The organism is Lutimaribacter pacificus (assembly GCF_900142185.1).
GTDB classification, from domain to species: domain Bacteria; phylum Pseudomonadota; class Alphaproteobacteria; order Rhodobacterales; family Rhodobacteraceae; genus Lutimaribacter; species Lutimaribacter pacificus.
In genome coordinates, this window is the sequence record NZ_FQZZ01000004.1 from 334790 (window position 1) to 392230 (window position 57441).

Annotated in this window: 54 protein-coding genes (2 of these 54 only partly in view); 17 read left to right on the plus strand and 37 right to left on the minus strand. The window is 64.3% G+C overall.

What is annotated here, in order from left to right; genetic code table 11:
- On the plus strand, positions 1-76 hold the end of the coding sequence (locus F3H87_RS13050; RefSeq protein ID WP_149788289.1) for a TRAP transporter large permease. The gene continues 1238 nt to the left of window position 1, outside the view; 76 of the gene's 1314 nt are visible here — the last part of the coding sequence; its start codon lies off the left edge, out of view; the stop codon is at positions 74-76.
- Positions 77-79: 3 nt separating this feature from the next.
- On the opposite strand, the gene ureG is transcribed toward F3H87_RS13050, so the two are convergent.
- The 9 genes from ureG to F3H87_RS13095 form a co-directional block, all read right to left on the minus strand.
- Positions 80-712: an urease accessory protein UreG gene (ureG, locus tag F3H87_RS13055; protein WP_149788288.1), complete on the minus strand. Its 633-nt coding sequence runs from the start codon at positions 710-712 to the stop codon at positions 80-82.
- Entirely contained in the window at positions 709-1353 is a 645-nt protein-coding gene (locus tag F3H87_RS13060) for an urease accessory protein UreF (protein WP_149788595.1), read from the minus strand. Before F3H87_RS13060 ends, ureG begins: the two co-directional genes overlap by 4 nt.
- Entirely contained in the window at positions 1343-1834 is a 492-nt protein-coding gene (gene ureE, locus F3H87_RS13065) for an urease accessory protein UreE (protein ID WP_149788287.1), read from the minus strand. Before ureE ends, F3H87_RS13060 begins: the two co-directional genes overlap by 11 nt.
- A 9-nt stretch (positions 1835-1843) precedes the next feature.
- Positions 1844-3604, minus strand: a complete 1761-nt coding sequence (ureC, locus tag F3H87_RS13070; RefSeq protein WP_149788286.1) for an urease subunit alpha — start codon at positions 3602-3604, stop codon at positions 1844-1846.
- A gap of 62 nt (positions 3605-3666) precedes the next feature.
- Positions 3667-3975 carry an urease subunit beta gene (locus F3H87_RS13075; protein ID WP_149788285.1) on the minus strand — a complete coding sequence of 103 codons (309 nt, stop codon included), beginning with the start codon at positions 3973-3975 and terminating at the stop codon, positions 3667-3669.
- A 12-nt stretch (positions 3976-3987) separates the two neighbouring features.
- A complete protein-coding gene (locus F3H87_RS13080; protein WP_149788284.1) occupies positions 3988-4563 on the minus strand; it encodes a HupE/UreJ family protein in 576 nt (191 codons plus the stop codon).
- A 42-nt stretch (positions 4564-4605) separates the two neighbouring features.
- Positions 4606-4908, minus strand: a complete 303-nt coding sequence (locus F3H87_RS13085) for an urease subunit gamma (RefSeq protein ID WP_149788283.1) — start codon at positions 4906-4908, stop codon at positions 4606-4608.
- Positions 4909-4911: 3 nt separating this feature from the next.
- Positions 4912-5751 (minus strand): urease accessory protein UreD, encoded by an 840-nt coding sequence (locus tag F3H87_RS13090; RefSeq protein WP_149788282.1) that lies wholly within the window; start codon positions 5749-5751, stop codon positions 4912-4914.
- A gap of 154 nt (positions 5752-5905) precedes the next feature.
- The gene (locus F3H87_RS13095) at positions 5906-7591 is read right to left on the minus strand and encodes a thiamine pyrophosphate-dependent enzyme (RefSeq protein ID WP_223228058.1); all 1686 of its coding nucleotides are present in this window, start codon (positions 7589-7591) and stop codon (positions 5906-5908) included.
- A 145-nt stretch (positions 7592-7736) separates the two neighbouring features.
- Here F3H87_RS13095 and F3H87_RS13100 point away from each other — a divergent pair, with 145 nt between their 5' ends.
- A complete protein-coding gene (locus tag F3H87_RS13100; protein ID WP_149788281.1) occupies positions 7737-8888 on the plus strand; it encodes a TAXI family TRAP transporter solute-binding subunit in 1152 nt (383 codons plus the stop codon).
- Between the two features lie 82 nt (positions 8889-8970).
- Complete coding sequence (locus F3H87_RS13105) at positions 8971-10947, plus strand: TRAP transporter permease (protein ID WP_149788280.1); 1977 nt, start codon at positions 8971-8973, stop codon at positions 10945-10947.
- 71 nt (positions 10948-11018) lie between these two features.
- Here the strand turns inward: F3H87_RS13105 and F3H87_RS13110 are convergent, their stop codons facing one another.
- Both F3H87_RS13110 and F3H87_RS13115 read right to left on the minus strand, forming a co-directional pair.
- Positions 11019-13223 (minus strand): NADP-dependent isocitrate dehydrogenase, encoded by a 2205-nt coding sequence (locus F3H87_RS13110; protein WP_149788279.1) that lies wholly within the window; start codon positions 13221-13223, stop codon positions 11019-11021.
- Positions 13224-13365: 142 nt separating this feature from the next.
- Positions 13366-14751, minus strand: a complete 1386-nt coding sequence (locus F3H87_RS13115; RefSeq protein WP_188129206.1) for a sensor histidine kinase — start codon at positions 14749-14751, stop codon at positions 13366-13368.
- Between the two features lie 217 nt (positions 14752-14968).
- Here F3H87_RS13115 and F3H87_RS13120 point away from each other — a divergent pair, with 217 nt between their 5' ends.
- From F3H87_RS13120 to F3H87_RS13170, 11 genes are all read left to right on the plus strand, one after another.
- Complete coding sequence (locus F3H87_RS13120) at positions 14969-15724, plus strand: acyl-homoserine-lactone synthase (protein ID WP_223228062.1); 756 nt, start codon at positions 14969-14971, stop codon at positions 15722-15724.
- Between the two features lie 285 nt (positions 15725-16009).
- Positions 16010-17149 (plus strand): response regulator, encoded by a 1140-nt coding sequence (locus tag F3H87_RS13125; RefSeq protein WP_149788276.1) that lies wholly within the window; start codon positions 16010-16012, stop codon positions 17147-17149.
- Between the two features lie 516 nt (positions 17150-17665).
- Positions 17666-18391, plus strand: coding sequence for a FadR/GntR family transcriptional regulator (locus F3H87_RS13130; RefSeq protein ID WP_149788275.1), 726 nt, complete (start codon positions 17666-17668; stop codon positions 18389-18391).
- Complete coding sequence (locus F3H87_RS13135; protein ID WP_149788274.1) at positions 18388-19395, plus strand: ABC transporter ATP-binding protein; 1008 nt, start codon at positions 18388-18390, stop codon at positions 19393-19395. The genes F3H87_RS13130 and F3H87_RS13135 overlap by 4 nt, the downstream gene beginning before the upstream one ends.
- Positions 19392-20495 carry an ABC transporter ATP-binding protein gene (locus F3H87_RS13140; protein WP_149788273.1) on the plus strand — a complete coding sequence of 368 codons (1104 nt, stop codon included), beginning with the start codon at positions 19392-19394 and terminating at the stop codon, positions 20493-20495. The genes F3H87_RS13135 and F3H87_RS13140 overlap by 4 nt, the downstream gene beginning before the upstream one ends.
- Positions 20496-20500: 5 nt before the next feature.
- Entirely contained in the window at positions 20501-22012 is a 1512-nt protein-coding gene (locus F3H87_RS13145; RefSeq protein WP_149788272.1) for an ABC transporter substrate-binding protein, read from the plus strand.
- Positions 22013-22088: 76 nt separating this feature from the next.
- A complete protein-coding gene (locus F3H87_RS13150) occupies positions 22089-23033 on the plus strand; it encodes an ABC transporter permease (RefSeq protein WP_149788271.1) in 945 nt (314 codons plus the stop codon).
- On the plus strand, positions 23030-23911 hold the full coding sequence (locus F3H87_RS13155) for an ABC transporter permease (RefSeq protein WP_149788270.1): 882 nt from the start codon (positions 23030-23032) through the stop codon (positions 23909-23911). The genes F3H87_RS13150 and F3H87_RS13155 overlap by 4 nt, the downstream gene beginning before the upstream one ends.
- 13 nt (positions 23912-23924) lie before the next feature.
- The gene (locus tag F3H87_RS13160) at positions 23925-25718 is read left to right on the plus strand and encodes a gamma-glutamyltransferase family protein (protein ID WP_149788269.1); all 1794 of its coding nucleotides are present in this window, start codon (positions 23925-23927) and stop codon (positions 25716-25718) included.
- 11 nt (positions 25719-25729) lie between these two features.
- Positions 25730-26479 (plus strand): DUF1028 domain-containing protein, encoded by a 750-nt coding sequence (locus F3H87_RS13165; protein ID WP_149788268.1) that lies wholly within the window; start codon positions 25730-25732, stop codon positions 26477-26479.
- A complete protein-coding gene (locus tag F3H87_RS13170; RefSeq protein WP_149788267.1) occupies positions 26476-27423 on the plus strand; it encodes an acetamidase/formamidase family protein in 948 nt (315 codons plus the stop codon). Before F3H87_RS13165 ends, F3H87_RS13170 begins: the two co-directional genes overlap by 4 nt.
- 35 nt (positions 27424-27458) lie before the next feature.
- Here the strand turns inward: F3H87_RS13170 and F3H87_RS13175 are convergent, their stop codons facing one another.
- The 8 genes from F3H87_RS13175 to F3H87_RS13210 are packed head-to-tail and all read right to left on the minus strand — an operon-like array spanning position 27459 to position 33664.
- Positions 27459-28391 carry an energy transducer TonB family protein gene (locus tag F3H87_RS13175; RefSeq protein ID WP_149788266.1) on the minus strand — a complete coding sequence of 311 codons (933 nt, stop codon included), beginning with the start codon at positions 28389-28391 and terminating at the stop codon, positions 27459-27461.
- A 3-nt stretch (positions 28392-28394) separates the two neighbouring features.
- Positions 28395-28775, minus strand: a complete 381-nt coding sequence (locus F3H87_RS13180; RefSeq protein WP_149788265.1) for an ExbD/TolR family protein — start codon at positions 28773-28775, stop codon at positions 28395-28397.
- A 5-nt stretch (positions 28776-28780) separates the two neighbouring features.
- Entirely contained in the window at positions 28781-29158 is a 378-nt protein-coding gene (locus F3H87_RS13185; RefSeq protein WP_149788264.1) for an ExbD/TolR family protein, read from the minus strand.
- A gap of 6 nt (positions 29159-29164) precedes the next feature.
- Positions 29165-29833 carry a MotA/TolQ/ExbB proton channel family protein gene (locus F3H87_RS13190; RefSeq protein ID WP_149788263.1) on the minus strand — a complete coding sequence of 223 codons (669 nt, stop codon included), beginning with the start codon at positions 29831-29833 and terminating at the stop codon, positions 29165-29167.
- 43 nt (positions 29834-29876) lie between these two features.
- Entirely contained in the window at positions 29877-30662 is a 786-nt protein-coding gene (locus F3H87_RS13195; protein WP_149788262.1) for a heme ABC transporter ATP-binding protein, read from the minus strand.
- Positions 30663-30665: 3 nt separating this feature from the next.
- Positions 30666-31742, minus strand: coding sequence for a FecCD family ABC transporter permease (locus tag F3H87_RS13200; RefSeq protein ID WP_149788261.1), 1077 nt, complete (start codon positions 31740-31742; stop codon positions 30666-30668).
- Positions 31743-31745: 3 nt separating this feature from the next.
- Complete coding sequence (locus F3H87_RS13205; protein ID WP_149788260.1) at positions 31746-32615, minus strand: heme/hemin ABC transporter substrate-binding protein; 870 nt, start codon at positions 32613-32615, stop codon at positions 31746-31748.
- Positions 32612-33664: a hemin-degrading factor gene (locus F3H87_RS13210; RefSeq protein WP_317511399.1), complete on the minus strand. Its 1053-nt coding sequence runs from the start codon at positions 33662-33664 to the stop codon at positions 32612-32614. Before F3H87_RS13210 ends, F3H87_RS13205 begins: the two co-directional genes overlap by 4 nt.
- A 227-nt stretch (positions 33665-33891) precedes the next feature.
- On the opposite strand from F3H87_RS13210, the gene F3H87_RS13215 reads away from it, so the two are divergent.
- Both F3H87_RS13215 and F3H87_RS21825 read left to right on the plus strand, forming a co-directional pair.
- Positions 33892-35877 carry a TonB-dependent receptor domain-containing protein gene (locus F3H87_RS13215; protein ID WP_317511401.1) on the plus strand — a complete coding sequence of 662 codons (1986 nt, stop codon included), beginning with the start codon at positions 33892-33894 and terminating at the stop codon, positions 35875-35877.
- A 209-nt stretch (positions 35878-36086) separates the two neighbouring features.
- Complete coding sequence (locus tag F3H87_RS21825; RefSeq protein ID WP_188129205.1) at positions 36087-36263, plus strand: hypothetical protein; 177 nt, start codon at positions 36087-36089, stop codon at positions 36261-36263.
- 87 nt (positions 36264-36350) lie between these two features.
- Here F3H87_RS21825 and F3H87_RS13220 read toward each other — a convergent pair whose 3' ends face one another.
- The 15 genes from F3H87_RS13220 to F3H87_RS13290 all read right to left on the minus strand — a co-directional run bounded on the left by F3H87_RS13220 (position 36351) and on the right by F3H87_RS13290 (position 50784).
- A complete protein-coding gene (locus tag F3H87_RS13220) occupies positions 36351-37064 on the minus strand; it encodes an SDR family oxidoreductase (protein WP_149788259.1) in 714 nt (237 codons plus the stop codon).
- Positions 37065-37123: 59 nt separating this feature from the next.
- Entirely contained in the window at positions 37124-37834 is a 711-nt protein-coding gene (locus F3H87_RS13225) for an SDR family oxidoreductase (RefSeq protein WP_188129204.1), read from the minus strand.
- A gap of 259 nt (positions 37835-38093) precedes the next feature.
- Positions 38094-38843, minus strand: a complete 750-nt coding sequence (locus tag F3H87_RS13230; protein WP_149788257.1) for an SDR family NAD(P)-dependent oxidoreductase — start codon at positions 38841-38843, stop codon at positions 38094-38096.
- 136 nt (positions 38844-38979) lie between these two features.
- The gene (locus F3H87_RS13235; protein WP_223228059.1) at positions 38980-39963 is read right to left on the minus strand and encodes a branched-chain amino acid ABC transporter permease; all 984 of its coding nucleotides are present in this window, start codon (positions 39961-39963) and stop codon (positions 38980-38982) included.
- Entirely contained in the window at positions 39963-40850 is an 888-nt protein-coding gene (locus F3H87_RS13240) for a branched-chain amino acid ABC transporter permease (RefSeq protein WP_149788256.1), read from the minus strand. The genes F3H87_RS13235 and F3H87_RS13240 overlap by 1 nt, the downstream gene beginning before the upstream one ends.
- A gap of 45 nt (positions 40851-40895) precedes the next feature.
- Entirely contained in the window at positions 40896-42092 is a 1197-nt protein-coding gene (locus tag F3H87_RS13245) for an ABC transporter substrate-binding protein (RefSeq protein ID WP_149788255.1), read from the minus strand.
- 44 nt (positions 42093-42136) lie between these two features.
- The gene (locus tag F3H87_RS13250) at positions 42137-42880 is read right to left on the minus strand and encodes an ABC transporter ATP-binding protein (RefSeq protein WP_149788254.1); all 744 of its coding nucleotides are present in this window, start codon (positions 42878-42880) and stop codon (positions 42137-42139) included.
- The gene (locus F3H87_RS13255) at positions 42873-43625 is read right to left on the minus strand and encodes an ABC transporter ATP-binding protein (protein ID WP_149788253.1); all 753 of its coding nucleotides are present in this window, start codon (positions 43623-43625) and stop codon (positions 42873-42875) included. Before F3H87_RS13255 ends, F3H87_RS13250 begins: the two co-directional genes overlap by 8 nt.
- Positions 43626-44242: 617 nt before the next feature.
- Positions 44243-44929, minus strand: coding sequence for a TetR/AcrR family transcriptional regulator (locus F3H87_RS13260; protein ID WP_188129203.1), 687 nt, complete (start codon positions 44927-44929; stop codon positions 44243-44245).
- Positions 44930-45052: 123 nt separating this feature from the next.
- Positions 45053-45946, minus strand: a complete 894-nt coding sequence (locus F3H87_RS13265; protein ID WP_223228060.1) for a MaoC family dehydratase — start codon at positions 45944-45946, stop codon at positions 45053-45055.
- Between the two features lie 44 nt (positions 45947-45990).
- On the minus strand, positions 45991-47157 hold the full coding sequence (locus F3H87_RS13270) for a thiolase (protein WP_149788251.1): 1167 nt from the start codon (positions 47155-47157) through the stop codon (positions 45991-45993).
- On the minus strand, positions 47154-47570 hold the full coding sequence (locus F3H87_RS13275; RefSeq protein ID WP_223228061.1) for a Zn-ribbon domain-containing OB-fold protein: 417 nt from the start codon (positions 47568-47570) through the stop codon (positions 47154-47156). The genes F3H87_RS13270 and F3H87_RS13275 overlap by 4 nt, the downstream gene beginning before the upstream one ends.
- Before the next feature lie 14 nt (positions 47571-47584).
- The gene (locus F3H87_RS13280) at positions 47585-48469 is read right to left on the minus strand and encodes an SDR family oxidoreductase (RefSeq protein ID WP_317511409.1); all 885 of its coding nucleotides are present in this window, start codon (positions 48467-48469) and stop codon (positions 47585-47587) included.
- 52 nt (positions 48470-48521) lie between these two features.
- Complete coding sequence (locus F3H87_RS13285; protein ID WP_149788249.1) at positions 48522-49010, minus strand: MaoC family dehydratase; 489 nt, start codon at positions 49008-49010, stop codon at positions 48522-48524.
- 175 nt (positions 49011-49185) lie between these two features.
- Positions 49186-50784 (minus strand): class I adenylate-forming enzyme family protein, encoded by a 1599-nt coding sequence (locus tag F3H87_RS13290; protein ID WP_149788248.1) that lies wholly within the window; start codon positions 50782-50784, stop codon positions 49186-49188.
- A 717-nt stretch (positions 50785-51501) separates the two neighbouring features.
- Between F3H87_RS13290 and F3H87_RS13295 the strand changes: the two genes are divergently transcribed.
- Positions 51502-53460 carry a flavin-containing monooxygenase gene (locus F3H87_RS13295; protein WP_149788247.1) on the plus strand — a complete coding sequence of 653 codons (1959 nt, stop codon included), beginning with the start codon at positions 51502-51504 and terminating at the stop codon, positions 53458-53460.
- 73 nt (positions 53461-53533) lie between these two features.
- Here the strand turns inward: F3H87_RS13295 and F3H87_RS13300 are convergent, their stop codons facing one another.
- The 3 genes from F3H87_RS13300 to F3H87_RS13310 form a co-directional block, all read right to left on the minus strand.
- Positions 53534-55993, minus strand: a complete 2460-nt coding sequence (locus tag F3H87_RS13300; protein WP_149788246.1) for a heavy metal translocating P-type ATPase — start codon at positions 55991-55993, stop codon at positions 53534-53536.
- Positions 55994-56107: 114 nt separating this feature from the next.
- Entirely contained in the window at positions 56108-56875 is a 768-nt protein-coding gene (locus tag F3H87_RS13305) for an SDR family NAD(P)-dependent oxidoreductase (protein WP_149788245.1), read from the minus strand.
- Positions 56876-56948: 73 nt separating this feature from the next.
- Positions 56949-57441: the 3' portion of an NmrA family NAD(P)-binding protein gene (locus F3H87_RS13310; RefSeq protein WP_188129202.1), read on the minus strand. Its footprint extends 425 nt past the window's final position; the window shows 493 of its 918 coding nt (coding positions 426-918); its start codon lies off the right edge, out of view — the gene reads right to left on this strand; it ends in the stop codon at positions 56949-56951.

Sequence of the window (57441 nt, forward strand, 5' to 3'; positions counted from 1 at the left end):
GGCGATGGATATCGTGCGGCTGGCACTGTTGCTGGCGGTGCCGGGGCTGGTGCTCTACCTGCCCTCCTTGATGTAGGCGCTATTCGGCGGCGTTCCGCGCCGCCAGCCCCGCAAGCGCGACGATCTGCGCCACGACGGCATCCACCCCTTCCCCGTGGCGCAGCGCGGTAAAGACGAAGGGCCGCCCGCCGCGCATCCGCGTGGCATCGCGCTCCATCACCTCAAGCGATGCGCCGACATGCGGGGCAAGGTCGGTCTTGTTGATGACCAGCAGGTCGGATTTCGTGATCGCCGGCCCGCCCTTGCGCGGGATCTCCTCACCCGCGGCCACGTCGATGACATAGAGCGTCAGGTCGGCCAGTTCCGGGCTGAAGGTGGCCGACAGGTTGTCGCCGCCGCTTTCGATCAGCACGATTTCCACATCCGGGTGCCGCGCCACCATTTCCGCCACGGCGGCAAGGTTGATGCTGGCATCCTCGCGGATCGCGGTGTGCGGGCAGCCGCCTGTTTCCACACCGATCACCCGGTCGGCGGGCAGAATCTGCATCCGCATCAGCGCCTCGGCATCCTCTTGCGTGTAGATATCGTTGGTGATCACGCCGATGGAGAACCGGGTCTTCAGCACCTCGGCAAGGCGCGCGGTCAGCGTCGTCTTGCCCGCCCCCACCGGGCCGCCGATACCGATCCGCAGGGGGCCGTTCATTTTCGTCATGACTGGAACAACCTCGTCTCAAGGGTTTCGTGCCGCATCGCCGCGATGTCGGACAGGAAACAGGTGGAATGAATGTCACCGGGCGTCAGCCCGCGTGTCTCGTCCGCGATCCGGGTGCAAAGCGGGATCAGCGCCGCCAGCACCCGCTGCCCCTCGGTCTGGCCCAGCGGGATCAGCCGGATCGCGGCCGAGGTCAGGTTCGACACGAAGGCATGAAGGTAAAGCGCCACCGCCTCTCCCTCCGGTATCCCCGCCTGCCGTGCCGCCGCGCCGACCGCCAGCGGCAGCAGGATGGGCGGCACATCCAGCCCCCAGACCGTGTTGACGGCCTGCGCGAATGCCGCGCCCTGCCGTTCCGCCTCGCGCAGGCGTTCGGCGCTGGCGGCAAAGGCGCGCGCCTGCGCGTCGAGCGCCGGGAGCGCAGCACCATCAGCCCCCATCGCGCAGCTAAGCCAGATCGCATCCGACCGCCCGGTGCCTTCGGTCAGCACATCCGTCAGCCATTCCTGCAGCGCATCCGCATCCCGCAGCCATCCCGCCTGCACCGCCGCCTCCAGCCCGTGCGAATAGGCGAAGGCCCCGATGGGAAAGCTGGGCGACAGCCATTGCGCCAGCGTCAGCAGGCGGGGATCAGTGGGCATGACCATGCGAATGGTCATGGGCGCTGTGGCCGTGTTCATGCGCGTGGGTGCGGCCATGACCATAGGCGCCGCCCTCGGGCGTGAACGGCTCCTGCCCCTCGGTCACGGTGGCGTCGAGATGCGCCAGCATATGCGCAATCACCGGATCGCGCTGGATCAGCAGGCGCCCGGTTTCCACCTGGCAGGGCGTGTGGCGGTTGCCGATATGCCATGCCAGCCGCGCCAGGTTCTCCCCGGTCACGATCAGCACAGGCTCGTCCGCCGCCGCGACTGCGACCAGCCTGCCATCGTTCAGCGCCAGCGCGTCGCCGGGGTTCAGCGACGTGGTCTGTTCAAGGTCCACCACGAAGGGCGTTCCGTCATCCGTCACCAGCCGTTTGCGGCGCAGGAACCGCGCGTCGTAATCCAGCGTGACGGTGGCGGCATCGCCCGACCAGTGTCCGGCACGGTAAAGGGTCTGGGCAAGGGGAAGGTCGGTCATCTGGTTACCTCAGAACAGGAAATAGCGTTGCGCCATCGGCAGCACTTCGGCCGGCTGGCAGGTCAGCAACTCGCCATCGGCGCGCACCTCGTAGGTTTCGGGGTTCACCTCGATCTCGGGGCGGGCGTCGTTCAGGATCAGGTCGCGCTTGCCGATGCCGCGGGTATCGGACACCGCAAGCGTCCGCTTGGCCAGCCCCAGCCGTTCGCCGATCCCGTCGGCCTGCGCCGCGCCCGAGACAAAGGTGACGGCCGAGTTTTCCACCGAGCGGCCATAGGCCCCGAACATCGGCCGGGAATAGACCGGCTGCGGCGTGGGAATGCTGGCATTGGGGTCGCCCATCTGCGCCATCACGATCGAGCCGCCCAGCAGCACCATCTCGGGCTTCACCCCGAAAAAGGCCGGGTTCCACAGCACAAGGTCGGCGCGTTTGCCCTGCTCGATACTGCCGATATGATCCGACACGCCATGCGCGATGGCGGGGTTGATGGTGTATTTCGCCACGTAGCGGCGCACGCGGTAATTGTCGTTCTCGCCCTGCTCCTCGGGCAGCCGGCCGCGCTGCTTCTTCATCTTGTCGGCGGTCTGCCAGGTGCGGATGATCACCTCGCCCACGCGGCCCATCGCCTGGCTGTCCGACGCGATGATGCTGAAGGCGCCCATGTCGTGCAGGATATCCTCGGCCGCGATGGTTTCGCGCCGGATGCGGCTTTCGGCAAAGGCCACATCCTCGGGGATCGACTTGTCGAGGTGGTGGCACACCATGAGCATGTCGAGATGTTCCTCGATCGTGTTCACGGTAAACGGTCGCGTCGGGTTGGTCGAGCTGGGCAGAACATGCGCCTCGCCGCAGATTTTGATAATGTCCGGCGCATGGCCACCGCCTGCGCCCTCGGTATGGAAGGCATGGATGGTGCGGCCCTGCATGGCCTTGACCGTATGCTCGACAAAGCCGGATTCGTTCAGCGTGTCGGTATGGATCATCACCTGAACGTCCCAATCGTCGGCGACCGTCAGGCAGCAATCTATGGCGGCGGGGGTGGTGCCCCAGTCCTCATGCAGTTTCAGCGCGCAGGCCCCGGCCCTTATCTGTTCCTCCAGCGCGGCGGGCAGGCTGGCATTGCCCTTGCCCGCGAAGGCCAGGTTCATCGGAAAGGCATCCGCCGCCTGCAGCATCCGCCCGATATGCCACGGCCCCGGCGTGCAGGTGGTGGCCAGCGTCCCGTGCGCGGGCCCGGTGCCGCCGCCCAGCATGGTGGTCAGCCCCGAATGCAGCGCATCCTCGATCTGCTGCGGGCAGATGAAATGGATATGGCTGTCGAACCCGCCCGCCGTGAGGATGCGCCCCTCGCCGGCGATTACCTCGGTCCCCGGTCCGACGACGATGGTCACACCGGGCTGCGTGTCGGGGTTGCCCGCCTTGCCGATGGCGGCGATACGCCCGTCCTTCAGCCCCACATCCGCCTTCACGATCCCCCAGTGATCGACGATCAGCGCGTTGGTGATCACGGTATCCACCGCGCCCTGCGCCCGCGTCGCCTGGGATTGCCCCATGCCGTCGCGGATCACCTTGCCGCCGCCGAACTTGACCTCTTCGCCATAGGACAGCGCGTTACCGCCCTGCCCGCCGGTCATGGCCGCGCCGACCGCCTCGGCGGTCAGGTCGCGTTCGACCTCGATGATCAGGTCGGTATCGGCAAGGCGCAGCCGGTCGCCCACGGTGGGGCCGAACATGGCGGCGTAATCGGCGCGTCTGATCTGGGTCGGCATGTCATGCACTCCTGTTCGGTGGGGTGGCGGGCCGGGCCCGCCCTGCAACTTCGCGGCGGTGGTCAGTCAAGTTCGCCCATGACCCGCTGGTTGAAGCCATAGATGCGCCGCGCGCCCGCGATCGGGATCAGGCACACCTCGCGCCGCTGGCCGGGTTCGAACCGCACCGCCGTACCCGCCGCGATATCGAGCCGGTGACCGCGTGCGGCGGTCCGGTCGAAATCGAGCGCCGGGTTGGCTTCGGCAAAGTGATAGTGGCTGCCTACCTGCACGGGCCGGTCGCCGGTATTGGCCACCATCAGGGTGATCGCCTCGCGCCCGGGATTGAGCGTCAGCTCGCCCGCCGCGGGGAAAAGTTCGCCGGGGATCATCGCGCCACCCCCTCAGCCCGTCGCCAGAAGCCAGGCGCCCAGCGCGGCCACCGCCCCGCCGCCACTGCGCAGCAGCCCCGGACGGTTCAGCCGTTCCAGCGCCACCCCGCAGGCAAGCCCCGCCATGTGCAGCACCACCGTCGCCGCGACAAAGCCGCTGAGATACGGCAGCGCGTTGGCCACGCCGATCTCAAGCCCGTGCGCATGGCCGTGAAAGAACCCGAACCCCGCCACCAGCGCCACCGCACCGGCCAGCGGCAGCCGCACCGCCAACGCGACCAGCACCCCCAGCACCAGCACCGAGGACAGGATCACCGGCTCGACCATCGGCAGGCCCAGGCCGCCCAGCGCGGCGCCGAAGCCCAGCACCATCGCGCCCACGAAACCCGCCGGCAGCGCCACCAGCGCCCGCCCCGGCATCAGCGCCGCCCAAAGCCCGACGCAGACCATGGCAAGCACATGGTCGGCCCCGAACAGCGGGTGCGTCATGCCCGCCGCGAACGAGCCATGTTCGCCGGGCTCCAGATGCGCCAGCGCGGGCGTCGCCACGACAAGGGCGGGCAGCAGGAAAAGGGGGATACGGGTCATGTCGGTCTCCTGGTTTTCAAGGGGCGCATCGGGGCGCGCGGATCATCGGATCGGGTTGTGGACGGTCACCAGCTTGGTGCCGTCGGGGAATGTCGCCTCGACCTGAACCTCGTGGATCATCTCGGGCACGCCCTCCATGCATTGCGCGCGGGTAATGACGTGGGCGCCGGCCTCCATCATGTCGGCCACGCTGCGCCCGTCGCGGGCACCTTCGACCACGGCGTCGGTGATCAGGGCGATGGCCTCGGGGTGGTTCAGCTTCACGCCGCGCGACAGGCGCTTGCGCGCCACCTCGGCGGCCATCGCGATCAGCAGCTTGTCCTTTTCACGCGGGGTCAGTTGCATGGGTCAGAGCCTCCAGCTTGTCGGAAGGGTATCGTTACTCAGCCGGTCGAGGATCGGCAGAAGGTGCCGGCGCAGGTGAAAACCGTCCTGCGCCACGATGCGCAGCACCAGGACGTCCGGGTGCAGCAGGCTGACGCCGCCGGTTTCGGGCAGGTCGGCACGGATCGCGGCCAGATGCGCCCCGGCGTCGGGGGCGACGCAGACAAGACTGGCCATCGCGCCGCCCGCCTGCGCGACGGCGCGGCGGGACAGCTGCGCGGCGATATCGCCATCCATCCGCACGCGATCGCAACAGAGCGGCACGCCTGCGCGAAACAGCGCGATTTCGTCGTGAAACCGCGCGGTTTCCAGAACCTCGCCCATCGCCGCGCGGCCGAAGATCACCGGCTCGACCAGCAGCAGGCGGGCGGTGCCGGCAAGATCGGCGCGCAGGCTGCGGCGCAGGGCCGACCCATCGTAAAGGATCAGTTCCTGCGGCAGCCAGAACAGCGTCGCGCCCTCGGACACGGTCAGCCGGGTATCGACCCTGCCCCAGCCCCCGGCCGAACGATAGGCGCGTTCGGCGGCCTGCGTGGTCAGCGTCAGATGCGCGCGCGGCCCGGCGGTGGCGTGCAGCGAAAACCGGTCGCCGCCGGTGATGCCGCCCGCGGTGTTGATAGCGATCGCCTCGACCCCGCCCCCCGGTGCGCGGCGCGGAAACAGCGCCTTGAACGCGCCGCTGGCACGATAGCGGTCAAGCGCGCTGCCCGCGCCCTGCGCCTTTACCGACAGGTGCATCGCGCCCTCGGCACGGGGCTGGGCCGTCACGATCCGGGCCGGACTGGGGCGCATGGGCAGGGTCATCGGACCGCTCCGCCAGAGTTGGAAACCGGGCCGAGTTCACCATGTCCTTGCGGGCACGGCCATTTGCCCTGCACCTCGCGCCGTCAAACCGGGCGGCGATGCCGCATTTCGCGGCATTTTTCCCGTGATCGCCTGATTTATGGGCAGCCCATGTTCAGCCCCGGTTTCCCCCCATCCGCGCATGCAGGGCCGAGATCGTGGTATAGGCAGAAATCGCCTCGGCGCTGGACCGGACGGCCAGAAGCGCGGGGCCGTCATGGGACAGGAACGCGCCCACGATCCCGGCGATATCGTCCCCCTTTTCGATCGAAAACCCCTTGAGGCCAAAGGCTTCGGCCCATGCCACGAAATCGGGGTTCACAAGGTCGGTGCCCGAGATGCGGTCGGGGTGGTCGCGTTCCTGGTGCAGGCGGATCGTGCCGTATGTGCGGTTGTCGGACACCACGATCTTCGGCGCCGCACCCCTGGCGATCGCGGTGGCCAGTTCGTTCCCCGTCATCAGAACGCCACCGTCACCGGCAAAGCCAAGCACCGTCTTTTCGGGGTAGCGCAGCGCCGCCGCGACCGCGCCCGGCACGCCCAGCCCCATCGCGCCACCCACGGCGCCGATGGCCTTTTGCGTGCCGTCCCATGGCCAGGACAGGTGCACCCAGCCCGCGAAATTGCCCGAATCCGTGACTACGATACTGTCGCGCGGAGCCTGCCTGGCCAGTTCCGACGCGACCGCCCCGAAATCGAGCCCGTCGACCTGGTCGGTGGGCGTGATATCGGCCAGTTGCCGGGCCACGCCATTCACCTCGGCCGCCCAGAGGGTGCGCGCGGACGGCTGCGCAGCCTCGGCCCCGGCCAGTGCCGCGCAGAACAGCGCCGGGTCGCAGGCCAGCGGCAGGTCGGTTTCGAAAACCTGCCCCAGAACGTCCGGGTCGGGCCAGACATGGATAAAGGGCTGGTCGGGTTTCGGGGCCTTCGGCAAACGATAGCCCTGGCTGGGCGTGTCGCCCATGCGGGTGCCGATCGCCATGATGAGATCGGCCTTTTGCAGCGCCCCAACCATGGGCGCGGGGATCTTGAACCCGAGATGCCCGGCATAAAGCTGCGACGAATTGTCGAATATTTCCTGATGCTTGAAGGACAGCGCCACGGGCACGCCATGCGCCTGCGCCAGATCCGCCAGCGCGCGGCGCCCGACATCGTTGTCCAACCCGCCCCCGGCGACGATCAGCGGGCGCTCGGCGCGGGCCAGCATTTCGGCGGCGCGGGCCACGTCCCCGGGCGCGACGCCCGTGCGGGGCACCCGGACCGGTGCGGGCAAATCGCCATCCACCGGGTCGGACAGCATGTCCTCGGGCAGGGCGATCACCACCGGGCCGGGGGTGCCCGACATCGACAGTGCCCAGGCGCGGGCAAGGGTTTCGGCCAGCTTCGCGCCTTCCGTCACCTCCCACACGCCCTTGGCAATGCCGCCGAACATCTGGGTATAGTCGACCTCCTGAAACGCGCCGCGGCCGCGCTCGAACCGCGCGACCTGCCCCACAAGGCAGACCAGCGGCACCGCGTCCTGCTGCGCCAGGTGCAGTGCGATCGAGGCATTGGTGGCCCCCGGCCCCCGGCTGACCGCCACAAGCCCCGGCCGCCCCGTCAGCTTGGCATCGGCTACGGCCATCATGCCCGCGCCGCCCTCGTGCCGGCAAACCACGAGGTCAATCGCCGTCTGGCCGTGCAGCGCATCCAGGAAGGTCAGGTATGATTCGCCCGGAACGCAGAACATCCGGTCGGCCCCCAATCCCGCCAGAACCTTTGCCATATGGTCCGCCGCGCGTGTCTTTGCCCGATCCATCATCGCCTCATCGCCTCCCTTGACTTTTGCATCATCTGCCCGATTATCGCATAGCGAAAACAAATTCCGCAAATAGAACTGCGGATGCACGAGGAGCGGGGCGTTTCCAGGCGCCCCGGGAGGACCAACAGAAGAGGGGAGGAGACTTATGAACAGTCTTGTCAAACTGCTGGCGGCTGCCGGCACGGCCAGCGTATTCGCAGGCGCGGCACTGGCCCAATCCACCACGGCAGAACTGCCCAAACAGATGTCGTGGACAGCCTATGACACCGGCTCGGCCGGATATAACCAGGCAGTCGCCATCGGCGCGGCGCTGCAGGACGCGCTGGGTGTGAACCTGCGTGTGCTGCCCGGCAAGAACGACGTCAGCCGCACCGAACCTTTGCGTCAGGGCCGGGTCGAGTTTTCGGCCACCGGCGTCGGCGGCAGCTTCATGGCGCAGGAAGGCGCGTTCCAGTTCGGCAGCGAAAACTGGGGGCCGCAGCCCATCCGCGTTCTGATGGCCAACAATGGCGGCGCGATCAACCTGGCGGTCGGCGTGGCCGGTGATCTGGACATCAAGGAGTATTCAGATCTCAAGGGCAAGCGCGTGGCATGGGTCGTCGGCGCACCCGCGCTGAACGTCAACTCCGAGGCCTATCTCGCCTATGGCGGGCTGACATGGGACGATGTGGAACGGGTGGATTTCGGCGGCTTCGGTGCGTCGTGGAAGGGCCTGATGGAGGGCCAGGTGGACGCAGCCTTTGCCTCGACCAACTCGGGCTTTGCCTACGAGGCGGCAACCGGCCCGCGCGGCCTGTTCTGGCCGCCGATCGACCCCGAGAATGCCGAAGGGCTGGAACGGATGCAGGCGATCGCGCCGTTCTTTACCCCAAACAAGGCGCAGGTGGGCGCCAATATCGACGGCACCGACGGCTACCAGGGCGCGGGCTATGCCTATCCGGTTCTGGTGGGCACAGACGCAACCGATGCCGATCTGGCCTATAACATGACCAAGGCGATGGTCGAGCTGTTCGACGCCTATGACGGCAACGCGCCGGGCATCGGCGGCTGGGCGCTGGACAAGCAGGACATGACCTGGGTCGTCCCCTATCACGATGGCGCCATCCGCTATTACCAGGAAGCGGGCATGTGGAACGACGAGGCGCAGGCGCATAACGACAACCTGATCGCCCGTCAGGCGGCGCTTCAGGCCGCGTGGGAAGAACTCAAGGCCGAAGCGCCCGAGAACTGGGACGAGGCCTGGGCCGAAAGACGGCGCGAGGCGCTGAAGGCCGGCGGCTTCTCGGTGGTCTTTTAACGACGGTTGACCCGTTTGCGGCCCCGTGATCCGTCGCGGGGCCGTTTTCTGTCAAAGGCTCACGCCCATTGGGGAGGCAGGCATGCGTGGCAAACAGGCCGCACTGGAACGCGAATCCGAGGCGCCGGACGATACCGGTATAGGCAAGGCCGGGCGCATCGCGGTGATCGTGGGCACGCTGGCGGGCGTGCTGCTGGTGGTGAACCAGCTTTTCAATCTGCAGGTCGGCGGGATCGTCCTGATCGACGGGCGGTATCTGTATCTGCTGGGCGGTCTGTTCCTTGCGATTTCGTTCCTGGTGTTCCGGGTGAACGGCAGCAAGATCGGCAAGCCGATCTGGCTGGACTGGCTGCTGGCGGTGCTGGCGCTGGTGACGACGGGCTATTTGTCGGCCAATGCCGAGAGGAACCTGGCGCAGGGCTGGGAATATGCCGCGCCTGAAACCGCGCAATACGTGGCTTACGTGTTCTTTGCGCTGGTACTGGAGGCGACGCGGCGCGCCGGCGGCAAGGTGCTGTTCGCGATCGTGGTGCTTTTCGCCTTTTACCCCACCTTCGCAGGCCATGTGCCCGACCCGTTTTCGGGCTTTCAAAGCTCGTTGAGCGAGGCGATTTCCTATCACGTCTATTCGGCCGAAAGTTCGTTCGGGATTCCGATGAAGGCATTCGGCGGCGTGGTGATCGGGTTCATCCTGTTCGGCGCGGTGCTGCAGCGCACCGGCGGCGGGCAGTTCTTCAACGACCTGGCGCTGTCGCTGGTGGGCGGCTATCGCGGCGGAGCGGCCAAGGTGTCGATCTTTGCCAGCGGCTTCATGGGCTCGATGTCGGGCAGCGTGATTTCCAACGTGCTGACCACCGGCGCGGTGTCGATCCCGGCGATGAAGCGCACCGGCTTTTCCGCCAAGACCGCCGCCGCGACCGAGGCCTGCGCCTCGACCGGGGGCGTCCTGATGCCGCCGATCATGGGGGCCACGGCCTTTGTGATGGCATCGTTTCTGTCGCGGCCTTACGTCGATATCGCGCTGGCGGCGGCGATCCCGTCGCTGCTGTTCTATTTCGCGCTGTTCGCGCAGATCGACGCCTATTCCGCGCGGCGCGGATTGCGCGGCCTTGCCCGAAGCGAGTTGCCCGGGCTGGGCCAGACGCTGCGCGAGGGATGGCTTTACATCGGTGTCTTCGCGGTCCTGATCTTCATGCTGCTGGTGATGCGGCGCGAAACCTCGGCGCCGTTCTATGCCACGGCGCTGCTGCTGGTGGTGAACCAGATCCTGCCCAACCATCGCCTGTCGCTGAAAAAGCTGGGCAACATGATCGTGGGTGTCGGACAGGGGCTGGCAGAGCTGACGGCAATCCTGCTGGGTGTCGGCCTGATCGTGGGGTCGTTCAGCGCCACGGGGCTGGCGGGCACGCTGGTGAACGAGCTTGTCTTTATCGCCGGCGACAACACCTTCGTGCTGCTGCTGATGGGGGCGCTGACGGCGTTCATCTTCGGCATGGGGATGACGGTGACCGCCTGTTACATCTTCCTTGCCGTGGTGCTGGCGCCCGCGCTGGAACAAGGCGGGCTGAACCAGTTGGCGGTGCACCTGTTCATCCTTTACTGGGGGATGGTCAGCTATATCACCCCGCCGGTGGCGCTGGGGGCATTCGCCGCCGCGACGATGGCGGGCGAGAACGCGATCAAGACCGGGTTCGAGGCGATGCGGCTGGGCGGCGTGATCTATATCGCCCCGTTCTTTTTCGTGCTCAACCCCGCGCTGGTGGGACAGGCCCCCGCGGGCGAGGTGGCGGTCGCGCTGATCTCGGCGCTGTTCGGCGTGGCGATGATCTCGATGGCGCTGCAGGGGCATATCAGCCTTGTCGGCCCGATGCGAAAGGGGGCGGTTGGTATCGCCTTGCGGGTGCTGCTGTTCATCGGCGGGCTGTTCTTTGCCATGCCCGAAACCCATGTGTTCGGCCTGAACTTTATCGAAACGGCGGGGATCGGCCTGCTGCTTTGTGCCTTGCCGATCTTCCTTGCCCGCTCCGACCGCAAGCGCGAACGCCTTGCCGCGTCCTGATCGGGTAAGGAAAGCCAACAAAAAACGCCGCCTGAATTTCAGGCGGCGTTTTCTTTTGCAGGCGGGGCGCGTCAGCCGATAATGGCGTTCAGCGTCTTCGACGGGCGCATGACCGCCGCGGTCCTGGCCGCGTCGGCGTGATAATACCCGCCCAGATCCGCGGGTGCGCCCTGCACGGCAGCAAGTTCGGCCACGATGTCGGCCTCGCCCTCGGCAAGGGCCTTGGCGATGGGCGCGAAATGCGCAGCCAGATCGGCATCGTCCGTCTGCGCGGCCAGCGCCTCGGCCCAGTAGCGGGCGAACCAGTAGTGGCTGTCGCGGTTGTCGGGCTCGCCCACCTTGCGGCTGGGGCTGCGGTCGTTGTCGAGCACGCCCTGCGTGGCGGCCTCGACCGCCTCGCCCAGAATGCGCGCCTTGGCATTGTCGCGGGCATCGGCCAGGAACTTGAAGCTTTCGCCGAGTGCACAGAACTCACCCAGCGAGTCCCAGCGCAGGTGATTTTCCTCGATCAACTGCTGCACATGCTTGGGCGCCGAGCCGCCGGCGCCGGTTTCGAACAGCCCGCCGCCATTCATCAGCTTGACGATCGACAGCATCTTGGCCGAGGTGGCCAGCTCGAGGATCGGGAACAGGTCGGTCAGGTAGTCGCGCAGCACGTTGCCGGTGATGGCGATTGTGTTCTCGCCCTTGGTGATCGTCTCAAGGCTGGCGCGGGTGGCATCGCGGGGCGACATGATCTCGAACTTGTCGGCCACGCCTTTCGCTTCGAGGATCGGCTTGACGTATTCGATCAGCCGGGCGTCGTGGGCGCGATCCGCATCCAGCCAGAAGATCGCGCGATAGCCGGTCGCCTTTTGCCGTTCGATGGCCAGGTTCACCCAATCCTCGATCGGGGCCTTGCGCGCGCTGGCCGAGCGCCAGATGTCGCCCGCCTGCACCTTGTGTTCGTGCAGCACGGTGCCGTCATCGAGGATCATCCTGACCACACCATCGGCTGGAATTTCGAAGGTGGTCGGGTGGCTGCCGTATTCCTCGGCCTTCTGCGCCATCAGCCCGAGGTTCTGCACGGTTCCGGCGGTGGCCGGGTTCAGCTTGCCGTTTTCCTTGAAGAATTCAATCGCCTCGTCATAGACCGGCGCATAGGAATTGTCGGGGATGACGCAATTGGCGTCATGCTCTTTCCCGTCGGGTCCCCAGCCCTTGCCGCCGGCACGGATCAGCGCGGGCATCGAGGCGTCGATGATGACGTCCGACGGCACGTGCAGGTTGGTGATGCCGCGATCGCTGTCGACCATGTACATCGGCGGACGCTGCGCGCGGCAGGCTTCGATATCGGCCATGATTTCGGGCTCGCCCTTGACGCGCTCCAGCAGGTCGCCCATGCCGGAATTGGGGTTCACGCCCAGGTCCTTCATCTTCTGGCCGTGCTTGTCGAAGACCGGCTGCAACCACGCCTTGACCGCGTGGCCGAAGATGATCGGGTCCGAGACCTTCATCATCGTGGCCTTCATGTGCAGCGAGAAAAGCGTGCCTTCGGTCTTGGTCTTTTCGATCTCGTCGGCAAGGAAGGCATCGAGCGCGGCGGCGCTCATGTAAGTGGCGTCGACCACGGTGCCCGCCGGGTAGGACACGCCGTCCTTGAGAACGGTTTCCCCGTCGGCGGTTTCCAGAACGATCCTTGCCGTGGCGGCCTTGTCCAGCGTCGCGGAGTCCTCGTTCGAGAAGAAATCGCCGCTTTGCATCGCGGAAACGCGCGTCTTGCTGTCGGACGACCAGTCGCCCATGCGGTGCGGGTTCGACTGTGCGTATTTCTTGACGGCGGCGGCAGCGCGGCGATCCGAGTTGCCTTCGCGCAGGACGGGGTTCACGGCCGAGCCCTTGATCCCGTCATACTTGGCGCGCACGGCCTTTTCCTCGTCGGTTACCGGTTCTTCGGGGTAATCCGGCAGTGCATAGCCCTGCCCCTGCAGTTCCCTGACGGCCGCGACAAGCTGCGGTACCGAGGCCGAGATGTTGGGCAGCTTGATCACGTTGGCCTGCGGGGTCTTCACCAGCTCGCCCAGCTCGGCCAGGTCGTCGGACTGGCGCTGATCCCCGGTCAGGTATTCCGGGAAGGTGGCGATGATGCGGCCCGCAAGGCTGATATCCCTGGTGCCCACGCTGACACCGGCGGCGGCAGCGAATTTCTGGATGATCGGCAAAAGCGAAGCCGAGGCAAGCTCGGGCGCTTCGTCGACCTTGGTATAGATGATATCGGGTGTGTTCTGATCGGACATCGGACAATCCTTTCTGTGGCTGTCCCCGCCATAGTGCAATCCGCGGCCGAGGTCCACAGCATACATTCGTATACAATGGAGAAAATTGTCGCTGCCCGCAGGTCCGGGTCAAACCCGGCGTCAGGGGCCGGACAGGATGGGGTTACTCGGCCGCGGCGGCGTGCGGTGGCGCCTTGAGGATGGGCAGTTCTACGAAGAACTCGGTTCCCGCGCCCAGCTCGCTGACATAGTCGATGATGCCATCGTGATGTTCCACGATGGATTCGGCAATGCTCATGCCCAGACCGGTGCCTTCGATCTGGCGCCGGTCCGAGGCGTCGATCTGCGAAAAGCGGCCGAACACGAGCTTGCGCGACCCTTCGGGGATGCCGATGCCCTGATCCCGGACCGAGATGCGCACGGTATCGTCAATCCTGGCGACGCTGACATGGATCGGCATACCCGGATGCGAGAACTTGATTGCGTTCGACAGCAGGTTGCCCATCACCTGCATCAGGCGCATCGGATCGCCCTTGATCCAGATCTCGTCCCCGTGGCCCTGCATTTCGACGCGGTTGCCGGTTTCGGCACCGTATTCCTGGTGCATCTCGACCGCCTCGCGAATGAAATCGTTGACCTCGAGCACGTCGAAGTGAAAGGCCATCTCGTTCGCCTCGATCTTCTGCAGGTCCAGCAGGTCGTTCACGAGGGTATTCAGCCGCGAACAGTTCTTGGCGGCGATCTGCAGGATATCCCGCGATTCCGGCGGCAGCTTTCCGTATTCGCCCGAGTTCACCATATCCACCGCAACGCTGATCGAGGTCAGCGGCGTGCGCAGTTCATGGCTGACGGTGGCGACGAATTGCGACTTGGCGCGAAACGCCGCGCGGGTGCGTTCGTGTTCCTGCCGCAGGACGTCCATCTGGTGAAGGTTGCTGCGGTAAAGCCGCAGGAACATGCGCGACGAATCGAGGATGAAGAACATCACGAAAACGACGGTGAAGAATTCGAGCCAGACAAAGGAGGTCAGGGGCGGCGTGTAGCGGATGATGTCGAGCACCGCGATGAACAGGAACGTCACCCCGTAGATCACGAGGCGCAGCTGTAGCGCGGGCAGGAACTGGTGATTGTTCATCGCCGCGAAGAGCGAGGCGGCAAAGAGGAACAGCAAGGGCATGAAATGCCCGCCGGTCCCCTGCTGCATCGCCACCAGGGCGCCCCAGGTGCTGATGCTGACCGAACTCAGCACGGTGCTGGCCAGGACCACGGACAGGAAACGCCTGTAGGCGGCGGCGCCACGGCCGTTCCAGCGCGCGACCTGGCGGCAGTTCACGAAATCCCACAGCTCGGACGCCTGGAGCGCAAGGTAGCACCAGATCGCCCAGCGGGCGTCGAAATAGACAAGCGTCAGCAACAACGCCCCGGCAAAGATTGCCTGCCGCTGCCAGATCAGGCTGAGGCTGGTGTTCACATAGTCGCGAAGCTGCCGAACCCGTTTGCCGTCGGGATCGCGGGTTTGGGCCGGGCCTGCCGTGTCGATGCCAGTCATGATGGTATCCGTCCTTCTTCGGCACGGTGCTAGCAACAGAGTTGGGAAAAACCACGTCATCTTGGTGGCGGTTCCGGGCATCCGGCGGGGTGCCCGATTCTCTGGCTTTGCGGCAACGCCGCGTCAAACCATGTGCAACTTGCGGCAAAATCGTGTCAATTTTGTGGACGCGAGGCGAATATTCCCATAGAAACAAAGAAAAATTTGAGTGCAGGCCATGAAACACGCAGGTGGATTTTCGGAACCTCCAAAGCGGGCATCCGAGATTTTTCCAGAGCTTCCCCCCACTACTCCGCCCGGCGGTGTGGCCACGCAATCCGTGCGCGCGAAAGTACCCAGCCTGGCGGATCGCGCTCAACTTAAGCATGTAAGGTTCACCACGACCGGTTTCGCCGACATGCACGAGCACGGCGATCTCGTTCCCAGCTTCTTGCGGGCGCGCAAGACCTGTTTCATCGACGGGCTCGGCTGGGAATTGCCCTGCACCGAAGGCATGGAATTCGACCAGTACGACACGCCGGAATGCCGTTGGGTCATCATGCATGAATACGGCGAGATCCTGGGCGGCCTGCGGCTGATGCCGACGACCTCGCGCTGCGCCATCTATACCTACATGCTGCGCGACGCACAGCTTGGATTATTGGAGAAAATTCCGCGCGATGTGCTGTTCTCCGAGGCCCCCGTCAGCCCGACGGTGTGGGAGGGTACGCGGCTGTTCATCGTCGACAACGCCGGATCGAAACGGCGCCACGCGCTGCAGCTGGCACTTTTCGAACACATGCTCAGAAGCGCCGAGCATATGGGCGCGCAACACGTGCTGGGGTTCGTTCCCGACGGCTGGTCGCGCTGGACGAAACGGCTGGGCCTCAGCGGCACGCCGGTGGGCCCGAAAGTCACGATCGACGGCGTGGTCAGCCAGGCCGCCGTCATGCGTGTCCAGACGGCGCTTTCCCGTTTTGCGAAAGTGGTCTGAGCCCCTTTCCGGCCGATACAACCATACATCGTATTGCCTGTTCCGAGCGGTTTCCGCGGCTTGAGCAGAGGGTCGCGGACGACCCCTCCGGTCACCCCGAACCGCGAATTGTGGCTGATTCGTAACGTCCGTCGTCACGACTATGTGGCGTCATGTCAGTGCCTAATTCTGGGCACATTTTCCAAGCAGTCTGCCCCGACACAGTTTTGGTACGCATGTTTGCCCCATTTTTTACCAGTGCCGTTGGCGAGTGAAGTCCGACCTGAACGCAAAAGGCGCTGCCCCATGAAAATCCTCGTTGTCGACGATAACGAAAGCATCGTGAACCTGCTGAGTGACATCCTGTCGAAGACCGGGTTCCACACCGTCGTGACCGCCCTTGGTTCGCGCGAGGCGATGGATCTGATCCGTTCGGCGGAACCGGCATTCGACTGTTTCGTGGTGGACATCCAGATGCCGGATATCGACGGAATCGAACTGACACGCTTCATCCGGTCCGACCCGCGCCACCAGACGGCGCCGGTGGTCATCCTGACGGCGATGCACCAAAAGGCCTATCTCGACCGGGCCTTCGCGGCGGGTGCGACCGACTATGCGACCAAGCCATTCAACTTCGTCGAACTGCGCAAACTGATCCAGAGCGCGCGAAAGGTGGCGATGGACCCTGCGCGGCAAGCGCAGCCCCAGCTTGCCGCCGCACAGGAGACCGCCGATGTGCGGCCCGTCGCGCGACGCTTTGACGAGCCCGTTCCCCTGCCCCATATCGACAGCGCGCTCGGCAAGCTCGAATTCGAGAACTATGCCATGCAGTTGTCGCGGCGGCGCTTTTCGCGCAGCGCGGTGTTCGCCATTGAATTGCGCGGTGCGCAATCGCTGTTCAGGCAACTGCCCGAGGAAGAGTTCGCGCGCCTGATCGGCATGACTGCCCGCGCGATCGAGCGGGGTTGCCTGCAGTCGGGTGGCGCCCTGTCCTATCGCGGCGGCGGCGTGTTCCTCGTGGTGCGACCCTTCCGGCTGATCAACCCGTTCTTCAGCTGCGAACAGCGCGTGAATACCGAGTTCGACAAGCTGCACGGCGAAGACGCGCCGGTGGATATGCCCAACCTGATCGTCGGGCAGCCGGTCGTGCTGGGGATGATGTCGCGCACCGATGCGCTGGCCGGTCTGACCCGCGCGATTGCGAACGTCACCGAGAACCCCGCGACACGGGAAGCCAGCAACGTATCGCAACGCGCCTTTCTGCGCAGCGCGTCCATGCCCGAAAAGCAAAGGCTGGAACAGCTCAGCTATGAAACCCTGCTGCGCGAAACCATGCCCGAGGAATCCAATGACGGCTGGTCGCGCATCCTGCTGCGGAAATCGCGCGAAACCTATGGCACGGGCCAGCGCGATATCCGGCCGGCAACCGCCAAGACAACAGGCTGACGGAACACGGGCCAACCGAGTGTGGGCCGGCGCAGCATATGCGCTGGCCACGCTTGCGGAACGCTTTGTTTCCACATCAACGGTCGACACAAAATTGCCACAAACGTAAATTGTCTTGGGGTAGCGGCCTCGGCCACGACTATTTTTTGACGTGAGAATAAAATTTATCCCCAGAAATTTTCCGATTTTGCCGCTACCCCACGATCTCTTCCAGACAAGCTGACGACAGGCGCACCGGGCTGCCCCGATTCTCCCGACATGGCGCGCATCGCGGGTGCGGCTGCGGCCTTTTCGGCAGATCACCCAACCCGGTGCCGATATTTCAGGCAGCCGCAGGCGTGGGACCTGGAATACCGAAAATAATATCTTCCCAGATACTTAAGCCGGTTTTGACGCAGATATCTGACGCATCGGCCGCACCACCCTTCCTGCATATCCACGGTCTGCGCGCGAATTTCGGTTGACCCGAAACCTGAACCAAAGAAGCATTGGTTCACACCAATCTGGGAATGATTCATGCATCAGATGCTGAAACCGGCAAGCACCTGCACCGATCCCGATCCCGAAAACCTGCGCGTTCTGGGGGCCATCCGGCAGATCGTTGTCGACAACCTGCTGCCGGCGGATGGCAGGCTGCCCACCGAACGCCAGTTGGCGGCAGAGCTTGGGGCGGGCCGGCGCGCGGTGCGCCGCGCCCTGACCCAGCTGGAAAGCGAGGGGCTGATCTGGCGCAAGCAGGGCAAGGGAACCTTTGCCGGGCAGCCCCCCGACCCGACCGAGGCCCTTGCCGCCGAGATCGTGGCCGAGGTGGACCCGCTGAGCGCGATGGAGGCCCGCCTTTGCATCGAACCCGCGCTGGCCGAGCTGTGCGCACAGCGCGCCACCGCCGAAGACGTCGCACGGCTGCGGCAGCTCGTGGAACGCACCCACGAGGCACAGGAGGCGGATTCGGCCGAGCTTTGGGACGGGGCCCTGCATCGCGCGATCGCCCGGATCGCGGGCAACCGCCTGATGCTGACGGCCTTTACCCTGATCGACGAGGTGAGGATGGGCGAAGACTGGCAGATGAAACGCCACCGCGCGCGCACCGATGCCCGGCGCGAACTGTACGACACCCAGCACGCGCGGATTGTCGACGCGATCGACGCGCGCGACGGGGCCGCCGCCGCCCAGGCGATGCGCGACCACCTGACCGCGCTGTTCAACAACCTCAGGGAATCGATGTCGGGGGGCGCGGGATGACCGATCCGTCGCCCCTTCTCGATGTGCGCGGGCTGTCGATCCGCGTGGCGGGCACGGCAGAGCCGCTTGTGGATAATGTAAGCTTCACCCTGAATGCCGGCGAAACCCTGTGTATCGTGGGCGAATCCGGTTGCGGCAAAAGCCTGACGGCGCTTGCCCTGATGGGGCTGCTCGAGGGCACGCCGCTGCGGGTCGAAAGAGGATCGGCCATGTTCCAGGGCATCGACCTGCTGTCCGCGGCGCCGGACGTGCTGCGCGGGTTACGCGGTGACCGGGCCGCGATGATCTTCCAGGAACCGATGACCTCGCTCAACCCCGCCCTGCGCATCGGCGAGCAGATCGCCGAGGCGGTCCGCGCGCACCGCGACATCCCGCGCGATGCCGCACGGGCCCGCGCAGCCGAGATGCTGCAGCGGGTGCGTATTCCGGCGGCCGGGAAACGCCTGGACGAGTACCCGCATCAACTGTCCGGCGGGATGCGGCAGCGCGTGATGATCGCCATGGCGCTGGCGAACGATCCGGCGCTGCTGATCGCGGACGAACCCACCACCGCGCTGGACGTAACGATCCAGGCGCAGATCCTAGACCTGATGCGCAACCTCGGGGCGGAAACCGGCACCGCGCAGATCATGATCACGCATGACCTGGGCGTGGTGGCCGAGATGGCCGACAAGGTCGCGGTCATGTATGCCGGCCGCATTGTCGAGGCGGGCACGACCGCGCAGGTCTTTGACGACCCGCAGCATCCCTACACGCTGGGCCTGATGAGTTCGATGCCATCGCTGGCGGGCGATCAGGGCCGGCTTGTCACCATCCCCGGCAGCGTGCCGAGCCCCGACGACATGCCGCGCGGCTGCCGCTTTGCCGCGCGCTGTCCGTTCGCCACCGCGCAATGCGAGGCGCCACCGCCCCTGGCCCCGCGCGGAACCGGCCATGCGGTCGCCTGCTGGCACGCCCCGCTCGAGGATTTCGCCGTCGGACAACGCCGCGAGGTGCCGGCATGACACAGACGATCCTTTCCGCACGCGGCCTTGTGCGGCGCTTCATCACCGGCAAACCGCTTTTCGGCGCACCGACGGTGGTCCAGGCGGTCAACGATGTCTCGCTTGAGGTTCGCCAGGGCGAAACGCTTGCCATCGTCGGGGAATCCGGCTGCGGGAAATCCACGCTCGCACGGCTGCTGACCCGGCTGATCGACCCGACCGAGGGGTCGGTCATCTATGGCGACCGCGATATCGCCTCGCTTTCCGGGACCGAGTTGCGGGCCCTGCGCCGTGAGATGCAGTTCATCTTCCAGGACCCGTTCTCATCGCTCAACCCGCGCATGACCGTCGGCGCGCTGATCGAGGAACCGTTGCGTATCCACCGGCTTGGCACCGCGCCCGAGCGCCGCGCGAAGGTGGCCGGGTTGCTGCGCAAGGTCGGGCTGCGGCCGGAACATGCGGACAGATATCCGCACGAATTCTCGGGCGGGCAGCGCCAGCGCATCGGCATCGCCCGCGCGCTTGCCACGGGACCGAAGATCGTGGTCGGGGACGAGCCGGTTTCGGCGCTGGACGTGTCGATCCAGGCGCAGGTGGTCAACATCCTTGAAGACCTGAAGGAAGAACTTGGCCTGACGCTGATCATCATCGCCCACGACCTTGCCGTGATCCGGCATATCTCGGACCGCGTCGCGGTGATGTATCTGGGTGAGATCGTCGAACTGGGAGACGCCGCCGACCTGTTCGCCACACCCGCGCATCCCTACACCGAGGCGCTGCTGTCGGCGATCCCGATTCCGGCCACCGGGGCGCGCAAGGCGCGCACCATGCTCGAAGGCGATCCGCCCAACCCGATCGCGCCGCCACCGGGCTGCCGGTTTCACACCCGCTGCCCCTATGCGCAGGCGAAATGCCGCGACGAGCGGCCGGAACTGCGCACGCCCAGCCCGGACCGCCAGGTTGCCTGCCATTTCGCCGAACAGCTTTCGCTGACGGGGGTGAACGCCGCCATGGCCGCGCGCCCGGATGCGGCACAGCGACGTTTCGCGCTGTATTCCCACGCCCGTGCCGCGATGGCCGGGGCGCAGACCGACAAGACCAAACCAACAACAGAGGAGTAATCGACATGCGTATCACAAAGACACTCGGGCTGGCCGCCTTGCTGGCCATGACCGCCGGGCTGGCCCATGCCCAGGATCTGCGGATCGGGCTGCAGGAAGATCCCGATGTGCTCGACCCCGATCAGTCACGCACCTTCGTCGGGCGGATCGTCTATGCCTCGCTCTGCGACAAGCTGGTCGATATCACGCCCGATCTGGAAATCATCCCGATGCTGGCCACCGGCTGGGAGTGGAGCGACGACGGCACCGAACTGACGATGAGCCTGCGCGAAGGCGTCACCTTTCACGATGGCGAGCCCTTCAACGCTGCCGCCGTCGCCGCCAATATCGACCGCTCCAAGAACCTCGACGTGAGCCGCCGGAAATCCGAGGTAAAGTCGATCGAAAGCTGGGAAGTGGTCGATGACTACACCATCAGGTTCACGCTTTCGGCGCCCGACGCCACCCTGATGGCGCAGTTCGCGGACCGTGCCGGCATGATGCTGTCGCCCAAGGCGACCGAGGCGGCCGGGGCCGATTTCGGCCTGAACCCGGTTTGTGCCGGCCCCTTCGTGTTCAAGGAACGGGTGCAGCAGGATCGCATCGTGCTGGAGAAATTCGCCGACTACTACCGCGCGGACGAGATCAATTTCGACAGCGTCACCTTCCTGCCGATCCCCGACACGACGGTGCGCCTTGCCAACCTGCGCGCGGGCGACCTGCACATGCTGGAACGGCTTGCCGCAACCGACCTGGCCTCGGCCGAGGCCGATGACGGCCTGAACGTGGAAAGGGCGACCTCGCTCGGCTATCAGGGTATCACGATCAACATCGCCAACGGCCCGCGCGCCGACAACCCGATCGGCCAGAGCGCGGCGGTACGCCGGGCGCTGTCGCTGTCGATCGACCGCAACGCGCTGAACCAGGTGGTGTTCGAAGGGGCATTCGCACCGGGCAACCAGCCCTATGCGCCCACCTCGCCCTGGTATAACACGGCCTTCCCGGTGCCCGAACGCGATATCGACGCCGCCAAGGCATTGCTGGCCGAGGCAGGTCACGCGGACGGCATCACGGTCGAGGTGCAGGTGGCCAACAACCCGGTGCAGACACAGGTGATGCAGGTGATTCAGGCGATGGCGGCCGAGGCCGGCATCACGGTCGAACTGGCGGCCAAGGAATTCGCAACGCTGCTGGCAGACCAGTCCGCCGGTGAATTCGTCGCCAGCCAGATCGGCTGGTCGGGGCGGGTCGATCCCGATGGGAATATCCACCAGTTCATGACCGCCAATGGCGGGCTGAACGATGCGGATTATTCCAACCCGGACATGGACAAGGCCCTGAACGAGGCTCGCCTGTCGAACGATCCCGCCGTGCGCAAGCAAAGCTATGACGCGGCAATCGCGCTGCAACAGGAGGATATGCCCATCATCTATCTCTACCACCCGGTGTGGATCTGGGCACTGGATGAAAAGGTGGCAGGCTTCACGCCCTATCCCGACGGCATGATCCGCCTGCACGGCGTTTCGGTGTCCGAGTAAACCCAAGCCAGGGACCGCCCAGGCACCGGATGCCGGGGCGGTCTCTCAGACCTCTACACCAAGGAACTGTCCCGCTATGCTGGCCTTTCTAGGACGCCGTATCCTGATCGCGATACCGACGGTCTTCCTGATCTCGGTGTTCGTGTTTACCCTGCAGCACCTGCTGCCCGGCGACCCGATCCTTGTCATGGCCGGCGAGGAACGCGACCCGGAAATCATCGCGGCATTGCGTGAAAAATACCGGATGAACGATCCCATAACGGTGCAATACCTGGCATGGGCCGGGAATGCGCTGCAGGGCGATCTGGGCATTTCATTGCGCACCCAACAACCTGTTCTGGAGCTTATTGCCGAAAAGCTTCCCGTGACGATCCAGCTTGCCGTCATGGCGCTGATCATCGCGATCCTGATCGGCATCCCGGCAGGCGTTCTGTCGGCATACAAGAAAGGCACATGGATCGACTGGCTGGCCAATATAATCGCTCTGTCGGGCCTGTCGGTGCCGAATTTCTGGCTGGGCATCATGCTGATCCTGCTGGTCTCGGTCAGGCTGGGATGGTTGCCCGCCTCGGGCTATCTGCCGCTGTCTGAGGACCCGCTGCAATCCATCAGGGTGATGGTGATGCCCGCATTTGTCCTGGGCACGGCACTGGCCGCGACGCTGATGCGGCACACCCGTTCGGCCATGCTGAGCGTCCTGAAATCCGACTATGTGCGCACCGCCCGCGCCAAGGGCCTGCGCGAAGGCGTCGTTCTGGTCAAGCACGCGCTGCGGAACGCATTGGTGCCGGTCGTCACCGTCATTACCCTCCTGTTCGGCGAGTTGCTGGCCGGTGCGGTCCTGACCGAGCAGATATTCACCATCCCCGGCTTCGGCAAACTGGTGGTCGACGCCGTGTTCAACCGCGACTACGCGGTGGTTCAGGGGATCGTCCTGTGCACCGGTATCGCCTTCATCGCGATGAACATTCTGGCCGACGCGGCCTATCGCGTCCTCAACCCGCGGATGTCCGACCAATGACCGCAACCGTCGATCCCGAAGTCGCCGCCGATCCGCTGCCGCCACGCCGCCGCAGCCGCGCCTGGGCCAAGTTCCGGCGCAACCCCTCGGCCATCCTTGGGGGCGCGATCGTCGTGTTCTTCCTCGTGGTGGCGATCCTTGCACCGCTTCTTCCGGTGCCCGGCCCGGCGGAAACCGACTGGTCGGCGGTGCGCAAACCGCCCACCGCCGCGCATCCCTTCGGTACGGACGAGATCGGGCGCGATGTGCTGTCCCGGATGATCTGGGGTGCGCAGGCATCGCTGCTGGCCGGGGTGGTCTCGGTCCTGATCGCGGTGGCCCTCGGGGTGCCGCTGGGCATGATCGCGGGCTACATGCGGGGATGGACGGATGCCGTCATCTCGCGCTTTACCGAGGCGCTGCTGGCCGCGCCCTTCCTGATCCTGGCCATTGCGCTGGCGGCTTTCCTGGGGCCGTCACTGACCAATGCGATGATCGCCATCGGCCTGTCGGCCATGCCTATCTTCGTCCGCCTGTCACGGGCGCAGACCCTGTCCGTCATGACCGAGGATTACGTCGAAAGCGCGCGCGCAGTGGGGATCGGGCATGTCGGGCTGATCTGGCGCTATATCCTGCCGAACATCTTTCCGCCGATCATCGTTCAGGGCACGCTGACCATCGCCACGGCGATCATCGCCGAGGCATCGCTGTCGTTCCTCGGGCTGGGGCAGCAACCGCCCGCGCCGTCCTGGGGGGCGATGCTGAACACGGCCAAGAACTTTCTCGAACAGGCGCCGTGGATGGCGCTGTATCCGGGCATCGCCATTTTCCTGGTGGTGCTCGGTTTCAACCTTCTGGGCGACGGGCTGCGCGATGCGCTCGACCCGCGCGACACTTGACAGGGATGCAGACATGACTTTCACGACCCGGCCGGAAATCAAAGGCACATTCGGCGTCACGGCCTCGACCCACTGGATTGCTTCGGCGGTCGGCATGAAGATACTGGAAGCGGGCGGCACGGCCGCAGACGCGGCGGCGGCGATGGGCTTTACCCTGCACGTGGTCGAGCCGCATCTGAACGGCCCGCTGGGCGACATGCCGGCCCTTGTCCGCGCCGCGGGGGATGAGGCGCCAACGATGGTTTGCGGGCAGGGCGTGGCGCCCGCGGCCGCCACCATCGCGCATTTCCGGGGCGAGGGCCTGGATATCGTCCCGGGGTCCGGGCTGCTGGCAACCGTTGTACCCGGCGCCTTCGACGCCTGGATGCTGATCCTGCGCGATCATGGCCGCCTGCCCCTGCGCGACATCCTGGAGCCCGCGATCCACTATGCGCGCCACGGCCACCCGATGCTGCCGCGCGTTGCCGGCACGATTGCGGGACTGGCGGATTTCTTCTGCGACGAATGGCCGACCTCGTACGAAACATGGCTGCCGGGCGGGGTGGCGCCGCAGGCCGGGGCGCTGTTCCGCAACCCCGCGCTTGCCGACACCTGGGAGCGGCTGCTGCAGGAGGCCGAGGCCGCCAAGGGCCGCGAAGCCCAGATCGAAGCCGCCCGCCGCGCGTTCTATTCCGGGTTCATTGCCGAAACCATCGACGCATGGGTGCGGGACGCCTGCGTGATGGACGCCTCGGGCAGCCGTCACAAGGGTGTCCTGACGGGCCAGGACATGGCGGACTGGCGCGCCAGCTACGAGGCCCCGCTGTCGGTCGATTACGAAGGCTGGACCGTCTGGAAAGCCGGCATGTGGAGCCAGGGGCCCACCATGCTGCAATCGCTGCGCACGCTGGAAGGGTCGGGTATCGCCGATCTCGACAGCACCGGGGCGGATTTCGTCCACCTTGTGACCGAGGCCATGAAACTGTCCTTCGCCGACCGCGAGGCTTATTACGGCGACCCGGCGCATTCCGATATCCCCACCGATACGCTGCTGTCGCGTGACTATGCCGCGACACGGCGCGCGCTGATGGGCCCGCGGGCATCGCTGGATCAGAGACCGGGGCGGATTGCCGGGCTGGACCATCTGGCCGATGCGTATATCGCCCGGGCAAAGGCACGCGAACAGGCCGCAAGCGGCGGGGTCGGCGCGGGCGAGCCGACGATGGCGCACCTGACCGAGAAACGCGGCGATACCGTCCATATCGACGTGATCGACCGCTGGGGCAACTCGGTTTCGGCCACGCCCTCGGGCGGCTGGCTGCAAAGCTCGCCGGTGGTGCCGGGGCTGGGGATGCCGCTGAACAGCCGGGCTCAGATGTTCTGGCTGGACGAGGGCCTGCCGACCTCGCTTGCACCGGGGCGGCGGCCGCGCACGACGCTGTCGCCGTCGATGGCCGAGGCGCCGGACGGCACGCGCCACGCCTTCGGCACGCCGGGCGGCGACCAGCAGGATCAGTGGCAGCTTATGCTGTTCCTGCGGATGGTGCATTCCGGCATGAACCTGCAAGAGGCGATCGACGCACCGCTGTTCCATACCGCGCATTTCCAGGGCTCGTTCGATCCGCGCGCGGTGCGGCCCGGACACCTGATGGTGGAACCCTCGTTCGGCGAGGCGGTGATCGCCGATCTGCGCGCGCGCGGCCACGACATCGAAGTGGCCGAACCCTGGACGGTCGGACGCCTGACCGCCGCGTGCCGCACACCGGACGGGCTGCTCAAGGCCGCGGCGACGCCGCGCCTGATGCAAGCCTATGCAATCGGCCGCTAGGGAGGCAGGTCATGACCTATTCCATCGTGGCACATGACGAAACGACCGGGGAGTTCGGAGTGGCCGTTGCCAGCCGCTTTTTCGCGGTCGGTGCGCTGGTGCCCCATATCCGCGCCGGCAAGGGTGCGGTAGCAACGCAGGCTTTCGTCAGCCCGATCTGGGGGATCGATGCGGCCGACCGGCTGGCCGCGGGCGAGGCGCCGCAGGACGTGCTGGCCGCGCTGACACAAGCGGACGAAGGCCGCGCCAACCGCCAGTTGCACATGGTCGATGCCCAGGGACGCACGGCCGCCTTTACCGGCGAGTCCTGCGTCGGCTGGTGCGGGCATGTCACCGCCAGGGGTGTTTCGGTCGCCGGGAACATGCTGACGGGCGAGGCGGTGATCGCCGACACACTCGCCGCCTATCGGGATCACCCCGGCCTGCCGCTGGCCGAACGGCTGATGACCGCGATGGAGGCGGGTGAGCGTGCCGGGGGCGACAAGCGCGGCAAGCAGTCGGCCGCGCTGGTCATCCACCGGAGCGAACCCTATCCGTGGCTGGATATCCGTGCGGACGATCATGCCGATCCCCTGACCGAACTGCGCAGGCTGTATGACGTGGCCCATGAACGGTTCCTGTTCATGGCCGATATCCTGCCGACTCGAACGAACCCGCACGGCCTGACCGACCGCAGCGGCGTGGATGCCGCCATCGCCGAGGCGGAACAGCGGCGCAGGGACGAGGGGCGGGAAAGCCGCTCTTTCGCAACGCCGCTGTGACCGGCCCCCACCGCCTGCAGGCCAGCCCCGAAACCTGCACGTGGGGGTATTTCGACGCGAGCCTGCCTTCTGTCGCAGAGATCCCCAGCGGCGCCGAGATCGTGATCGAAACGGTATCGGGCGGCCCCGACCACCTGCCTCTGCGTGACGCGGGTTTTCACATCCCGCCGGAGCTGTTCGATATCCACGCCCGATCCGGGCGCATGTTGCCCGGTCACATCCTGACCGGCCCCGTCGCGGTCACCGGGGCGAAACCCGGCCACGTTTTGCAGGTCGAGATTCTGGATGTGACGCTGCGCCAGGACTGGGGCTGGAACCTGATCCGGCCGCTGGCAGGCACGCTGCCGGACGATTTCCAGACCGGGCGGACTGAAATCCTGCCCATCGACATCGCCGCCAACACCTCGCGGATGCCCTGGGGGCTTGAATTGCCGTTAAACCCGTTCTTCGGCGTGATGGGCGTTGCCCCTCCGCCGGGCTGGGGGCGCATATCGACCATCCAGCCGCGGGCGCATGGCGGCAATATCGACAACAAGGAACTGGTCGCGGGCACGACGCTCTACCTGCCTGTCCATGTCGGGGGCGCGTTGTTTTCCTGCGGCGACGGGCACGCGGCCCAGGGCGATGGCGAGGTATGCGTAACCGCCATCGAAACGGCGCTGGAGGGGCGGTTCCGCCTGACGGTGCGGGATGATCTGGCATTCGGCTATCCCCGCGCCGAAACGCACACCCACCTGATCACGATGGGTATGCACGAGGATCTGGACCGCTGCGCCGAAATGGCGCTGAGGGACATGATCGGCTGGATCGTGGCGGAAACCGGGTTGAGCCGCGAAGACGCCTATATGCTCTGCTCGCTGGCCGGAGACCTGCGCATCACCCAGACGGTGAACGGAAACAAGGGCGTGCACATGATGATGGCCAAAGCCCTGCTTGCTGCCTGAGAGGCGCGGGCATCTGCCGGCAAATCCGTTTGTGCCTATTTCGATTTGATCGGCAGCATGAAGGCGTGCTGGCTTTGCCCGAGTTCGCGGGGCGCGGGCGGGAAGCGGCCTGCCTGACGAACCGCGGCAAGCGCAAGCTGGTCGACACGCGGGTTGCCCGAAGATCGCGCCAGCGCGGCAGCCAGAAGGGTGCCGTTCGCCGATACGCTGATCCTGACCACGGCTGTCCCCTGACCGACACCGCGCGGCGCGTTGCGGGCGATCCTTGCACGGATCTGCCCGCCCCATTGCGACAGCAGCGACGACTTCCTTGATTGCGACACGGTCGCGGTCCGGGCCTTTTGCCCGTCCCCCCTGGCACTGTCACCGCCGCTGCCTTGGGCACGCCGTGCGCTGGTGCTGGCGGCAGGTTGCGATGCCTGTTGTTTTTTCGGCGGCTGCGCCTTTTCCGGTTGCGCCGGGGGCTCGGGCCTGGTCGCGGCTTCGGCGCGTTCGGGCCTGACGGTCGGGCGCAGGCTGGCGACGGGTGCGGCCTCTTGCGGTTCGGTTTCGGCGGGCTGCTCGACGGGGTCGTCCGGTGTGGTTTCGCGCGCGGGTGCCTCGGGTTCCGGCGGAGCCTGGTAACTGGGCAGGGCCGGCGCCTCGGGCCGGCGGGCCATGTCCGGCAGGGCCACCACGGGCGCGGTGTTGACCGGCCGGTCTGTCGCCGGAGCCGGAGGCGCGGCGGGCCGATCCGGCGCGGGGGGCGCGGCGGCGGCCAAGGGCTGATCCGGGGTCATGATTTCTGGCGGCGTCTCCCATTGCCGGACCATCTGCGCCACCGCCGCGTTCGACGGCCTGACCGACAACAGCGCATCGCCCTGGGCCCCCGCACCTTGGTGTCCCAGTTCCGCCTCGGGCGACCAGACCGCAAGATGCGCGGCCACCGCCAGCCCGACAAACCCGATCATTTCCAACGACGCGCGCATGATCTACCTCAGGCTGGACACAAGCTTGACCCGCCGCACACCATGCGCGGCCAGCCTTGGCAAAAGCGCGGCGATCTGCGCGGCGGAAACCGCGCGATCGGCCCGTATCATCAGGGCTTCATTCTCGCCGAGGCCGGACAGCCCCCCGAACACCGCCTCGTCGCGCAGCCCGTCAAGCGCCATGTCGCCGGTCGCCGAGATATAAAGGATGCGCTGCCCATCGGCAGGCGTGTCCGCCCGCGATTCCGGCGGCGTGACCTCAAACGGTTCGGGCGGCGTGATCTGCGCTGTCATGAGGAAGAAGATCAGCAGCAGGAACACCACGTTGATCATCGGAACAACGGTTTCGCGGGCGGGGCGTTTTGCAGGGCGGGGCAGATCCATCGGCCTTACTCCACAAGGACGAGCGTTTCGTAGCCGGCCGCGGCCAGCGACTCCATCACCTCGACCACGCGCTGCAGGTCGGCCTCGTCGCGCGGGCGCAGGATGATCGCGTCGGTATGCGACAGCATCATGGTGCCCAGTTCGGGCAAAAGATCCTCGATCCCGATCGGCACGCCGTTCAGCATGACCCCGTCAGGCATGACGTCGATCAGGCGGGGCGGCCCCCGGTAAGGCGTATCCGACGCGGCGGTCAGGGGCAGGTCGATCTCCATTTCCTGCCCGAAGCGCGAGGCGAGCATGAAAAAGACCAGAAGCAGGAACACCACGTCGATCATCGGCGTCAGGCTGGGTTTCCTGCGTGGTCTGGGCGGGGCGAGTTCCATCCGGGCCTACTCCGCCGCCGCGGCAAATCCCTGCGCCGCGCCGGGCTTGCGCAACAGGATTCGCGTGATCCCGTCTTCCATGTCGCCCTGTACGCGGTCGGCCACGCTTTCGAACCAGGCCAGGGCGACACCGGCCGGGATCGCCACGGCCATGCCGGCCGCCGTTGTCAAAAGCGCCTCCCAGATGCCGCCGGCAAGGGCGGCGGGATCGGCGCGCGTTCCGGCAGCCTGCAGGGTCTGAAACGCCGTGATCATGCCCAGCACGGTCCCGAGCAACCCCAGAAGCGGCGCGATGGTCGCAATCAGTTCCAGCGCGCGCAGCCCGGTGCGGGCCCGGGAAAGCTGGTTCTTGGCGACGCGCTGGATATCCTCGCGTGCCTCGCTGTCGGTGAATTTCCCGCTGACCTGTGTTTCGATGGCATGGCGCGCGACGGTAGCACGCAGCGACGATGCCCCTTCCAGCAACGAGCGGGCGCCGGCGGTATCCCCCGCCTCCCATGCGGCGATCGCCTTTCGCGTGCGTTTGCCCGACCACGCGCCCAGCAGGCCGAGGCGCCAGATCTTCCACATGATCAGCGCCATCGTCAGGACGGAAAGCGCCGAGATGGCCCAGATCGCCGGGCCGCCCCTGGCCAGAAACTCCTGAAGCTCGGTCCAGTTCGCGAATAGATCCATCTTTGGTGCCTCTTCGTTATGTTGCAGCCTGGCAACGTGGTTGTCACTCGGCAGCCATCCGGGCCGCGTGCGGCAGGATGAAGGTGCCGTTCGCCGGCGCGGTATTCACCCGCACATCACAGCGATAGGCGGTGCGCAGCAGGTCGTTCTGCAGGACGTCGCCCGGCGCACCGCAACCGATAATCCGGCCCTCGGCAATCAGGGCGACGACATCGGCGAACATCGCCGTGAGGTTCAGGTCGTGCATCACGGCGACGACACCGCCGCCCGCATCGGCATAGTCGCGGGCAAGCTGCATCACCTCGAGCTGATGACCGATATCGAGCGCCGAAACCGGCTCGTCCAGGAACAGCCAGCGGGGCGAGCCGTCCTCGACCGGGCTCCAGACCTGCGCGATCACGCGGGCCAGTTGCACGCGCTGCTGCTCGCCGCCCGAAAGCTCCTGGTAGAACCGGGCCTCGTATCCCGACAACCCGACCCGCGCGAGGGCCTGGCCGATCAGGTCGGACTGCCCCGCCTGGATGCCCCGGCTCAGCCCGAGGCGCACGACCTCGGCCACGGTGAACGGAAAGGCCAGCGGCGTCGCCTGTGGCAGGACGGCACGTATCGCCGCCAGTTCCCAGACTTTCGCATGGGCGATATCGCGCCCGTTCAGGGCGACGAAACCCTGATAGTCGATCTCGCCCGTGATGGCCTTGAGCAGCGTCGACTTGCCCGAACCGTTGGGCCCGACGATGGCCGTGACGGCACCGGCGCGGGCGCGGAAATCCACGCCGTGCAGGATCGGCCGGCGCCCGTAGCGGACGGTGATGTCTTGCGCGTCAAGCATCGCTCACATCTCCAGAATGCCGCGCTGGCGCAGCAATATCCAAAGGAAGAAGGGCCCGCCCAGGGTTGCCGTGACGATACCGATCGGCAGCTCGGCCGGGGCGATGACCACACGGCTGATCACGTCGGCACACAGCAGCAGCGCCGCCCCCAGCAGGGCCGAGTTGACAAGCAGGAACCTGTGATCCGGCCCTGCCAGCAGCCTGAGAAGATGCGGCACGACGATCCCCACGAAGCCGATCCCACCGCTGACCGCGACCGCCGCGCCGACCGCCCCGGCAACCATCAGGACCGATGCATTCTTTAACCTTTGCACCGGGATGCCGATGTGGGCGGCTGCGGCCTCGCCCAGCGCAAGGCCGTTCAGGCCGCGCGCAAGGAACGGCGCGGCGGCAAGCGAAACGGCGATGAATGGCGCTGCAGCCAGAACCTTGCCCCATGTCGCCCCCGCGACCGAGCCCATGCCCCAGAAGGTCAGCGTGCGCAGCTGCGCGTCATCCGCGACATAGATCAGCACGCCCTGGGCCGCCCCCATCAGCGCGGCCAGCGCGATCCCGGCCAGAAGCATCGTTGCGATCGAGGTGCGCCCCCGCCGCGTGGAAATCCCGTAGAGAACCAGCATCGCGGCCCATGCGCCGACAAAGGCCGCGACAGGAACCAGGTAAGCGCCAAGGGTCGCAGCAACGGATACCGGCAGCAGTCCCCCAAGGACGATCGCAACGATCGCCCCGAAACCGGCGCCGGCGCTGACGCCGACAAGCGCCGGATCGGCCAGTGGATTTCGGAACAAGCCCTGCATGACCGCCCCCGAAACGGCCAGCGCCGCCCCGACAAGGATGCCCATGACGGTGCGCGGAAGGCGGATATCGACCAGCACGATCCGGTCGCGCGCCGAAATCTCGCTGCCCGACAGAAGACCCAGCATCGCGTCCCACAGCGACGCGCCCGAGGCCCCGACCGCAAGGCTGAGCACCGTGGCAAAACCCAGCAGCCCCAAAAGTACGGCGGACAGGGCTTGCGCCCTGCCACTGCGATCGCCCGGCGTTGCCGGGGCAGTCATGTCCTGCGCCAGCATGGCCATCGCTCAGCCGCCCACCTGCTGCAAAGCCTTGGACAGTTCCCTGACGGCCTCGGGCGTGCGCACGGAAAAGCCGAGCATCATCATACCGTCCATGCGCACCACGGCACGGTTCTGCCCGGCCGGGGTGGCGGCGATGGCCGGATGGGAAAACAGCGCGTCGTCGGTGATGCCCATATCGCCGGTGCGGTCCATCACCAGGATCACGTCCGCCCCGCTGGCAAGGATCGCCTCGTCGGTGACGGGTTTGAAGCCCTCGAAATCGGCGGTGGCATTCGTCGCCCCCACCATCCCGATGATCCCGTCGGCCGGGGTATCCACACCCCCCGCCATGATGCGCCCGCCCGCCATCGAAAGGATGAACAGCACACGCTTGCCGGCCAGCCCGGTTGCCCCGGCCTGCGCGGCCTCGATCTGCTTGCGGTCGTCCCCGGCCAGCGCGGCGCCCTTTTCGGCTACCCCCAGCGCCTCGGCGACGGCGGTGATCTTGGCGACGACCGCCTCGGTGTCATGGCCTTCGGGGATTTCGATCATCGGCACCGCAGCTTCTTGCAGCAGGGCAACCGCTTCGGGCGGGCCGGCCCCTTCCTGCGCAATGATCAGGTCCGGGTTCACCGACAGCAGCCCCTCGGGGGACAGGCGGCGGATATAGCCCACGTCGGGCAGCTCAAGCGCCTCGGCCGGGTGGTTCGACGTCGTGTCGCGCGCGACAAGGCGGTGATCTTCGCCCAGGGCATAGACGATCTCGGTAACCGCACCGCCGACCGAAACGATGCGCTGCGCCGGCTGGTCGGCCTTTGCGGTGGCCGCCAGGAACAGAGACAGCAGCACGACCAGCGCGGTTTGCAGCACGAAAAACGGATGAATGCGCGTCATGCCGGCACCGCCGCGTCAATGGTTTCGAACCCGGCGACCAATGCGTTCCACTTATCCGCCGCCCCCTCTTCGGCAAGCACGCCGAACATCTGCAGGATCAGCCCGCCATCGGCATCGAATGCCTCGACCGAGACCGCGTCGCCCCGGCGCGTCGCCTTCGTCACGGCATAGACCTCGGCGATATGATCCTTGCGCAGATGCATGTCGAAACCGGGATCGAGCACGTTGAACCACGGCCCCATCTCGACGATCTTTTTCACCGGGCCGGTATGGATCTCGATGCAACCCATGTTGCCGACGAAAACCATGATCGGCACCTGTGTTTCCGACGCCTTGTGGAAAAGCTGCTCGATCGTCGTGGTGTCCAGACGCCGCGCATAGGGGGCACCGGCAATGCGATAGGCGCCAAGCCGGTTCATCTTGAGCCTGCGAACCATCATCAGGAACTGGTGCGTATCGGTCAGCTTGTCCCATTCCTGACGCAGCCGATCAGCCTGATCCGGCGTGCCCTTTGCCGGTTCGGCAGGCTTGCGCGGCTCGACACCCAGCACCGGCGACTGGTCGTCCAGCTTCAGCTCGTCGACGATACCAGCCCAGGCCCCGGCATTCGATCCGTCGCGCAAAAACACCTTGTGCACGGCATCGCCCGCGGCATCGAACACCTGGATGGTGCGGCGCAACCCGCGCCCCGCCTCGTGCTCGATCGCGAAGGCATGGACCCAGTGTTTCGGGAACATGCGCAGGTCAATCTCCCGGTTCACGATCATCGCTGCATGATCGCCCGACGTGTAGTTGTCGTATTCGCCCACCTTCTCGATCACGCAGCTTTCATTGCGGGTCAGGGCCATGACCTCGCCGAAACAGCCAAGCGCAGGCATGATCCGGTCCATGTCGGGGGTGATGCGGGTTGCGTTGTCGCCGATATGAGCGGCCACCAGTTGCGCCTCGGAAATCCCCAGCTTTGCCGCCAGATCGCGGTCGCGCATCTTGGGGTTTTCGGATCGTGCCGCCCTTATCTCGGGCACGGAAACAGCCATTGCCTCAGCCAATTCGGCTCTCCTTTTCTCTTTGCCTTTTTCGGATTGCGTCTGGCTAGAGGCAGGGATGCCACGTTTGCTGGTGCGTCTGGAATCGCGGGGCGATCCATTTATTGACAGATTTAGTCAACTTTACTATCGAGCGCAAGTCGCCCGTTACCAGGGTCACATTGACCGCGAGCGCAGCCAGCTTCCCGCCAGCCTTAATTTCGTGAGGATTGGAAAGGGAAGGAACCCGCGTGAACCACTCTGTCAAAACCGCGCTCATGATGAGCGCCGCGCTGCTTTGGGCAATGCCCGTGGCGGCCCAGGAAGCCATAACCGAACTGGACGAGGTCGTTCTGGGAGAAAGCAAACGCGAGGTCAAAACCGACATCGCAACATCCGAAACAACCGTCGACCAGGAAGAGATCGAGGACAGGCAGGCCAGCACCATCGCCGAACTGGCCGATTCCGTGCCGGGCGTGACGCTGGTCAACGGCCAGACGCCGCAGGGTTCGGGCATCAATATCCGCGGCTTCGGCGCCACCGGCACCTATGGCAGCGACCAGAAGGTGCTGATCCAGGTCGACGACGCCGATGTCGGGGCCGAGGAACTCTATCGGATCGGCACGCAGCTTTACACCGATCCCTCGCTTTACAAGCGGGTGGACGTGATCCGCGGCATGGCCGGCACGTTCGAATACGGGTCGGGCGCCATCGGCGGCATGGTGCGGCTGGAGACCAAGGATGCGTCGGATTTCACCGGGGGCCTGCCGGGGGTAAGGCTGCGCCAGACGCTGCAATTCTCGTCCAACGGTGACGGTATTACGAGTTCGACCATCATGGCATGGCAACCGACGGCCGATTTCGAGGTGCTGGGCAACTACACCTACTCCACCCAGGACACCCAGACCGACGGATCGGGCAACGCGATCGGGAATTCGGCATTCAGCCTGCCAAGCTGGCAACTCAAGGTCAGGAAAACCTTTGGCGAGGGCGATCATTCGCTCAGCTTCTCGCTGACCGATACCAGTTCGGACGACAAGGACGTGCCTTACGACACCTTCGTGACCACCGGGGGCAGTTTCGGGAATGTCGACCGGCAGATCCGGTCGCGCACGGCGACGCTGGGTTATAACTACAACCCGCTCGACAACGACATGATCGACCTCGATGTCATCCTGTCCTACGCCGACCAGAAGATCGACCAGAGCTATGTTCCGGGCAGCTCACCCCTGGAAGGCACACCGACCTTCCCGTTCCTGCAGCCGCTGGTCGATGCCGATCACCGCTATGAGACGACCAAGCTCACGATGAAGAACACCGCGCGGTTCCAGACCGGCCTCATGGGGCACAACCTGCGCACCGGGATCGAGCTGAAGCACAAGGAGCGGCTGGATGCCTCGTCGGCCCCCGGCGGAACCGACAAGCGTCTTGCCCTGTTCATCGTCGACGACATCACCATCGGCGACCGGCTGACCCTGACGCCCGCCCTGCGCTATGAACGCCAGAAGGTCGGCAACGATGCCGTCAGCTATTCCAACAACGCGCTGATGGGGGGCGTTTCGGCCTTCTACAAGCTCGATGGCGGATTTGCCGTGTTCGGCTCGGCGGCCTTTGCCGAGAACCTGCCGATCATCGACGACCTGGACAACCCGACCTACATGACGCAAAGCGAAAAGGCCCGCACCTTTGAACTGGGCCTGTCCTACGATCGCTTCGATACGTTCACTTCCGGGGACACATTGTCCTTCAAGGTCACGGCCTACAAGACGCAGCTTTGGGATGTCACCTCGTACACGACATCGACGGCGACGCCGATCGGGGATGCCGATCTCGAAGGGGTTGAACTCGAAGCCGCCTACAGCCTGTCCTCGGGGTTCTACATGGACCTCAACGCCAACATCCAGCGCGGCACCTATTCCACCCCCGCGCCGGGCGGCGACTGGTCCGGCATCCCGGCGGACCAGCTGCGCGTGACGTTCGGCAAGAAGTGGCAGGACGAGCTGGACCTGAGCTGGGAAGTCGTCGCCAACCGCGAAATGACGCGCTCGACAACGCCCAGCCCGTCGAACGTGGTGCACAACCTGCGCGCCACCTACCGGCCGCAGCATGGCCTGCTGGAGGGCACGGAACTGCGCCTGGGCATCGAAAACCTGTTCGACAAGGATTACACGCCGCACCTTGCGACACGGGTCGCGCCTGGCAGGAACGTGAAATTCACCCTGGCAAAAACCTTCTGAACCATCCGGTTCGTTCAAGGGGGGCGCCACGCGGTGGCGCCCCTTTTGCTTTGGGAAAGGACAGGCACGCCGGATGGCCGGGGACAAGGGGGGCTCGACCCCGGGCGTCGTGCAACCGAAAAGGACGGGCGGCAGCCCGTCCTTCAATTTGGTGCAATCGAGTGCTTGTTAACGGCTCGACCACGAATTCTGAATGTGAGGGAGCCACCATGCGGCCCGGCCTGGACATCGGCGACAACGAAAGCGGCACGATCAAGGATGCAACCCAACAGCTTGACCTGGAAATGACGCTGAGGGGCGCACGCACCGATGGCGAGTTCCTGCACACGCGCCGCGCCGACGGACAAAGCCTGCTTTGCCTCCTACGTTCGGCACCATCATTCTGATCGCACCGGAGTCACCAGTCACGGTCGCGGCGGCCAGCCGGTCAACGGATGCCATATCGCGCTGCTGCCCGCCGCATCCGGTTCGCCTCAATTCGCGCAGAGACCTGCATCGACGGGCAGCACGACGCCGGAAATGCTTGGCACCTCGTCCGAGCACAGGAAGGCCGCGACCCGCGCAAGCTCGTCCTCGGTCACAAGCCGGCGCAGCGGCGTGATCTCGCGCGCCGTGTCGCTGCCGCCCTGCCGCGCGCGCAGCTTCGCCCCCTCGCCTTTCATGGGCTGCGCCATGAAGCCCGGCGCGATGCTGTTGACGCGGATGCCGCGCGGTCCGTACGCCACCGCATAGACACGGGTCAGCGACTCGATCCCCGCCTTCGACGCCTGATAGGCATAGGCATCGCCGACACGCCCCATGAAGGCGGACATACTGCTGAGCAGCAGGATGCTGGCGCCATCGCCGAGGTGTTCGGACGCAGCGTCGCAAACCAGAGCCGAGCCCTTCAGGTTCACGTCGATCACCCGCGAAACCGCCCCGACATCGGCCGAGCCGGGCGGTGTGGACAGCAACAGGCCATGCGCCAGCACGATGGTCTTGATTTTGCCCAGCGCCTTAGCCGCGGTAAACATGTCGGCCACGCTGGCCGGGTCGGTCACGTCGCATTGCACGAAGCTCTGCCCCTCGGGCACCGGCCGTTCGTCGAGATCGGCGACAACCACCCTGAGCCCGCGTTGCTGGAAAAGGTCGGCAATCGCCGCCCCGATGGTGCCCGTGCCGCCGGTAATGATGGCAATATCCTGCATGATGTCTCCTCCTCCTCGATTTCCAGATCGGCAGCGGGCCGAGGCCCGTCCGATACGCTTCAGATCGCCCGCATCCCCGAATCCACCGGCAGGACAACGCCGGTGATCGTCGGTGCGCGGTCCGAGCACAGGAAGGCCGCCGCTTCGGCGATCTCGCCCTCGGTGACAAGGCGGCGCAGCGGCAGGGCCTGCCTGGCCTTTTCGTTGCCGCCCAGCCGCTCGCGCACTTCTTCTCCGCCCTTCATCGGCTGAACCATCGACCCCGGCGCGATGCAGTTCACGCGGATGCCGTTCGGGCCATAGGTCACCGCGTAGACGCGGGTCAGCGATTCGATCCCTGCCTTCGATGCCTGATAGGCAAAGGCAAAGCCCAGCCTGCCCATGAAAGCGGACATGCTGCTGACAAGCAGGATGCTGGCGCCGTCGCCAAGGTAGCCAGAGGCGCTGTCACAGACCAGCGCCGTGCCCTTCAGGTTTATGTCGATGATCCGGGAAACCACGTCAGGGTCGGCCGAACCGGGGATCGTTTCCAGGCCGATGCCATGCGCAACCACCACTGTGGTGATCGTGCCCAGCGCCTGCGCCGCCTCGAACAGCGATGTCACGTCCGCGGGATCGGTCGCGTCGCAGCGCACGAAAACCTGTCCGTCCGGCACCGGCCGTTCATCGACATCGGCGATGACGACGGTTTGCCCGTCCCGTTGAAAGCGGTCGGCGATCGCCGCCCCTATCGTGCCGGTTCCGCCGGTAATGATGGCAACCTTTTGCATTCGTCCTAATCCTCCCCCCTTGTTCGATCCGAAGGCCGGATCGGTCCAACCCGGTATTCCAGCCCCCCATGCCCGTCCGGGCCCGGCCCGCGGCGATGGCGAATGAGGGAAGATGGAAACGCAGCTTGCCGGCCCTCCCAAGCCCGTCCGCCGCATCAGGTTCGTCAACTGTCGGGTGCCGGACAGCACCGGTCAAATATCTCTTTCGCAGCGGTCCATAACGAGTTTCTTATGAAACGCCGGCCATCGGCGGCGGCGATCACCCGCGATGGAACACCGCGCTGGCACCGCCGTCGACGACCAACACATGCCCCGTCACGAACGAAGCCTCGGGACTGGCCAGGAACAGCACAGCATTGGCGACATCGTCCACGGTACCGGCACGACCGAGAGGGGTGGCACCTATGGTCATGGCACGGAAGCGTTCGTTCGTCGCCAGCCGCCCGGCGGTTGCGGCCGTTTCGACGATACCGGGGGCAACGGCGTTGACGCGCAGCCCCTCGGGGCCATATTCCGCCGCCATCTGGCGCGTCAGGCCGATTATTCCGCCCTTGGCCGCGGCATATGCCGCAATGCCTGGAACGCCCGTGAAACCCAGCGTCGATGCCATGTTCACGATGTTACCCCGCGCTTCGCACAGATGGGGCAAGGCTGCGCGCGACATGCGGAACGTGATCCGCAGATTCAGATCCAGCCAGGTGTCGAGATCCTGATCGCTGGTCAGATGGACAGGCGTTCCATTTCCCTTACCGACATTGTTGACGAGAACCGAGAGACCGCCAAAGGCCTTGACGCAGGCCGCTACCGGCTGCCCGGCGGTATCGGGAACCGACAGATCGGCCGCCATCGGCCTTAACCGGGGGCCGGACGGCAATGTCGCCAGGGCGCCATCGTCCCGGTCGACCGCCAGAACACAGGCCCCGGCCCCGTGCAGCTTAAGCGCGATGGCCCGGCCGATTCCGTTACCTGCGCCGGTTACCAGAACGGCCTGGTCCTGAAGTCTCTCCATATCCTATCCGCCAGTTGCCCGAAGGGTCTTGCCGGTCTGAAACCACCGTTCCGCGACCCCGCCGGACGACCGCATTTCATAGGCCGTCCGGTCGCTTTCGAGAAGGGCCGGTTTCATGGCTTCAGCAGAGCACGGCCTAAAACGGCTTTTTGAGGGCTTTCGAGATCACTCCGACAATGCCTTCACGGAAAAGCATCACCGTGAACACGAAAATCACGCCCTGGATGATCGTGACCCATGCTCCGAACGTGGCAAGATAGTTCTGCATGGTGACGATGACGGCGGCCCCCACGATCGGGCCGAACACGGTGCCGACACCGCCAATCAGCGTCATGAGCACCACCTCGCCCGACATCGACCAGTGGACATCCGTCAGCGAAGCAAGCTGGAACACGATCGCCTTTGTGGCACCGGCCAGCCCGGCAAGGGTGGCCGACAGCACGAAGACCGTAAGCTTGTAACGGTTGACCCGGTACCCGAGCGAAACCGCGCGTTGCTCGTTCATGGAAATCGCCTTCAACACCTGCCCGAACGGCGAGTAGATTATGCGATAGATCAGCAGCATCCCCGCGGCGGTGATTGCAAACACCACGAAATACAGGACCAGATCGGAATTCAGGCTAAGCAGGCCGAACAGGTCGCCGCGCGGTACCGCCTGGATGCCGTCTTCTCCGCCGGTGAACCCCGCCTGCAGCGAAAAGAAATATACCATCTGCGCAAAGGCGAGCGTGACCATCGCGAAGTAAATGCCCTGGCGACGGATGGCGAGCGCACCGATGACAACCCCAAGGACCAGGGCCGACAGCGTGCCGCACAGGATGGCAAGCTCTGGCGTCAGACCCCAGACCTTTGCCGCGTGAGCCGACACATAGCTCGCGCTTCCGAAAAAGGCGGCGTGCCCAAAAGAGAGAAGGCCGCCAAACCCCAGCAGCAGGTTGAAGGCGCAGGCGAACAGCGCAAAGCACAACACCTTCATCACGAAGATGGGGGCCAGCAGAAACGGCGCGATCAGGCCAGCCGCCAGCAGGCCGATGAAAATCACCGCATGGTGACGCGGCAGGCTGGCTTGCTTGTCATGGACGGCAAAGCTGGCTGACTTGGTTTCATTCATGATCGACATCACACGGTCCTCCCGAACAGGCCGGCCGGTTTGATCAGCAAGACAATCGCCATGATGACAAAGATGACCACGGACGATGCCTCGGGGTATACGACCTTGGTCAGGCCCTCGACCAGGCCGAGCCCCAGGCCGGTGAAGATGGAGCCGAGGATCGAGCCCATACCGCCAATGACGACGACAGCGAAAACGATGATGATAAGATCCGCTCCCATGTTGGGGTTCACAGAATAGATCGGGGCGGCAAGCACGCCGGCAAATGCCGCCAGCGCCACACCGAAGCCGTAGGTGAGCGTGAGCATACGGGGCACGTTGATACCGAACGCCCCGAGCATCACCGGGTCCTCGTTGGCGGCGCGCAGATATCCCCCGAGCCGCGTTTTCTCGATCAGGAACCAGGTGGCCAGACAGACGGCCAGCGCGACGATCGCCGCCCACATGCGATAGTTGGGAAGGTACATGAAGCCGAGATTCTGGCCGCCGGTAAGCTGCGGCGGAACGCTGTAGGGCAAACCGGACACACCGTAGGCGTTGCGCAGGACACCCTGGAGTATCAGGGCAAGCCCGAAGGTAAGAAGCAATCCGTAAAGATGGTCGAGGTGGTACAGCCTGGAAATCAGCACCCGCTCGACGATCATGCCAAGCACCCCGACGATGATGGGCGCCAGTAACAGCGCCCACCAATAGCCGATCCCCAGATAGGCCAGGAGCATCCACGCCACGAAAGCACCAAGCATGTATTGCGCGCCGTGGGTGAAGTTGATGATGTTCAGCAGCCCGAAAATGATCGACAGGCCCAATGACAGGATCGCGTAGAACGACCCGTTGATAAAGCCGAGCATGAGCTGCCCGAAGAATACCTGCGGCGATATGCCTAAAGATTCGAACATCCGTGTTTCCTGTAGATTATCGTGAGATCCGGTCAGTCCCGATGCTTACTGGGCCAGCGGACAACCGCCATCCTCGATCGGCCGGAAGGCAAGGTCCGCCGGAATTGTCGACACGACCTCGAAGTAATCCCACGGCCCCTCGGACGCCGACGGTTCCTTCACCTTGAACAGATAGGCGTCATGGATCTTGCGGCCATCGGCGCGAATCCTGCCCTTTCCGAACAGCGGGTCGTCAGTCGGCGTGTCCTTCATGTTCGTGACGACCGTATCCGCATCGGTCGTGCCGGTGGCCTCGACCGATTTGAGATAGTGCAGAACCGCCGAGTAAACCCCCGCCTGCATCATGCTGGGCTTGGTGCCCATTTTCTCTTCGAAGCGGGCCGACCATTCGCGCGTTCCCTCGTTGAGGTTCCAGTCGAATACCGAGGCGAACAGCAGCCCTTGCGAGGCTTCGAGGCCCAGCGAGTGCACATCGTGAATGTTCAGCATGATGGCCGCGATGGATTGCCCGCCCTGTGTGACGCCGAATTCGCGCGCTTGCCGGACGGCATTGATCATGTCCTGACCGCTGTTGGCCAGTCCGATCACCTTTGCGCCCGAAGCCTGGGCCTGAAGAATGAACGACGAGAAATCCTGCCCCGGGAAGGGATGCGACACCGAACCGAGAACCTCGCCCCCGTTTTCCTGAACGACGGCCGAGGTCTGCTCGACCAGGGTGTGACCGAAGGTATAGTCGGGCGCGATGAAGAACCAGCTGTCGCCGCCCGCTTCCAGCACGGCACGTCCCGTTCCATGGGCAAGCATCCAGGTGTCATAGGTCCAGTGAACCGAATGCGGGCTGCAGTCCTCACCCGTCAGACCGGAGCTTGCCGCCGACGAGAAAAGGGCAAGTGCGTTCGAGTCCCGCAGCAGTTCATGCACCGCGAAAGCGGTGGACGATGCCGCGATGTCGACGATGGCGTTCACGTCGTCGTCAAGCCACCGCCGGGCAATGCTGGATGCCACGTCGCCCTTGTTCTGGTGGTCGGCTGAAATCACCTCCACGTTCAGGCCCGGTGATTGGCGCGTAAAATCCTCGACCGCGAGTTCCGCGGCAAAGACCGATCCGGGCCCCGAGGCATCGGCGTAAACCCCTGAAAGATCGGTCAGAACGCCAATCTTCACCGGAATGTCCTGTGCCGATGCGCTGGCCGCTGTCAGCAAAGCCGCGAACGACGTTAGCAAGAATCCTGTTTTCTTCATTTCTTTCTCCTCCCTGTGCGGCGCGTTTGCGCCATTGAAATTTCTCACACGCCCAGATAGGCGCGCAGCTTGTCCAAGTTCTGCTCGAGTTCCTCGCTGGTGAACGTGTCGATTACCTCGCCCTGCTCGACGACGTAATGCCGGTCGGCCACCGTCGAGGCGAAGTGGAAGTTCTGCTCGACCAGGACGATGGTGAAGCCTTCCTTCTTCAGTTTTGCGATGGTTCGGCCGATCTGCTTCACGATGACCGGGGCCAGCCCCTCGGTCGGTTCGTCAAGCAGCAGCATCTTCGATCCGGTCCGCAATATGCGCCCGATCGCCAGCATCTGCTGTTCGCCGCCCGACAGCTTCGTGCCCGGGCTGGACAGCCTTTCCTTCAGGTTCGGAAACAGCTCGTATATCTGCTCGACAGTCATGCCGCCCGGCTTGACCTGGGGCGGCAGCAACAGGTTCTCTTCCACCGAAAGCGACGAGAAGATACCCCTCTCTTCGGGGCAAATGGCGATGCCCGCCCGCGCGATCGCACGGCTGGGCAGGCCGATCATCTCCTGACCGTCGAACTTCACCGAACCGCTGCGCTGACCGAGAACGCCCATGATCGCTTTCAGCGTGGTTGTCTTGCCGGCACCGTTTCGCCCGAGAAGCGTCACCACCTCGCCTTCGCGCACGTCGAATGTAACGCCATGCAGCACGTGGCTTTCGCCATACCATCCTTCAAGCCCCTCGACCGCCAGCAGAGGCGTCCCTGTCCGAGAACCCTTGTCACGTGTCGGTGCCAGCTCAGCCATGATCTTCTCCGATATAGGCTTCGATCACCCGCGCGTCCTGCGAAACGGTGGCATAGTCGCCCTCCGCCAGAACCTTGCCCCTTGCCAGAACCGAAATCGTGTCCGAAAGCGTGGCCACGACCGACAGGTTGTGCTCGACCATCAGGATGGTCCGGTTGACCGAAATTCGCCTTATGAGTTCCGAAATACGCTCGACATCCGCCTGGGCCATGCCGGCCATCGGTTCGTCAAGCAGCAACATGTCCGGGTCGACCGCCAGCGTCGTGGCAATCTCAAGTGCCCGCTTCCGTCCATATGACAGGTCGGCCGCGTGAACATCCCTGAACTCGGACAGGCCGACATCCTCAAGAAGCGCGCACGCCTCGTCATTGAACTGCAACAATACCTTCTGCGAGCGCCAGAAATCGAAGCTGTCACCACGCTGCCTTTGAAGCGCGATGCATACGTTCTCGAGAGCTGTCAAATGCGGAAACACCGCCGATATCTGAAAGGACCGCACGATACCCAGCCGCGCAATATCTGCCGGCGACATGGCCGTAATATCGTGACCCTTGTAGGAAATCGTTCCATGCGTCGGAGTCAGAAACTTGGTCAGCAAATTGAAACAGGTGGTCTTTCCGGCCCCATTCGGACCGATCAGCGCATGAATCTGCCCCCGTTTCACATGAAGATTCACATCATCAACGGCAACAAAACCGCCAAATGATTTGGTCAGGTTGGTAGCACTCAGGAGGACATCATTCATTAGCTATGCCGATCGCTGACATTAAAAGAAAGTAAGCAGGCGCATTACGCCCTGGCGATTAACCCAACGGGAAATTCTTAAATTGCACTTTCAGCGCAATCGGGAATATCTGCCCGGCCCGATATCGACTGCATGGCCACACCGGCCAAAGCGGTTGTGCGGTGCGTTTGTGATACTGGACACCTTGTCTCCACCTCACTCTCCTCCCCCTCAAGAGTAGAATATACCGACTAGTATAATTGTCTAACTTTAGGTAGATTGCCTGTCAAGCCCCGCTGCTCGCGGCGCGGATTTAATCTTGCCTGCACAATGCATGATTTCCACGTCCGCTCGGCAGGGATGGGCATTCTCGACAATCAAAGGGCTCTGGCACATCGTGTCCCGGGCAAAGTGACGGTGATGCAGGGACCGGATTCATCGACAGATGACACCGGCAAAGTGACCGGCGAAATCAGGCGTGGGGCGCGCGAACATATCGGTTCGGCGGGGAACCGGGATCATTTTGGGCGGGTTCGCGCGGTCAGGCAAGCCGCGCAGAAAGGTGACCCACAGCTGTCATAACGACATGGAAACGAACGGCACTTTGGAGAGCCGGCCATGGGAAGCCGACTGTATCGTCACGCTGACTGCAACTTATGATCAAGCGGTGTCGTGCACTTCACCATGTTAAGGCCGAACTGGCCGAGCTTTTGTGCGATGGTTTCCGGGCTGTGACGACCATCCTGCCGATACCAGCGGTGCACCCAGCGCACCATGCCGATTATCGCCATCGACGCCATGCTGGCATCCTCGATCTCGAAAAGGCCCTGGTCGATACCGTCCTGTATCAGCTTGCTGAGGTTGCGATGGACCGACCGTTCGATTTCGGTAGATGCCTTGAGCGCCTCGGCCGACAGGTGTTTCTGCTCCTGGAGAAATACACCGCTCGCCACCTGGTTCAGGATATTCTCGTTCACGAAAAGGCGAATGAAATCCACCAGCGCCTTATCGGGAGAGGCCTCGTTACTCATTATAAGCTGGATCTCGGACAAGAGACGCTCGGCCACCTGCAGATGGACAGCTTCCAATATCGCACGCTTGTTCTTAAAATAGCTGTAGATAAATGGCTTCGTCACGCCGAGTTCATTCGAGAGAAGCTCGATCGTGGTTAATTCATACCCATGTTCAAAAAAACATTTCGACGCAACCTCAAGAATACGGGAACGCTTGAATGCCCGGGTCTGCTCTCGAATACTCTGTCGATCATTCTTTTTCTCATCCGAAAGACGTTTCCGGGGTGTTCGCACCGTCCTTTTGGCGTCCATGGGATTATCGCTTTCTGAATTCATACTGCCATATCAAGCATCCGGTTGTTTTTACCACCATGTCCCGCCTTAGGCCACCCCCAGCCACGCCGTTTCCCGACACACAGGACTGCGACGAATGGGTCATCCGCCGTTCCCGTCGATCAGGGACCGGCCATTGTCGAGAACGATTGTGTCACGCTCTTTTGCGCGGGCCCGGAACGTCACGTCCTCCCCCCGGCGCCACAGTTCGAGATCAATCGTTTCGCCGGGGAACAGGGGGGCCACGAAACGCGCGGCCAGGCTGCGCAGCCGGGCAGGGTCGCCTGCGCAAAGCCGCGTCGTGATCATGTGCGCGACGATGCCAAGGGAACAAAGCCCGTGAAGGATCGGCCGCGGGAACCCCGCCGCCCTGGCGGCTTCGGGGTCGATATGCAGCGGGTTCAGATCGCCGCTCAGCCGATAGATCAGTGCGCTCTGGTTCAGTGTCCCGAATGAAACGATGTCGTCCGGCGCCGTATCGGGAATACCGTGCGGGCGGGCGAGAGGCGCGCCGATCGCTTCAACCGATTGGCCATCGCCTCGGAACAGATAGGTTGTCTCGATATCGCACAGATGCGTGTCGTCCGCCCGGGAATAAAGGCTCCGGCGCGTCACCAGCAGCAGACCCCGCTCCGGCCCCTTGTCCGCGACGGAAACGACCGAGTTTCGCCCGACGACCTCGCCTTCCACGGGCATCGGCGCGTGGAAGGTGGCACTCACCCCGGCATTCACCAGCCTCGAGAAATCAAGCCCGAGCTGCGGGTCCGCGAACCAGGCGCCGGGCGATCCGACAACAAGCCCGAGTGTCGGCAATGCCCTCAACCCTTTCTCATAGAGAAAGGACAATTGCCCCGGGTCGACCGGATCCCCCCCCAGACCGACGCCGAGCGCGTAAAGAATGGTATCTCGCCGCGTGTAGGACTGGGCAGAGTCTGGAATGGGCCAGTTCAGATATGTTGCGTGACTGTGTGGCATGACGTCATCCTGGGTTATCAAGCTCCACGATCGTTGCGGAATTGCTGCTTCGAAACTCGCATCGTTCAAACGGTTGCCGCCGTTCCGAGAATGGCCGTGGACTGAACCGAAAGCACCGCGCCGTTGCCGTGAACCAGCGCGACATCGGCATCCTTCACGGATCGCTCGCCCGCTTCGCCGCGCAACTGCCGGGCGGCTTCGATGATTGCGAAAACGCCGTACATGCCGGGGTGACAGCAGGACAGCCCACCGCCATTGGTGTTCACCGGCAACACGCCGCCGGGGGCGATCGCCCCACCGCTGACAAAGGCACCGCCTTCGCCTTTCGGACAGAATCCGAGATCTTCGAGGAACAGGATCGTGTTGATCGTAAAGGCATCATAGAGCTGGACCAGGTCGACATCGGATGGCCCGAGCCCGGCAGCCGCATAGGCGCGGCGGCCGGATTCGCGCGCGGATGTGACGGTCAGGTCCGGCATGGATGCGATCTGCCGGTGGGATATTTCCGTCGCAGATCCCAACACATAGACCGGGGGCTTCGGCAAATCCTTCACCCGGTCCGGCCGGACAAGAACGATCGCGCCGGCACCGTCGGTTACCAGGCAGCAATCACGGACGGTCAAGGGATCGCTCAACATCCGCGAGGAAAGCACATCCTCGATGGAAAGAGGTTTGCGCATGAATGCCTCGGGATTGAGCTGGGCCCATTTGCGCGCAGCGACGGCAACTTCGGCAAGCTGTTCGCGTGTCGTTCCGAAGTCATGCATGTGCCGCGCGGCCGCAAGCGCATAGGACGAGATCGGGTTGCGCGGCCGATAGGGCGCCTCATACGGAAGCGTATCCAGCAGGGGCGACAGCAAGCGCCCTTTCTTGCCCGCCGCGCCGGTACGCTGATGGCTTCCGTAACAGATCAGCGCGACATCGCATTCACCGGATTGCAGCGCCATGGCCGCCGATTTCAGGAAGCCCACGGTGGATGCCCCACCGAGAAAGGTAGTGTCCGCAAACCGCGGGTGAATCCCCAGATACTCGGCAACCGACAAGCTGGTAAGCGGATGATAGGGGGTTACGGCGAACAGGCCATCGACATCCTTGATGGAAAGGCCGGCATCCTTCAGTGCCGCCGCCGAAGCCGCCGCTAGCAGTTCGAGCGTGTCGTATCCGAATGCCTCGCCAATTCCGGCGGTCGCCGCTCCGGCGATGACCGCGCTACCTCGCAACATGTCGGTCATGGCCGCACCTCCGGGGGAACGAAGACGACGACGGGTTTTCCGCCTTCATCCTTGAGCGACAGCCGCAACTTCATCCCGATCGCAACACGCTCGGGGTCGACATTCTCGACCCGTGACATCAGGCGCGGCCCCTCGGCGAGTTCGACGAGGGCCACGTTGTAATCTCCCCCCTCTTCGGCGCCCTGCCGCACCACGGTCGTCGAGTATACAACGGCATCGCCGGATGCCTCGACGGCCCGCAGGTCGTCGGCGCCACAATGGGTGCAAACAAGGCGCGGATAGAAGATATGCCCGGCACATTGATTGCATTTCTGGATGAGGAATACCCCTTGCGCGAGGGCATCTTCATATGCGCGGGCGGGGCCGGGCCCGTCCGTGCCGGACGCGGGCGAGGTATCGGGAATGGTTTGCACGACGATCCTCCTGCCTAGATCGGATTCCAGGAAAACACGTCGGCAATCGCCTCAAGCGGCGTCAGCGACGATTTGAAGGCAGGCAATGCATGTTCCGCAATGCTTTCCGGCGTCCAGCCCTGCGATTGATGCACCGAGCGAACGGGGCGTGTCTGGTTGTAGAGGAATATCTCGTTCCCGCGCACCGAGAATATCTGCCCCGTGACATTGCTTGCCAGGTCGCTCATGAGGAATACCGCCAGCGGCGCCACCTTCTCGGGCGCCAGCCCCTTGCGGGTCTGCTCGAGCAGTGCTTTCTGATGCTCGGTTTCGCTCGGAAGGTTTGCGGTCATACGGCTGAAGGCCGCCGGAGATATGCAGTTCGACCGCACGCCGAACCGGCTCATATCCAGCGCGATGCAACGGGACAGCCCGACCAGCCCCAGCTTGGCCGCCCCGTAATTCGCCTGGCCGTAGTTCCCGATAAGGCCGGTCGACGATGTCATGTGAACGAACGCGCCGCTCCCCTGATTGCGGAAATGCTCGGCGGCTGCGCGCGACACGTTGAACGACCCGACAAGATGGACCTGAAGCACGGCCATGAATTCGTCGGCGCTCATCTTGTGGAAGATGCGGTCCCGCAAGATTCCGGCATTGTTGACCACGCCGTCTATGCGGCCGAAGGCATCAATGGCGGTCGCTATGATGTCCTGGGCGCTGTCCCATTCGGAAACGCTGTGGTGGCTTGAAACCGCCTGCCCGCCCCTGGCCCGGATTTCGGCGACCACGTCGTCGGCGGGGCTTTTGCTGGCCCCCTCACCCGACACCGAGGCCCCAAGGTCGTTCACGACGACCCTGGCCCCGGCCTCGGCCAGCAGAAGCGATATGCCGCGACCGATGCCGCGGCCGCCTCCGGTCACGACGATCACTTTGTCTGTTACACATTTATCAGTCATTTCACTCGGCCTCCCGTTAATTTGCCCGATGGTTCGCATCCTGAAGTCGGCGCTCGTAAATCGCGCTGATGGAGTCGGAAATGCAGGCGGGCTTGCTGCCGCCCTCGATCTCCATCACGTTGTGAAACCGCGTCTTGTTTCCCGGACCCAGATCTTCGATCGAGACGAGGCTCTGACGAAGCCGCACCCGATCACCGGCACGGACCGGCGATGGCATCCGCACTTTCTCGAGCCCGTAATTGAGTCCGCGTTCGAGCGACTCCAGCGTCCAGATCTGGTGGCTCAGATGCGTGACAAGGGACAGCGTGAGGTAACCATGGGCAAGCGTCCGCCCCTGCGGCAGTTCCCGGGCCGCCCGCTCCACATCGACATGTATCCAGTAATCGTCACCCGTCGCGCGCGCGAAATCGTCGATACGCTCCTGATCAATCAGGACCCAGTCACTTACCCCAAGCTCCGTCCCCACCAGCGCCTTCATCGCCTCGATCGTCTGAATTCTTCGCATCCGGTCATCTCCATCGTGAACGGGAAAATGCGTCCTTCCCATTCGCTTTCAGTTCGGCGCGGCGGGTATGGCTGCAACCGGGCCTTCGCCGGCCATTCACAGCGAAGGTTCGGTTCGGCTTGGCAGACGGGGCGATCGACGCCGGCGATCGGAACCGGATGCGCAAAGCGCCAACTCAATCCTGGTTTTCAAGCAGCTCCCGCTTCAATGCACCCCGGTCGAGCTTTCCTGTCGGCCCCAATGGCAACTGGTTGCGGAAATGGATCTTCTTGGGTCGCTTGAAACTCACGAGCCCTTCCGCTTTGCAGAACCGCAGCAGGTCTTCTTCTGTAACGTGGCCTGTCGTGACAACGGACGCGGTGATGGCGCTGCCCCACCTCGGGTCGGGAACCCCGACCACAGCAGCCTGGCGAACGAGCGGGTGAAGCATCAGGGTTTCTTCGATCTCTTCGCCATGAACCTTGATGCCCCCCGTGTTGATCGTATTGTCAGCACGGCCTTCGAAAAATAGGAAGCCGTCCTCGTCCAGACGGCCCAGATCGCCGGAGCGCCACCACCCGCCGACAAACCTTTCGGCGGTGCGCGCCGCATCGCCGAGATAACCGCTGGCATAGGCAGGTCCCGTGGTGACGATTTCACCGATCACTCCGACGGGAACCTCATACTCGATGCCACCTTCCGGGTCGACTATGCGAAGATCCGCATTGGGAAGGGGGCGCCCGACGCTGCCGATCTTGCCGCGCTCAACGATATCTTCGTGACAACAAAGGGTCGTGCAGGCAGGCCCCATTTCCGACGTCGTGTAGAAAACCTGCACCCGGGCCTGCGGCGACCATGTCAGCACCTGCTTCACGTCACGATCCTGCACCACTTCGCCCGATATGCCGACAGTGTGGACCGAGGAGAGATCGTATTTCTGTGCAATGCTGTCGTCGATCATGCGGAACATTGTCGGGACGCCGGCAACCACGTTCACGGCCTCGGCCTGCACCAGCCGGCAGAATTCCTCGGGATCGAACCGGCGGCCCGTCACGATCGTACCGCCCGCGTTTATGACCGGCAGCCCGGTATAGGCCCAGGCGGCGAAGGACGTGCCCACCATCTGCAAAAATCGGGTTTGCGAGTTGAGCGCACGATAAAGATGGCGGGCGTTGTTCCACTGGCTGATCAGGGAATACTGGGAATGCAGCACGGCCTTGGGCGTGCCCGTTGACCCGGAGGACAAAAGGATTGTCGCCGGATCGTCGGACGATACCTCTGGCAGGGCCAGCGGCGTGGCTGGCCGTTCAAGGCAGCTCGCATAGGTGATCGCATCCGACGGAGCGTTGTCGTCATCGAGAAAGAAGACGGGCACCGGCGTATCCCGCAACAGGTTCGCCCGCTCGGCCAGGGAACAGGTCTCGGCATCCGTTACAACAAGCTTGCAGCCGACATGCGTCATGGCCGCGCTGATACGCTGCTCTGACTCGCGCGCATGCAATATACATGCAACCGCACCGATGCGGTGGACCGCCATGTAGGCAACATAGAACCGCGCGGTATTCTCGCCGATCAGGGCAACCACGTCACCCGGACCGATACCGATATCAAGAAACGTCCCGGCAACGTGCCCGACCTGAATCTCCAGATCACCACCCGTGTAACGCTGCCCATCCGAAATGAGCAGAACATCGTTTCGTGACCATCTGAAGCGGCGATCCAGGGCTGCAGCGATCGACACCGCATGAGCGTGGGACATGTATTTCTCCTCCAACTGCATTCTTTTCTTCAGCATATCGGTATTCGCAAACGGCTCTTCACCAAAACGGCATCATGTTCGATCATCGAAAGAAAGCGACAGGATACCGGCACCGCCTGACCGGAAACCGCTCGCAACCATGCGCGGCCCGGCATGTGCCGGGCACGAGGTTCAGCACACCGATTGCGCCCGTTGCCGGAATACCCAATTCGCTTTCGTCCCCTCCTCCCGATCGGCACCATGACCTCTCGACAAAAATCTACCGATTGGTAGAAATGTCTTATACAAAGTAACGCGCCTGTCAAGGGCTCCTTTTTCACGACCGCCCGCTTCGACGGCGGACGGCACCTGCGGACAGGCCGACCTTAAGTAAGGGAACCACATTCCGGCGCGGCATCGCGCCCTGCCCCATGATTGTCGGCCCTGCCCACCCAACAGATTGCGGGCCGCTTTCGCGGCATGGCCTCTTGCCAGAACGGTTCAACCTTTCTTAACCCCTTCGATGTCAGGCCAGATGCACAGGGGGAACAACCTCATCCATCAGTGCGGAACATATGTCCTCCCGATCGCCCTCTTGCTAAATCTACCGCTTGGTATATTTATGTAACGAATCGGAGGAGTATCACCAACCTTTACGTATCGGCTGGGCATGGCCAAATGGCCCGACGCCCGGACATATTCCCCGGGCACGTGAGGAAAGCCGTACCCGGTCACATCATGCAATTCGCACCATCCCAGGGAGAGTTCTTCTAAATGAATGAAAAGCCCAATGATCGTAAGAAACTTGAGAACGCACTGGAACATGCCGATCTCAGGGTTTTGCTGATGGTTCTGTATCACGTGACCGGTGACGAAAAATGGTTGTCAGAACCCTACTGCCCGACACGCGACGTTACCGTGATTGCCGATATCAATGCCGGCTTCGACCCGGAGCAGCAGGCCGGGATTCGCCACGCGGCGGCTGACATCCTGTCGCGCGATGCAAAGCCGGCAATAACCGATCCCGGCAACGAACTGATGCTGCGCATGATGCGGCATTGCCTGAACGAACAGGTCCCGCCGGAATATGCCGAAATGATGCGCGAGGAGGTGGGCTTTGCCTCGCGCCTTGCCGAATGGCACGATCCCGGGCGCGCCCGGCAAAAGCTCGGGTCGCGCAAGTTCCGCGTCGGGATCGTCGGCGCCGGTACCGCCGGCATTGCGCTGGCCACGAACCTGAAAAAGATCGGTGTGGATTTCGTCGTGTTCGAGCGCGCGCAAGAGGTTGGCGGCACCTGGCGGGAGCACACCTATCCCGGCTGCAGCGTCGACACGCCCAACCACGCCTATTCGTTCTCGTTCGGCAGCCGCTATTCCTGGAGCCGCTATTTCGCCTCGCGGGACGAGATTCAGGATTACATATGCGGGATCGCCGACGAAACCGGCATCCGGCAGAATATCCGCTTCTCGACCACCGTGACCTCTGCCGCCTGGAACGAGGATCGCGGCATCTGGGAAGTGGGCATCGACGGCCCCGACGGGCATGAAACGGCAGAGGTCGATGCCCTGGTCAGCGCGATCGGCCAGTTGAGCAAGCCCTACAGGATGCCAATCAAGGGCGAGGAAACGTTCACCGGACAGCTTTTTCACCCGATGCGCTGGCCCACCAATCTCGACCTGTCAGGCAAGCGCGTCGTCGTCGTGGGCACCGGTGCCTCGGCCATGCAGATCGTGACCACCATCGCCCCCGAGGTCGGCCACCTGTCGGTCTATCAACGCACCCCGCAATGGGTGCGGCCGATCCCCCGCTATCACGATCCGATCGACGAAGATCAGCAATGGCTTCTCAAGACCGTGCCGTTCTACGCCGAATGGTTCCGCCTGACGATGCTGTGGCGCTATGGCGACGGCCTTCTGCCGACGCTCAGGAAGGACCCGGACTGGCCCCACCCGACCCGTTCGGTCAATTCCACGAATGAACGACACCGGGTCCAGATGGTCGACTATATCAAGGAGCGCCTTGCCGGGCGCGAGGATCTTCTGGACAAGGTCATTCCAGGCTATCCCCCCTATGGAAAGCGCATCCTGCTCGATGCCGGCTGGTATGACACGCTGCGCCGGACGAATGTCGAACTCGTCACCTGCGGGATAGATCATATCGAAGGCGACACGCTGGTCAGGTCCGACGGCACGTCGGAACAGGCGGATGTCGTCATCCTGTCGACGGGCTATGACGTCAACACGATGACCAGCGGCCTGAACATCACCGGTCGCAACGGGCAATCCCTGGCCGATACCTGGGGCAAGGACGATCCCTTCGCCCATCTCAGCATCTCGGTGCCGGGGTTTCCCAACCTGTTCATCATCAGCGGGCCGAATACCGCGCTTGCCCATGGCGGCAGCGGCATCTTCATGAACGAGTGCATCTCGCGCTACATCGCTGACTTCATCACGCACATGGTCGAGGACGACATCCAGAGCGTCGAGGTCACGCAAAAGGCCGCGGACGAATACACTGCGCGCGTCAATGCAGAGCACGAAGGGCTCGTCTGGACATCGCCCGGGCTCGACAGCTACTACCGCAACTCCAGGGGGCGCGTCACCTCAGCCAACCCCTGGCGCATGGTCGATTTCTGGTCGATGACCCACCAGGCAGACCCGGAAAACTACCACGTTACCTACAGACATCAGGCTGCGGCGGAGGCCGCACAAAAAGATGGCAGTTGGGGATGATGCCGGCCCGGAACACCATCGGCCTAGATTTTAGATGGCCCAGTCTGGAATGGCGCCACCGCGGCCCGCTGGGTCACAATTTCTGCGCCCTGAGTCGCAGCGCATTGCCGATGACTGACACCGACGACAGGCTCATCGCCGCTGCTGCCACGATGGGCGACAGGAGCAAGCCGAGGAACGGGTAGAGGATACCCGCCGCCAGCGGAACGCCCGCCGTATTGTAGACGAAGGCGAAAAACAGGTTCTGGCGAATGTTCCGCATCGTCGCCTCGGCCAGCTTGCGCGCCCGCACGATGCCGCCCAGGTCGCCCTTGACCAGCGTGATTCCGGCGCTTTCCACCGCCACATCCGCGCCGGTGCCCATGGCGATTCCCACATCGGCCTCCGCCAGCGCGGGGGCGTCGTTCACCCCGTCACCGGCCATGGCGACGGACAGGCCCTCTTCCTTCAGGCGGCGGACCAGGGCGTTCTTGTCTTCCGGGCTTACCTCGGCATGGATTTCGTCGATGCCCAGTTCTTTCGCCACCGCCATGGCCGTGGCCTCTGCGTCGCCGGTGGCCATGACGATGCGCAGGCCCAGGTCGTGCAATGCACGGATGGCCCCGGGCGTCGTTTCCTTGATCCGGTCGGCCACGGCAACCAGCCCGGCGGGGCGGCCATCGACCGCGACGAACATCGCCGTCTTGCCTTCGGCCTGAAGCGCCCCGGCGCGCTCGGCCAGCTTACCGGGCTCCACCGACAGATCGGCCATCAGCGCGGCATTGCCTAACGCCACCTTGCGGCCTTCGACCATGCCGGTGACGCCCTTGCCGGTCACGGCCTCGAAATCGCTGCTGTCCTTTACCGGTGCGCCACGATCCTGCGCTCCGGCGACGATGGCCTCTGCCAGCGGATGCTCGGACCCACGCTCCAGCGCGGCAGCAAGAGAGAGCAACTCGGCCTCATCGAAACCCTCCGCCGGTTCGGCATCGGTCAGGGTCGGCTTGCCTTCGGTCAGCGTGCCAGTTTTGTCGACAATCAGCGCATCCACCCTGGCAAAGCGTTCCAGCGCCTCGGCATCGCGGATCAGCACCCCGGCATTGGCCCCGCGCCCCGTCGCCACCATGATCGACATCGGCGTTGCAAGGCCAAGCGCACAGGGGCAGGCGATGATCAGCACCGACACCGCCGCGACAAAGGCATAGGACAGCGCCGGCGACGGCCCGAATATCCACCATGCGACGAAGGCCAGCACAGCCACAACGACCACGGCGGGCACGAAATATTCCGACACGCGATCCGCCAGCGCCTGGATCGGTGCGCGCGACCGCTGTGCCTTGGCCACCATTTCCACGATCCGGCTGAGCGTCATATCGCTGCCGACGTTCCGCGCTTCCATCAGGAAGCTGCCGGATTTGTTCAGCGTGCCGCCGGTGACGTCCTCGCCCGTGGTCTTTTCGACGGGCACCGGCTCCCCGGTGAGCATGCTTTCGTCGACCGAGGAGCGTCCCTCGGTCACGATGCCGTCCACCGGAACGCTCTCACCGGGCCTGACCCTCAGAATGTCGCCGGATTTCAACTCATCCAGCGGCACGTCCTCCTCGGTATCGCCCGACACTCGCCGCGCGGTCTTGGGGGCAAGGTCCATCAATGCGCGGATTGCATCGCCGGTACGCTCCCGCGCGGCCAGTTCCATGACCTGCCCGATCAGCACCAGAACGAGAATCACCGCCGTCGCCTCGAAATAGACCGGGACCATACCGCCTTCGCGCATCTGGTCGGGCAAAAGGCCGGGCGCGATCAACGCCACGATGCTGAACAAATAGGCCGCCCCGGTCCCGAGGGCGATCAGCGTCCACATGTTGGGCGAACGGTTCACGACAGATGCCCAGCCCCGCTTGAAGAAGGGGCGACAAACCCAGACCACCGGCGTCGCCAGCGCGAACTGCAACCAGCCAAACGCCGTGTGGCCGATCCAGTCGGCGAAGGGAATGCCGATATGGCTGCCCATCTCAAGGACAAACACAGCCAGCGCCAATGGCGCGGTGATCCACAGCCGCCGCTTGAAATCCACATATTCCGGGTTCGGCCCGCTGTCCGCCGATGGCGTCAGCGGCTCCAGCGCCATGCCGCATTTCGGGCAGTCGCCGGGATGGTCCCGCACGATCTCGGGGTGCATCGGGCAGGTGTATTGCGTGCCTTCGGGCATCGGCTCGGGTGCGAAACGCCCGCCGAGGTATTTGTCGGGATCGGCCTCGAATTTCGATTGGCATCCGGCGGAGCAGAAATAGAATCGCTCGCCCCCATGCTTCGCCACATGCGCGGCACTCGCCCGTTCGACCGTCATGCCGCAGACCGGGTCTTTGGCGGTGCGGTAGGCTTCGGGATCGGCCAGGAACTTATCCCTGCATCCCTCTGAGCAAAAGTGATAGGTGTGGCCGTCATGCTCTGCTGCCGGTTTTCCCGCCTCCGGGTCGACGGTCATGCCACAGACGGGATCGCGGATAATCTCCTGGGCGCCATGGTTCTGATGATGTGTATGGGCACCGGCCATAACAAATCCTTTCCCTGGAAGAGGATGATGGACCTGCAACGTAGGGCTTCCAGCAGCAGGAAGGTCAAGGGCCGCACAGAGGCATTGACTGTTGCTCGGGATACCCGGTCGTACTCAGCCGGGATAGACGGCCAGCTTTTGAAGGGTTTCCAGCATCTGTGCCTTGTTATAGGAAACATAGTCTGCGTCCGTCACGGCAGGATCGGCGGCAATACCGGCAGAGACAAGCCCCACCTCCTCATTTGTCACCCAGTCGGGGTCGATGCGTTTGCGCGCGCGCGTGACGACCGGGCCCAGGATCTGCGCCGCAATGCGGTTGCTTTCTCCGGCCTCGACAGACAGGACACGGCGCATCATCAGGAGTGCCGCCTGCTGCATGCTGATGATCGAGGCGCCAGGCACGGGTTCGACCGCGCTGCCGCCAAGGATCAACTGGTAGCTGCCGGTCTGTGGCAGGTGCGGAATCCAGGCCCGCGCCATCGCTGCATGGGCGGTCGTCATATCCACGAAATAGCGCTGCCACTCTTCCGGCGAAACATCCCACAAGGGCTTGCCCTGCCACCAGCCACCGATTGAGGCGACAACATCCGTAACCTGCCCATATTGCCCGGTGATCCGCGCGGCCAGGGCCTGCGCGTCGTCAAAGCTGCCGTAGTGGCCTGTCACGATATGCAGGTTCTCGGGCTGCCCGAGATCAGACAGCACGTCTTTGAACTGCTCGGCCCGTCCGTCGGTGCGCGTCGGCACGATCACCTGTGCCCCGGTCTTCAGCCAGGCACGGACGATGCCCTCACCGACATCGCCGGTTCCGCCGGCGATAACGGCCTGGCGCTGGCTGAGATCGGGATAGAACGCGTTGTCGAGGTTGATGGTCCCGGTCATGTGTCAAACTCCTTTCGCAGATAACGGTGTACGGCGCCCGTCAGGGCTTTTGCATCTCTTCGGGCGTGGCGGGTCACAAGCCTTCGTCGCGTACATAGTCGGCGACGGCCATCGGTTTGATGTGGGGGTAGCGGTCGTTCTCGATCGACTGAAGTTTCACCTTCCCCGACAGCAGTGCCCGCCAGTACATCGGTGGCAGCCAGGCGAACATGTTTTCCGGCTCCGCCTGCATGCGTTGCCGGATTTCATTTTCGAGATCGTCCAGAGATCCCATGTTTTTCACGGTTATGGATTTGCCGGAACCCTCTTCATATGCTTTCACAAGTTCGGCGAAAGTCAGGCTTTCGCCCGCAAACTGAACCGTGGCGGGAACGGGCCTATCGTCGACCGCCACCTCGGCCGCGAACCGCGCGGTGTCGGGATAGGTCGTAAAGTCCATCCTGGCGCTGCCATCCCCCCACAGGAAAGCGTGCCCCGCCGACAGGTCGAACGCACCGAGGAAACCGAACAGGATCGTGCGGTCCGCGAACGCACCGATCTGGATCTGTACGAGCTCCACATCGCCG

What these genes read in the sequence shown, in the direction of transcription:
- F3H87_RS13095 (WP_223228058.1), bottom strand. Translation starts at nt 7,591, where the DNA reads ATGATGGATCGGGCAAAGACACGCGCGGCGGACCATATGGCAAAGGTT.
- F3H87_RS13080 (WP_149788284.1), bottom strand. Translation starts at nt 4,563, where the DNA reads ATGACCCGTATCCCCCTTTTCCTGCTGCCCGCCCTTGTCGTGGCGACG.
- F3H87_RS13120 (WP_223228062.1), top strand. Translation starts at nt 14,969, where the DNA reads ATGAAACACGCAGGTGGATTTTCGGAACCTCCAAAGCGGGCATCCGAG.
- F3H87_RS13225 (WP_188129204.1), bottom strand. Translation starts at nt 37,834, where the DNA reads ATGCAAAAGGTTGCCATCATTACCGGCGGAACCGGCACGATAGGGGCG.
- F3H87_RS13235 (WP_223228059.1), bottom strand. Translation starts at nt 39,963, where the DNA reads ATGTCGATCATGAATGAAACCAAGTCAGCCAGCTTTGCCGTCCATGAC.
- F3H87_RS13185 (WP_149788264.1), bottom strand. Translation starts at nt 29,158, where the DNA reads ATGGAACTCGCCCCGCCCAGACCACGCAGGAAACCCAGCCTGACGCCG.
- F3H87_RS13090 (WP_149788282.1), bottom strand. Translation starts at nt 5,751, where the DNA reads ATGACCCTGCCCATGCGCCCCAGTCCGGCCCGGATCGTGACGGCCCAG.
- F3H87_RS13230 (WP_149788257.1), bottom strand. Translation starts at nt 38,843, where the DNA reads ATGGAGAGACTTCAGGACCAGGCCGTTCTGGTAACCGGCGCAGGTAAC.
- F3H87_RS13130 (WP_149788275.1), top strand. Translation starts at nt 17,666, where the DNA reads ATGCATCAGATGCTGAAACCGGCAAGCACCTGCACCGATCCCGATCCC.
- F3H87_RS13140 (WP_149788273.1), top strand. Translation starts at nt 19,392, where the DNA reads ATGACACAGACGATCCTTTCCGCACGCGGCCTTGTGCGGCGCTTCATC.
- ureE (WP_149788287.1), bottom strand. Translation starts at nt 1,834, where the DNA reads ATGACCGACCTTCCCCTTGCCCAGACCCTTTACCGTGCCGGACACTGG.
- F3H87_RS13245 (WP_149788255.1), bottom strand. Translation starts at nt 42,092, where the DNA reads ATGAAGAAAACAGGATTCTTGCTAACGTCGTTCGCGGCTTTGCTGACA.
- F3H87_RS13100 (WP_149788281.1), top strand. Translation starts at nt 7,737, where the DNA reads ATGAACAGTCTTGTCAAACTGCTGGCGGCTGCCGGCACGGCCAGCGTA.
- F3H87_RS13305 (WP_149788245.1), bottom strand. Translation starts at nt 56,875, where the DNA reads ATGACCGGGACCATCAACCTCGACAACGCGTTCTATCCCGATCTCAGC.
- F3H87_RS13220 (WP_149788259.1), bottom strand. Translation starts at nt 37,064, where the DNA reads ATGCAGGATATTGCCATCATTACCGGCGGCACGGGCACCATCGGGGCG.
- F3H87_RS13205 (WP_149788260.1), bottom strand. Translation starts at nt 32,615, where the DNA reads ATGACGCGCATTCATCCGTTTTTCGTGCTGCAAACCGCGCTGGTCGTG.
- F3H87_RS13115 (WP_188129206.1), bottom strand. Translation starts at nt 14,751, where the DNA reads ATGACTGGCATCGACACGGCAGGCCCGGCCCAAACCCGCGATCCCGAC.
- F3H87_RS13110 (WP_149788279.1), bottom strand. Translation starts at nt 13,223, where the DNA reads ATGTCCGATCAGAACACACCCGATATCATCTATACCAAGGTCGACGAA.
- F3H87_RS21825 (WP_188129205.1), top strand. Translation starts at nt 36,087, where the DNA reads ATGCGGCCCGGCCTGGACATCGGCGACAACGAAAGCGGCACGATCAAG.
- F3H87_RS13260 (WP_188129203.1), bottom strand. Translation starts at nt 44,929, where the DNA reads ATGGACGCCAAAAGGACGGTGCGAACACCCCGGAAACGTCTTTCGGAT.
- F3H87_RS13285 (WP_149788249.1), bottom strand. Translation starts at nt 49,010, where the DNA reads ATGCGAAGAATTCAGACGATCGAGGCGATGAAGGCGCTGGTGGGGACG.
- F3H87_RS13060 (WP_149788595.1), bottom strand. Translation starts at nt 1,353, where the DNA reads ATGCCCACTGATCCCCGCCTGCTGACGCTGGCGCAATGGCTGTCGCCC.
- F3H87_RS13255 (WP_149788253.1), bottom strand. Translation starts at nt 43,625, where the DNA reads ATGAATGATGTCCTCCTGAGTGCTACCAACCTGACCAAATCATTTGGC.
- F3H87_RS13190 (WP_149788263.1), bottom strand. Translation starts at nt 29,833, where the DNA reads ATGGATCTATTCGCGAACTGGACCGAGCTTCAGGAGTTTCTGGCCAGG.
- F3H87_RS13160 (WP_149788269.1), top strand. Translation starts at nt 23,925, where the DNA reads ATGACTTTCACGACCCGGCCGGAAATCAAAGGCACATTCGGCGTCACG.
- ureC (WP_149788286.1), bottom strand. Translation starts at nt 3,604, where the DNA reads ATGCCGACCCAGATCAGACGCGCCGATTACGCCGCCATGTTCGGCCCC.
- F3H87_RS13295 (WP_149788247.1), top strand. Translation starts at nt 51,502, where the DNA reads ATGAATGAAAAGCCCAATGATCGTAAGAAACTTGAGAACGCACTGGAA.
- F3H87_RS13165 (WP_149788268.1), top strand. Translation starts at nt 25,730, where the DNA reads ATGACCTATTCCATCGTGGCACATGACGAAACGACCGGGGAGTTCGGA.
- F3H87_RS13250 (WP_149788254.1), bottom strand. Translation starts at nt 42,880, where the DNA reads ATGGCTGAGCTGGCACCGACACGTGACAAGGGTTCTCGGACAGGGACG.
- F3H87_RS13270 (WP_149788251.1), bottom strand. Translation starts at nt 47,157, where the DNA reads ATGACCGACATGTTGCGAGGTAGCGCGGTCATCGCCGGAGCGGCGACC.
- F3H87_RS13290 (WP_149788248.1), bottom strand. Translation starts at nt 50,784, where the DNA reads ATGCTGAAGAAAAGAATGCAGTTGGAGGAGAAATACATGTCCCACGCT.
- F3H87_RS13180 (WP_149788265.1), bottom strand. Translation starts at nt 28,775, where the DNA reads ATGGATCTGCCCCGCCCTGCAAAACGCCCCGCCCGCGAAACCGTTGTT.
- F3H87_RS13135 (WP_149788274.1), top strand. Translation starts at nt 18,388, where the DNA reads ATGACCGATCCGTCGCCCCTTCTCGATGTGCGCGGGCTGTCGATCCGC.
- F3H87_RS13085 (WP_149788283.1), bottom strand. Translation starts at nt 4,908, where the DNA reads ATGCAACTGACCCCGCGTGAAAAGGACAAGCTGCTGATCGCGATGGCC.
- ureG (WP_149788288.1), bottom strand. Translation starts at nt 712, where the DNA reads ATGACGAAAATGAACGGCCCCCTGCGGATCGGTATCGGCGGCCCGGTG.
- F3H87_RS13145 (WP_149788272.1), top strand. Translation starts at nt 20,501, where the DNA reads ATGCGTATCACAAAGACACTCGGGCTGGCCGCCTTGCTGGCCATGACC.
- F3H87_RS13175 (WP_149788266.1), bottom strand. Translation starts at nt 28,391, where the DNA reads ATGCGCGCGTCGTTGGAAATGATCGGGTTTGTCGGGCTGGCGGTGGCC.
- F3H87_RS13195 (WP_149788262.1), bottom strand. Translation starts at nt 30,662, where the DNA reads ATGCTTGACGCGCAAGACATCACCGTCCGCTACGGGCGCCGGCCGATC.
- F3H87_RS13300 (WP_149788246.1), bottom strand. Translation starts at nt 55,993, where the DNA reads ATGGCCGGTGCCCATACACATCATCAGAACCATGGCGCCCAGGAGATT.
- F3H87_RS13105 (WP_149788280.1), top strand. Translation starts at nt 8,971, where the DNA reads ATGCGTGGCAAACAGGCCGCACTGGAACGCGAATCCGAGGCGCCGGAC.
- F3H87_RS13240 (WP_149788256.1), bottom strand. Translation starts at nt 40,850, where the DNA reads ATGTTCGAATCTTTAGGCATATCGCCGCAGGTATTCTTCGGGCAGCTC.
- F3H87_RS13075 (WP_149788285.1), bottom strand. Translation starts at nt 3,975, where the DNA reads ATGATCCCCGGCGAACTTTTCCCCGCGGCGGGCGAGCTGACGCTCAAT.
- F3H87_RS13150 (WP_149788271.1), top strand. Translation starts at nt 22,089, where the DNA reads ATGCTGGCCTTTCTAGGACGCCGTATCCTGATCGCGATACCGACGGTC.
- F3H87_RS13125 (WP_149788276.1), top strand. Translation starts at nt 16,010, where the DNA reads ATGAAAATCCTCGTTGTCGACGATAACGAAAGCATCGTGAACCTGCTG.
- F3H87_RS13155 (WP_149788270.1), top strand. Translation starts at nt 23,030, where the DNA reads ATGACCGCAACCGTCGATCCCGAAGTCGCCGCCGATCCGCTGCCGCCA.
- F3H87_RS13200 (WP_149788261.1), bottom strand. Translation starts at nt 31,742, where the DNA reads ATGGCCATGCTGGCGCAGGACATGACTGCCCCGGCAACGCCGGGCGAT.